Here is a 46,379-nt window from a genome sequence, read left to right as displayed (position 1 = left end):
AGTAGCGCGTAATAGCCACAAATTCAAGCGGCTGTACAAGAAGCGGACTGCGATTGAACGGGTGAATGGGCGTCTTGATCGTGATTTCTTGTTTGAGCAACATACTATACGGGGTGAAAAGAAAATGAACCTTTTCGTAACCATGGCTTTTCTGGTCATGTTGGCATTCGCTAAACGGAATATCCAAAAAAATGAGTTGGGTCATTTGAATGCTTGGGTAGCGTAACCTCTAAAAAATAGAATATCCGTACGTTTCTTTGTCATGCCTTCGTATGAAAAAAACAGAATCCTGCTTATGCCCACACATACTGATCGGTATTAAGAGGCCCATATTCTGCATATTTGCGACTGAAAAAGCCATCGGCTTTGTTTTTTCTCTTTCAATTCTACAAAAAAAGCGAACAGCGTAATTGATTCTGGAAAGGGCATTATAGCTATTATTATTTGAATATGTTAAAATGTACAAGTGCAAATTGTAGGTTCAGTAAAGGAGCTATCATGAAAATAAAGGAAAAGTTAAAAAATCTTCCTCACTTCATAAAGGCTGACAAGATTAAGGTTCCTTTCCTGATTATCGTATTCTTACTGCTTATGATTGTTGTTTTAACTTTCATTGCAGATTGGAAAATCGGAATTGGAATTATGCTCTTATGCGTTGGAATTTTTGGGTTCATCAGTTATTCTTCGGAGTATTTGATTGACGAGACTAATAAATACATATCTGACTTATCTTATCGAATAAAAAAAGGTGAACAAGAGGCTTTAATTAAAATGCCTATTGGGATACTTCTATATAATAAGCAAGAAGAAATCCAATGGATGAACCCATATTTAATAAAGTATTTTGGCAAGAAAGACACATTGGGACGTAAGCTGAACGTGGTCGATGAAGAATTATATCAGCTTTTTAAGGGTTCGCAGGATTATGTGATGCGCCGTGTGAAATGGGGAGATCATTATTTTGATATGATTATTCAAGAGGATATTGGCGTCATTTATTTGATGGACATAACGGAGTATGCCAAAATTGAAGAAAGATACAAAGATGAAAAATTTGTTTTTGGGAATATCATTGTCGACAATTATGATGAGGCTGTCCAATCCATGAATGATCGCAAGCGATCGAATGTAAACAACTATCTGACGAACCAACTCACAAACTGGGCTAATATGAATAATGTTTTTTTGAAACGAGTGGATGATGACCGCTTCATAGCGTTGACCAATATGCGTGCATTGAAGAAAATCGAAGAAAACAATTTTGATATCATAAATCAAATCAGAGAAAGAACCTACAAGCAAAATTTTCCGTTGACATTGAGTATGGGCTTCTCATATGAGAAAACTTTTGAGCAAACCAATTTTAAAGAAGTCGCTAAAATGGCGCAGTCGAATATTGATTTAGCATTGGCAAGAGGTGGCGATCAGGTTGTTGTGAGGGCTGAAGATGAAGATGCCCGTTTCTATGGTGGTAAAACGAATCCGATGGAAAAACGGACTCGCATCCGTGCAAGAATGATCAGCCAGGCTTTGGAAGAACTCATCGTTCATGCTGATAAAGTGATCATCATGGGGCATAGTTATCCTGATATGGACGTCATCGGTTCCTGTTTAGGGATCCGCCGAATCTCTCAGATGAACAATCGGGAGGCTTGGATAGTATTGGATCCGCAGCAATTTTCCAATGATGTGAATCGGATTATGCAGGAGATAGACAAAGATCCTTTGATTGCGAAGCGGATCATTTCGCCTGAGCAGGCAATGGCATTGGTGACTCCGCAAACGCTTATCGTGATGGTTGACGTGCATCGTCCGTCCATGACGCCGGCCCCTGGACTTTTGAATCTGTCCAAAAAAATAGTCGTCTTGGATCATCATAGACGTGGACAAGAATTTCCCAAGGACTCTGTTTTGGTCTATATGGAACCCTATGCGTCATCCACTTCGGAATTGATCGCTGAATTGTTCGAATATCAATCCAATGAGATGGACGCCATCAATAAGATAGAAGCAACTGCTATGCTGGCTGGGATTATTGTCGATACACGTAATTTCAGTTTGAGAACCGGATCCAGAACTTTTGATGCTGCCAGTTATCTGCAGTCGAACGGAGCGGATACCGTTCTGATCCAGAAATCACTGAAAGAGGACTTGGATACCTATCTGTTGCGGAGTCATTTGCTGCAAACGATGGAATTTGTGAACGGTAACCTCGCAATCGTCCATGGAGAAGATGAAAAAATCTATGATACGGTTGTCGCTGCTCAAACGGCCGACACGATGTTGTCGATGGAAGCAGTTGACGCTTCATTTGTCGTTACAAAACGTCAGGACGGCAGAGTTGGAATCAGTGCCAGAAGTCTGGGGCAATATAATGTGCAGACTATCATGGAAAAATTAGGCGGAGGCGGACATTTATCCAATGCAGCCACGCAGATTGAGAATACGACGGTCCATGAAGTCGTTGAGAGATTGAAGGCAGTCATAGATCCAAAAAAAATCAAGGAAGGGGAATAATAAATGAAAGTTGTATTTTTAGAGGACGTTAAAGGTAAAGGAAAAAAAGGAGAAGTCAAAGATATTGCGGATGGCTACGCTAATTTCCTGATAAAAAACCGTAAAGCGGAAGAAGCGAATGCTGCTACGATTTCCGCATTGAAAGGCCAAAAGAAGGCTGAAGAGAAGAAGCAGGCTGAGGAGTTAGCAGCTGCTCAAGAATTAAAGGCACTTCTGGAGAAGGATGAATCAATCATCAAATTGTCCGCGAAAATTGGCGAAGATGGTCGTTTGTTCGGTTCGATAACAACGAAACAGGTTGCTGAAGCATTGCAAAAGCAACATAATGTTAAATTGGATAAGCGAAAAATTGAATTAGACAGTCCTATCCGAGCATTAGGTTTCACGAAAATGCCCGTAAAAATTCATCCGGAAGTCACAGCGCTGTTGACTGTCCAAGTGACTGAAGGATAATAATTTTCCAGATATAAATGGAAGACAGGGATAACCATCTCTGTCTTTTTGCTTGTGTAGAGGTGGATAGATATTGATTCGTAATAGAACAAACGTTCCCTTTCGTTGGTTGTAAAAGACTCCAGTTTACAGTACAATAAGAGAGCGAAAGATGGGTAAGCCAGCAATCGGTTCCTTGTCGAAATGAATAAACCTAAAGGGTGAAAATATAAAATGGAAGAAACACTTCAAGATCGCATACCTCCTCATAGTATAGAAGCAGAGCAATCCGTTCTGGGCTCCATTTTTTTGGATCCTGAAACGGTTGTGAATGTTTTGGAGTACCTTGAAACATCTGATTTTTACCGAAAAAATCATCAGATTATTTTTGACGCGATTTTGCAATTGAACAACCGAAACGAAGCGATAGACGTCGTCACCATCGCGAATGAATTGGACACGAAGAATCAGCTTGAAAATGCTGGGGGGATGGAGTACTTGGCCGAATTGGCGGTTGCCGTGCCTACTTCAGCCAACGTGGAATATTACGCCAAGATAGTAGAAGAGAAATCGATTTTGCGCAATCTAATCCGATCGGCTACAGAAATCGTCCGAAAAGGATATGAAGAGGGTGATGAGCTTGCCGTTATGTTGGACAGCGCCGAACAGAATATTCTTCAGGTATCCGAACGGAGAAATCGCTCCGGTTTCATCCGCATATCGGATGTCGTTTCGGCATCGCTGCAGAACATCGAGTCGCTGGCCCAACAAAGCGATGACGTCACAGGGGTGCCCACCGGATACATCGCCTTGGATAAAATGACGGCGGGTCTTCAGAAAGAAGAATTGATCATCCTGGCAGCTCGTCCGGCGGTCGGTAAGACCGCCTTTGCTCTGAACATCGCACAGAATGTCGCGACCAAGGCGGATCAGGTAGTTGCCATTTTCAGTTTGGAAATGGGGGCGGAGTCGTTGGTCAACCGGATGCTGTGTGCGGAAGGGAACATCGATGCCGGTCACTTGAGGACAGGGCAGCTTTCTGAAGATGAGTGGTCCAACCTGATCATGGCGATGGGGACTTTGGGACAGTCCAAGATTTTTATAGATGATACACCAGGTATACGGATTGCGGAAATAAGGGCAAAAAGTCGTCGCTTGCTGCAGGAACAGGGAAAATTAGGACTTATTGTGATTGACTACTTGCAGCTGATTGAAGGGAACAACCGCGAAAGCCGTCAACAAGAAGTTTCAGACATTTCGCGTCAATTGAAGAAGTTGGCGAAGGAACTGAAAGTACCGGTCATCGCCCTGTCTCAATTGTCCCGTGGCGTGGAGCAAAGGCAAGACAAACGTCCGGTATTGAGCGATATCCGTGAATCAGGATCGATCGAGCAGGATGCCGATATCGTTGCTTTCCTGTACCGCGACGACTATTACGAACGTGAAGGCGGCGAAGAACCGGAACGGGATGAGCAAGAGAATAATGTCGTAGAGGTCATCATCGAAAAAAACCGGAGCGGGGCGCGGGGAACCGTCAAGCTCCTGTTCAAAAAGGAATTTAATAAATTTTCTTCGATGAGCTATATGCCGGAAATTAGTTGATATTTTTGGACAAATTGTTCAGAAATGAGCGCTTTTATCTGATTCTTTATTGAAAGACATAGGTAATATTGGTAAACTAGCATAGTATTATGAATAAATTAGATGAGGTGGAGTAAATAATGACTTCAGTAGTAGTTGTTGGGACTCAATGGGGAGACGAAGGTAAAGGGAAGATTACAGATTTCCTTAGTGAGAATGCAGAAGTAATCGCTAGATATCAAGGCGGGGACAATGCTGGCCACACAATCCAGTTTGATGGCGTTACATACAAATTGCACTTAATTCCATCCGGCATTTTTTATCCAGAAAAAATCAGCGTGATCGGAAACGGCGTAGTAGTGAATCCGAAATCATTGATCAAAGAATTGGCATATTTGAAAGATCACGGCATCAACACGGATAACCTACGTATTTCCGACCGTGCCCACGTCATTTTGCCTTATCATATTCAATTGGATCAGCTTCAAGAGGATTCAAAAGGCGAAAACAAAATCGGTACGACCATCAAAGGTATCGGGCCAGCTTACATGGATAAAGCAGCGCGTGTCGGTATCCGGGTAGCCGATTTGTTGGACAAAGAAATCTTTGAAGAGCGTCTGAAAATCAACTTGGAAGAAAAGAACCGTCAATTCACAAAAATGTTCGATTCTGTAGAAATCAAATTCGAAGATATTTTTGAAGAATATTATCAGTACGGACAAGAAATCAAAAAATATGTGTGTGATACATCGGTTATCTTGAACGATGTATTGGATGCAGGCAAACGTGTCCTATTTGAAGGCGCACAAGGAGTTATGTTGGATATCGACCAAGGTACTTATCCATTCGTTACTTCTTCCAACCCGGTTGCTGGTGGCGTAACCATCGGTAGTGGTGTGGGCCCTACCAAGATCGATAAAGTTGTCGGTGTCTGCAAGGCTTACACTTCCCGTGTCGGCGATGGCCCGTTCCCAACTGAATTGTTCGACGAAGTAGGAAACCAAATCCGCGAAGTTGGCCGCGAATACGGAACAACAACTGGCAGACCGCGCCGTATCGGCTGGTTTGATGCAGTTGTTATGCGTCATTCAAAACGCGTTTCAGGTATCACCAACCTATGCTTGAACTCAATTGATGTTTTGAGCGGCTTGGAAACAGTGAAAATCTGTACCGCCTACAAAAATGCTGAAGGCGAATTGATTTACCACTATCCAGCAAGCTTGAAGGAATTGGCGCAATGCACGCCTGTCTACGAAGAACTTCCAGGCTGGAGCGAAGACATCACTGGTTGCCGTACTTTGGAAGAGCTTCCTGAAAATGCGCGCAACTATGTCCGTCGCGTTCAAGAAACCGTTGGCGTCCGCATCTCCACTTTCTCAGTGGGACCTGACCGCAATCAAACGAATGTATTGGAAAACGTTTGGGCAAGTATCTAATCTAGCGATGAACACAATGAAGAGTCCACCCCGGAGAACCTATCCGGATGTGGACTCTTTTTTTCATAATGTTATTGCATTTTATTGAAAAGGGGAGTAAAATAACATTTGTTACGTGTTCAGTACGTGATAGGGGTAATTAGCTCAGTTGGCAGAGCAGCTGACTCTTAATCAGCGGGTCGGGGGTTCGAGCCCCTCATTACCCATACATCATCATCTTAATAAGTCTTAGAAACGTTGGTAGAGCGCCTTTTCTCCAATGTTTCAAGGCTTATTTTTTTTGCACTGAATATGTAATTGAATATGTAATTCTAAAAATTCACAAATTTAGCAAACCTTTCGGCCGTTTGTTTTCTCACTTTTTCGGTGACTTGGGTATAAATATTCATCGTTGTTTGAATGTCAGAATGTCCGAGCCGTTCTTTCACTTCCTGGATCGGTAGACCAACCTCAAACTATAAGCTGCAATGAGTATGCAGTAACCCATGAACCGTGATAGTTTTCAAATCATGCTTCTTGATGATTTTATTAATCCGATTGGTTACGGTGGCATGCTGCATATACTCATTTTTGTAGGTGGTAAGTACCACTTGTGTAGGAGCCATAGTATTAAAGCCAAGTTTCAAATATTCTTTGCGCCATTCTTTAAGAATTTTCAGGGCAACTTAATCAATGGCAGTCTTGTATTAATACAGAAATAGGCAAAGAAGCGCCCGCCAGGACGTTTTTCGTCATAGTGTGTGAAAGAGAATGGGGAGCCGTAAGAGAGAGGAAAACGTATGGATATCGGCGATAAACAGCATTAGAACCGTGACGGTCTGTGCCGTGGACCTAGGTAACCACCAAACAGGCGCAGTCGTATGATGGCATAAGCCTTTCTGCTGAAGGGAGCGTGGTCCAAATATCTACCTGATGTCGATTTTTTATTATCAGGAACTATGAGAAATGCAGTTAATAAAGGTAACGGGGTAAAAAATGTAGCGTAGCCACTGCAAAATAATCTAATGAGAAATTTTTATTTTTGATAAAGCCTTTTTAAATAATTAAATTTGATATAATATAATTAAATTTTTGACGTTAAAAGTATTTCCAATGGAGAAAAACAATTCATTTAATAATACATAACAAAATGTTACTAAAAGAAGAGGAAAAGGTGGTCATTAGATGGCAAGTGCAGCTTTGGGAATTGAAGAAAAATTATGGTTAATGGCGGATAAACTTCGTGGAAGTATGGATTCATCCGAGTATAAAAATGTAGTGTTGGGGTTGCTATTCTTGAAGTACATTTCAGATGCCTTTGAAGAAAAACACACAGAACTTTTACAGGATGAATATGCTGATGAAGAGGATCGCGATGAATACTTGGCGGATAATATCTTTTGGGTACCGAAAGAAGCCAGATGGGGATATATAAACCGAAATTCTAAAAAGCCTGAAATCGGACAAATCATCGATCATGCTATGATTTCGATCGAAAAGGAAAATCCATCTTTAAAGAATGTTTTGCCTAAAACTTTTTCAAGATATGATTTAGATAAAACACGTTTAGGTGAGTTAATCGATCAATTTACTTTCAAAGTTGGGGACACAACAAGCCAAGAACAAGACATCTTAGGGCGTGTCTATGAATACTTTCTGAGTAAATTTGCTAGCGCAGAAGGCAAAGGCGGTGGGGAATTTTATACACCGCGCAATGTTGTTCAGTTGTTGGTAGAAATGTTGGAACCATATAGTGGCCGCGTATATGACCCTTGTTGTGGATCCGGAGGTATGTTTGTTCAATCAGAAAAATTTGTGGAAGAACATCAAGGGAATATCGGTAATCTATCGATTTATGGTCAAGAATCCAATCCTACTACTTGGAAACTAGCAAAGATGAACTTAGCTATTCGTGGCATAGACGGCGATTTAGGCCCAAATAACGGAGATACTTTCCATAATGACCTACACAACGGTCTGAAAGCAGACTACATACTTGCAAATCCACCTTTTAACATAAAAGACTGGGGTGGAGAGCGTTTAACTGACGATAAGCGTTGGAAATATGGTGTGCCACCGATAGGTAACGCAAACTATGCTTGGATTCAACATATGGTTTCGAAATTAGCTCCTTCAGGTACCGCTGGGTTTGTTTTAGCTAATGGATCTATGTCTACCAATACATCGGCTGAGTTGGAAATCCGTAAGAATTTAATCGAAGATGATGTTGTGGAATGCATTGTAACTTTACCTGGACAATTATTTTATTCGACTCAAATTCCTGTATGTCTATGGTTTGTGACAAAACATAAAGAACGCCACAATCGTAAAGGTGAAATACTATTTATAGACGCCCGTAAAAAAGGAACTATGGTTGATCGTACCCACAAAGAATTATCTATAGCGGATATTCAGGAAATTTCGTCTGTTTTTCATGCGTGGAGAAGAACGAACGATGCACCATATGAGGATATTCTGGGTTTCTGTAAGACTGCTACTTTAGACGAAGTACAAAAGCAAGATTATACCTTAACGCCGGGACGCTATGTCGGACTAGAGGACCTTGAGGATGATGGTATTCCATTCGAAGAAAAGATGGAAAATATGACAGTGGGACTAGCGGAACTCTTTGCAAAATCTCGAACCCTAGAAGAGGAAATAAGGAATAATCTAGGGGGGATTGGGTATGAGTTTTAGTGATTGGAAAGAAGTAACTCTTGGTGATTATATTAACGTAAAACATGGGTATGCGTTTAAAGGTGAATTTTTCTCGGAAATAGAAACTGAAAATGTTTTAGTTACACCAGGAAACTTTCAAATTGGTGGTGGATTTAAAGAAGACAAGTTAAAGTACTACAACGGTGAATATCCCAATGAATATGTACTCAAACCCAATGATGTTATTGTTACTATGACAGATTTGAGCAAAGCGGGTGATACATTAGGTTATTCGGCTTTAGTACCTTACAAAGAGAAGAGACGATATCTCCATAATCAGCGAATAGGATTAGTTGAATTTTTAAGTGAAGAAATATTCCCGTTATTTTTATATTGGCGACTTAGAAATAAGGACTACCAAAATTATATTGTGGGTAGTGCGTCAGGTACAACCGTCAAGCACACTTCTCCTAAAACTATAAAGAGTTTCACATTGAATTTACCACCATTGAGAGAACAAAAAGTCATTGCTGCTACACTTTCGTGTATTGATAATAAAATTGAAGTAAACAACAAAATCAAAGAAAAACTTGAAAACATGGCACTGGAAATTTTCAAACACTGGTTTATAGATTTTGAATTCTCAAATGAGAATGGTAATCCATACAAATCAAGTGATGGCAAAATGGTTGAGAGTGAATTAGGAGATATACCTGAAGGATGGGGAATTTGTAATTTAGAGGATATTGCCGAGGTAGTAATGGGACAATCTCCAAAGAGTGATACATATAATAATGATAATATTGGCCTACCATTAATTAATGGAGCAAGCGACTTTAAAAAAGGGAATATCAACCCGCTAAAATATACTTCAAATCCAAAAAAGAAATCTCAGCGAGGAGATTATGTTTTTGGTGTCAGAGCAACTGTTGGAAATGTGACGTATGTTGATAAAGAATATGCACTTGGGCGAGGCGTTGGAATTGCTAGAAGTAAAATGAAATCGCTAAATGAATTCTTATACTTCGTGTTAGTCAAAGGAATAAATTATTTGGAGTCCACTGCAACGGGGAGTGTCTATATTAATTTATCAAAAGATGATTTTAGATTTATGAAAGTAATATCCCCTCCAGATAGGTTAATAAATGATTTTCATAGAATTACGATAAATATTTTTGAAGAAATCAATTTAAAGCATCAGGAAAATTTATATTTGCAAGAACTACGGGATACCTTACTACCAAAACTACTTTCAGGAGAAATCGAATTACCCACTTATGAGGAGGTATGACATTGAATGAGTACAGCTTTTTAGAAGATGACCTAGAACAAGCTTCTTTAGAATGGTTAGAAGAAATTGGCTATGAAGTTCATAATGGCTCCGAACTTGTTTCGGATGGAGTGAACAGTGAGCGGGAAGATTTCGGTGAAGTGGTTTTAAAGAATCGTTTGAAATTTGCTTTAAAACGCATTAATGATGTTTCTGAAGAGATCATTGAAGAGGCAGTTCGGAAGATTATGATTCCCCAGAATCCGCAAACGCTTGTCAATAACCGTGCCTTCCACAAGATGGTAACTGATGGTGTGGACATTGCGACTAGGGAAGATAATCGCAATGTAACTAAGAAAGTGTGGTTATTTGACTTTGAGCATCCGCAGAACAACGAATTTTTAGCGGTGAACCAATTCACAGTGATTGAGGGTAAGGAAAATAAGCGTCCAGATGTCATTTTGTTCATCAACGGCCTTCCTCTGGTCATTTTTGAATTGAAGAGTTCTTCAAATGAAAAAGTTGGGACCACTGAGGCTTATAATCAATTCCAGACCTATAAACAAGCGATTCCTGGCTTATTTAACTTCAATGAAGTCTTGATTATTTCGGATGGCTGGAATGCTAAGGCAGGGACTATTTCATCCAATGAAGAGCGTTTCATGACTTGGCGAACAACGGATGGCGCAGCTGAAGCAAAGACGGCCCAAGCGCAACTTGAAGTATTAATTAAAGGCATGTGCAGACCAGATGTTATCTTGGACCTGATACGCGATTTTATTTTATTCAAAGATGATGGAGAACACATTATCAAGATTCTAGCCGCCTATCACCAATATTATGCGGTGAAAAAAGCGGTAGATGAAACCAAGCGCGCGGTTGCGATGAACGGAGATCAAAAAATTGGGGTTGTTTGGCATACACAGGGATCAGGGAAAAGTCTCTCTATGGTTTTCTATGCCGGAGAACTGATCCAGGCGCTAGATAATCCAACGATTGTAGTGGTGACGGACCGCAATGACTTGGATGAGCAATTGTTCGCGACATTTGGACAATCAAGAGATATATTGAGGCAAACGCCAAAAAAGGCGGAGAGTAGGAGCGAGTTGCGCAGCTTATTGAGTGTGCAATCAGGTGGTGTCGTCTTTACGACGATGCAGAAATTTAATCCCGAAGAAAATGAAGGTCAGATGCCAGCATTAACGGAGCGTCGTAATGTAATCGTTATAGCGGATGAGGCGCATCGTTCCCAATATGGCTTCTCTGGACAAATTAATTATGACAACGACGAAAGTAACATAAATTATGGTTATGCCAAACATTTAAGAGATGCTTTGCCAAATGCCTCTTATATCGGATTTACGGGTACGCCGATTGCGAGTGCCGATAAAAATACACAGGCCGTTTTTGGGCATTATATCGACGTTTACGATATGACCCAAGCCGTTAAGGACGGCGCAACGGTAAAAATTTATTATGAAAGTCGAATTATTCCACTTAATCTTCCGGAAGGAGTTCAAGTGGATCATATTGTAGAAGATATCATTGAAGAACAGGATGCCGATTACCAAACAAAAACGAAGCAAAAATGGAGCCGCCTGGAAGCAGTAACAGGTGCACAAAGTCGATTAAAGACATTTGCTCAGGATTTTATTGAACACTTTGAAACACGACAAGAAGCGATGTTCGGGAAGTCGATAATTGTGGTTATGTCACGCCGAATTGCTATTGAACTATATAAAGAGATAATTGCATTACGGCCCGAATGGCATTCGGATGATGACAATAAAGGTGTTATAAAAATTGTCGTGACCGGGTCTTCAAGCGATGAATTGGAGTGGCAACCATATATCGGCAATAAAAGCCGAAGAGAAAACTTGGCAAAACGTATGAAAGACAATGAGGACCCTTTAAAAGTCGTTATCGTCCGCGATATGTGGCTGACAGGCTTTGATGTGCCAGCCTTGAATACGATGTACATAGATAAACCGATGAAAGGTCATAATCTGATGCAAGCAATCGCTCGTGTAAACCGTGTTTTCAAAGATAAGCCGGGTGGATTGATTGTCGATTACATCGGTATCGCTGAGAGCTTAAAAGAGGCCTTGCAAGAATATACAACAGATGACCGCAAACAAGCAGGTATCGATACCCAAGTGGCCGTTGACCTGATGTTAGAGAAGTATGATTTGATTCAAGAGATGCTGTATAAACACAACTATTCTGATTTCCAAGCCGAGAAACAGTCCATGCGTTTCAAAGTATTGAATGAAACCGTTGACTTTATTTTGGAATTAGGCAAAGAAGAACGCAAGCGCTTCTTGGATTTAGTGACGGAATTATCCAAAGCTTACGCTCTTTGTGCAATGGAAGAAGAAGCGAAAGAATTAAATGCTGAAATTGGTTTCCTTAAAGCCGTAAAAGCTGGGTTAATAAAGATTGTAAGCCCAGGGGATAAGCCGAAACTATCCCAAAAAGAAGTGGACAGTCGCATTCAACAAATGTTATCGAAATCGATTATTTCCGAAGGTGTAGTGGACATATATGAATCATTAGGCCTGGAAAATCCTGATATCTCTATCCTTTCCGATGAATTTTTGGCGGATGTTAGAGCTTTACCGCAAAAGAATATCGCAGTGCTATTATTGGAACGTTTGTTGAAAGGTAAGGTAAAGTCCGTTCAAAGAATGAACGTTGTCCAAGCTAAGAAATACTCAGAGATGCTGAAAAATTCCATTGATAAGTATAATAAACGCAGCATCCAAACTTCCAAAGTTATTGAAGAACTGATTGAAATCGCCAAAGAGATGCGTAAAGCGGCAGAGCGCGGAGAGGACTTAGGACTTAGCCAAGATGAAGTTGCCTTTTATGATGCACTTGCGGATCACATGACTGCTAAAGAGGTACTCGGGGATGAAACACTTCGTGCCATTGCGCATGAACTTACAAAAGTAATCAAGGAAAATATGACGATTGACTGGAATCGAAAAGAGTCTGCCAGAGCAAAAATGCGGATTACTGTGAGAAGATTGCTAAGGGAATACGGTTATCCACCAGACTTAGCAAAAATGGCTGTGGAGACAGTTGTGAGGCAGGCTGAGTTGATGGCGGGGAATATTTAGTAGTATAAAATAGGGAATATCAATCAAAAAATATAGAAACTCAATTTAATATCAATGTGAAATTGAGTTTAAATGAAAACAAATTATACTTGATTAGCTGGAAAGACTTTTGTAAACCATCTTGAAAGTCTAGGTCGTTTTATAATATGTGTGCAAAATTTTAGTAAGAAATAGAGATTATCTTTTTATAAAAAATAAGGAATCTCTATAAAATAGAAAGGAGTTATTCCTATGATTGAAGTATATTGTGATGAAAGTCGGGCTGAAACAATTTATGGAGATGAATCTACTGACCGATATATGGTAATTGGTGGATTATGGATTCCGCATGAAAAAAGAAAAAAGGTGAAAAATAAAATAAATTATTTGAAAAAGAAATATGATATTAATCACGAAGTAAAATGGAAGACAGTTAGTGCATCTAAATTACCATTTTATGTAGAATTAGTAGATTTCTTTTTAGAAAGTAAATACATCAGATTTAGATGTATCGTTGTGGATTCACATAAAGTAAATATGAAATTATATCATAATTCTGATGCGGAATTAGGGTTCTATAAATTTTACTATTTACTTTTACAAAAATGGTGTGAAGGTAATGAAACATATAGAATTTATCTCGATTATAAGCAAAATAAATTAGGAGATAGATTAAGTGTTTTAAACAAAATATTAAATAATGCATCACTTAGTTATGTGGAAGATGTAATAGCTTTAAACTCGGAGGAATCCGTATTTATACAGTTAGCAGATATTCTAATTGGTGCTGTAGGATATAAATTTAATGGATATGATTCTGAGAATGCTAAAAAAGTCATAATTAATCAAATTGAGGATTTTTTAGAAGACCCAATACAACCTACTCCAAGTTCAGAAAGAAAATTCAATGTTTTTAAAATAATATTAAGGTGAATGCTTATGTATAATAATTTAATTGAGTTTAGTACAGTGCAGGAATATAAAAATTATTTTATGAATGAGTATTGTGTATCTGGAGTAGTTACGCATCAAGACATTCAAGTTAATTTTTATCCTGATACTTTTGAGCATGCTTTCTACAAAAGCAGGAACAGAAAAAGAGCTGATAAAAGTATTTTTGATCATGAGAGGGCGAGAAGAATAGGTTGGATAAAAGATGTGTTAATAGATGCGACAATTCCAATCTATGTTGGATGGGATAGCAAAAGAAAAAGATATGATTCATCAAATAAAGTTTCATTAATAACTACTGATGGTTATGTAGTTGTAATTAGGTTAATTAATGACACAAGGGCAAAATTTGTAACAGCTTATTTAATAGATAATGGAGATGTACTTGATAAAATATGCTCAAGTCCATGTATATATGAACCAAGCATAGAACCAAGCGTAGAACCAAGCATAGAACCAAGCGTAGAACCAAGCATAGAACCAAGCGTAGAACCAAGCATAGAACCAAGCGTAGAACCAAGCGTAGAACCAAGCATAGAACCACGCATAGAACTCAGCGTAGAACTAAGCATAGAACTCAGCGTAGAACCAAACATGGAACTTGACAATTTGTAAACTATTGGTATACTAAATGTAATATCTGATAATGTTTTTGTCCTTTACTTAATGTTTGGGATCTGCAAAGGCCTTGTGTAATGAGCCCGATAATCAGTGCACAGATACTCCTTCTTGTATACAAGAAGGAGTTTTTCTTTTGGATGGCAGGTATGCCCAATTAGCGAAAGAAATTTGAAGAAGAACCTGTAAAGAAAAAGGAAAATATAATGGGCAATAGAGATAAACCATTTATATAAGATTATTAATTTTAACTTCATTTATCTAAGTACATATAAAAAGACTTCTCAAAAGAGAAGCCATAAACCGCTGCCTTGCATTAACTTTGTAATTAAAAGCACTCAGAAAAGCACTCAGAGTAGGTTGATTGCCTTTTTAATTGATTTGATTAGTATTATTTTTTCTTCTATAATATAACTCGATTTGTTGAATCAGTTTGATTTAAGTTGTTTTACCAATTTTTATACCCTCATTACCCATAAATCTTAACAAAAAATCCTTGGAACATTGAAGTGCTTGTCTTCAATAGTTTCCAAGGATTTTTTTTCAAATATAATACAGAATGACGAAGATGGGCATGGTTACGATACATAGCAGCGTGGTCATGATGTTGATCGCACCTGCGTATGCTGCATTCTTGTCGTGCACCTGCGCGAATTGCGTCACAGTGGAGGCTGCGGGGGTCACGGTGGCCAGGAAGGTGATGAGTAATATTTCCGTGCCGTTATTCACCAAACTAGCGGCATTGCTGAGTTTCAGCAGCAACAGGATGATGGCCGGACAAAGAATCATTCTGAAGAAGGTTACTGCATAAACTTTTTTGCTTGTGAATACGTGTTTCATATCCATTCCAGCGACGATCATGCCTGTGATCAGCATGCCCAGCGGTCCGATCATGGAACCGATTGAAGCCAATGTTTCATTGAGGATGGCCGGCAAGCGGCTTCCCGACAACATGGACAGCACGCCAATAAAAATGGCGATCATGTTTACATTGAGAATGATTTTCCGAAAATGAAGTTTCTTTTCTTTTGAGAACATCAATTTGCAGTGCGTCCACAGGAAAATCAATTGAACGGACAGAAATGCCGTGGAATAGATGACCCATTCAGTCCCCAAAACGGCTGTTACAATGGGAATGATCAAATTTCCTGCATTGGAATAGATGATGGACGCAATATCAATTTCCTCAAAATGGAACAGACTACCCGAGATATGTCCGATTATGAGCAGGAGTATGTGGATGGCAACAGCCGCCACAAAGGCCAGCATCAAGCCTGCTTGGATTTCCGGCTTGAAATCGACCTGAAAAACGCTGAGTATCACGGCAGGCATCACTAGATACAACGATAGTTTCGACAAGACGATACTCTCTTCCGTTTTCAGTATTCTCAGTTTTACCAACACATAACCCAAAATCATGATGAGGAACAGTTGGGCAATTTTCCGAACCAATAAGATACTAATCATGTGCAGTTCTCTCTTGTAGTTAAGAATTTAGAGTTCATTATATCGTATCCGATCAGAAAAGGATTGGGGCAATATGTCCATTTTTACTTTCATCTTTGCCAATTTTCGCCTTAGCACTCAAACAGAGCAAAACAATAGGTCAGATTGAACGTTTTTGTATTCGTCTGTCATAAAAATATGGTACGATTGTTGAAGATGTAAACGCTTTTCTGAGGAGTGATGATTTTTGCAGAGGATCGAGAAAGTGCTTGAGGCACTTGGCATGCTTTATGAAGAGAAGAAGCAGGGGATAACGGCCGAAGAGATTGCCTACAGGTTGCAGAGTGATCGCAGCAATATTTCGCGCGACCTGAACCGGTTGCACAAAGAACAGCGCTGCTACAAAGAGAAGACCAGACCGGTACGCTTTTTTCCATGCACCCACAAGAGGGTACCAAAGACTGGGGTACCGAAGGAAACGCCTAAAATGGTGGACATGGACAAGTTCCTGAAGCGTAATCCGAGCCTGTTCCATCAGATCGAACAAGGGAAGGCTGCCATCCTTTATCCGGGGGACGGCATGCATATGCTCTTGCTGGGCGAGACTGGCGTAGGGAAATCTTTGTTCGCCGATTTGCTGCACAAATACGGCATCCAGTCCGGAAAACTGGCGGAGGCCTCGCCGTTCATCCAGTTCAATTGCGCTGATTATGCCCATAACCCGCAGCTGTTGATGAGCCAACTGTTTTGCCACGTCAAAGGCGCCTACACCGGGACGGAGACCAACAAGACGGGACTTCTGGAGAAGGCGAACGGCGGGATTTTGTTTCTGGATGAAATCCACCGGTTACCAATCGAAGGACAGGAGATGCTGTTCACCTATATCGACCGCGGTGTTTTCCGGCGGCTCGGCGAATCCGAAAAAGATCATCATGCCAATGTCCTGATCATCGGCGCGACGACTGAAAAAAAGGACACACTTTTGAAGACATTCATCCGCAGACTGCCGATCATCATCGATCTGCCCAGTTTGAGGGAAAGGTCAATCGAAGAAAGACATCAGTTGTTCGATACATTCGTCCAACAGGAAGTAGATCAGTTGGGGGTGCCGATGTATTTCAGCAAGAATGCGCTGAAAGCTTTTCTGCACTACAAGTGTGAATTGAATATTGGGCAATTCAAAGCAGATATCCGGATCGCTTTCGCGAAAAGCTATGCCCGGTTTTTGGCAGTCAAAGAGGATTATCTGAGAGTCAGCAGTAAAGATTTGCCGGATTATATCCGGGCGGGGCTGCTCAGCAATGCGGCTCACCGCCAGATGTGGTCGAAATACGAAGTTACGAACCGACAGGCGATCCAATATTTGCCATCCACCGCTACCGTTACGGAAGTCAGCGTTCCGAGTGAAAGCACCATCTACCGGGAAATGAACACACGCTATCGGGAATTGGAGCAGAACAAAGCCAGCGCGGAAGAGATCCAAAAAGCGATGGAGCATGATCTGAAGACTTATTTCAAATTGACCGGAGAAAAGGAACAACTTTTTTGCAACAAAGAAAACCTAATCGCACTTGTGCCGGATAACATCATCAAGGAACTGGAGAAAATCCTCCGCCATGTCACCATTAAGACGGGTAAGGTAGTGAGCGACAAGGTTTTCCAGATGATGGCTATTCATATCTACAACCTTGTGAAGCGAAGCCAACAAGACCATGTGCTGAAGAATGACATGCATGAAGCGATCATCGACAAGTATCCGGAGATGTACGGCGTCGCGAAGGAGTGCATGACTATTCTGGAAGCGGATCTTGGTGTGGTTATTCCGGAAGAGGAAGCGAGTTATTTCATCATGTTCCTGATGCACGATGAGATGGATGCGATCGAAAGATTGGCGAAAGTGCAGGTCATTGTGATTGCGCACGGATCGGGGATTGCCTCGGCACTTTGCGACACGGCGAACCAGCTGTTGAACCACGAAGGGGCCATCGGAATCAATGCGCGTTTGGATGAGGAGCCCCAGCAAGTGTTCGAAAGGCTGGTCCGTTACATCAAAAACCATCAGATCACCGATGACATCCTGCTGCTGGTGGACATGGGCAGCCTGACGACTTTTGCGGGGGAATTGGAGAAACTGTTCCCTCTGAAAGCTAAGTCCATTCCGCTCGTGAGCACCATGCATGTCCTCGAAGCCAGCAGAAAAGCGATGATCGGTTGCGGTCTGCGTGAAGTCTACGTCGAAACACTGAAGGTAAATGACTATATGGCCATCTATCAGTACAGGAAGGAAGTGGAGCAGTTGCAAATCTGATGAGTTACATGCCATCGGGCTGCATCGATCTGATCAGCACGAGCACGAGCGAAATGTCCAAGCTTTACGGCTTCATATATGTTGATCAGGATGATGAAGGAATAGACAGACTGAAACGCAGCAAAAAAGATTCGTTCCACTGGTACAAAAAGATCATCGCTTCAAACGGGGCTGATCTGGACTGAATATACACGTAGTCCTTGAACAACTGAGCGGTTTGCCGATTCTAAGATAAAATGAACAGTCTCCGGAGTCCGTATGATGGGGATTTCTGGAGGCTGCTTTTGTTTTATCTTGAGGCGGTAAATGTTTTATTATTAGTGGGCGGACAACGGTTTGTCGGACAATGCCCAGCCTTCTACGACGCGTGCCCCGATCGGTTCAGGATTTTCTTTGAATTTGACGAATTCCATCGTTTTCTGTTCAATCCGTTCACCGGTGCGTTTGTCGATGATATAGACGTTATAGCGGATGGCACCCCATTCACCTTCCACGATCATATTATGGAATTCGCCGAGTTCGATGTCATAGGCCTGGAAAAGTTGCCCCATCATGTCCTTGTACTGCTGCAAAGTCAGGCGGTCGCTGTAGACATTGTAGTGCGCATCCGGTTCATACAAAGTCTCGCACCAGTCCAACCAAGCATCGTACCCATTGTTCCAATTCTTGAATCCTTGTTCAAACCGCTCTCTGATCGCATTCTCAAAATTCTGACTCATTATTTTTCCTCCTTCGATTTGGTCTACTTTTTGCGTTCTGTAAACCTTGATATGACTATATCAGGAGGGGATAAACTGAACGTAAACTTTGAGATGGGGACCAAAAAGTACAAAAATATCCCGAAATATTCGGGCGGATATTGTATGATAATGAAAAAAGCAGGGGAGGGATTGTGATGGCTGAACTGGATCGCTTGGTCAAACTGCTCGTGGAGAAGCTGCTGCGTTCATCCAAAAAGCCGGAGCCAAGCGGGAGTGGGACCGATGAGGGAAAAGAATTAGGGAATAAGCCCCTAGAGCGTGTTTCGGAGAGAACTGCTAAAGACGAAACGGACGAAAAAATGCCTGAAGGATGATTTCCTTCAGACATATTGGAGCAGTTCATCATAATAAAGCTTCGTGATCAATTCCCGGTCAGCGGTAGTGGGTTTGTCGATGTAGATGACGTATTCGGCATCCCAAGTGTAGGCGGATGTGCCTTCCAAAAACGGATTTTCTACGGGCGTTTCGGTTTCCAATTCGGCGATGAGGACGGCGATGTAGTCTTCGCTTTCGGTTTCGTCATGGAAGTCGAAGTCATCGCTTGTCTCGATGTAGAGTTTGTAGGCTTTGTCCGGGTGCTCGGCTTTGAATTTTTGGATGATCGCAATTTCTTTGTCCAGGTTTCTCATGGTGCTTGCTCCCTTCGGAAATGGCTTTGGATCAAGTGTTTTCTATAGGCCTATCATAACATTCTCCACCTGCATCTGCACTCAATAACCCGGCGATGGGTGACGGTTGCGGGCTCATATATTATGATGGAATAATCAATTTTAAGGAGGGATCAGCATGGAAATCGCAATTTTACAGCACGTGGATTTTGAAGGGCCGGTGGAGATCGAGAATTGGTGCCGGCAGACCGGAAACGAATATAAGGTATACCGCCTATTTCTGGGGGAAGCTTTGCCGAAAGCGGAGAGAACGGATTTCCTTGTGATATTGGGCGGTCCCATGAGCGTCCTGGATGAACTACCTTGGCTGGAAGAGGAAAGGCAGCTTATCCGTGTACTCATCAGCCAGGGAAAGCCGGTCTTCGGAGTTTGTCTGGGCGGACAGCAGATCGCCAAAACTTTGGGGGCTGACATTTTTCAGGGGGAATACCGGGAAGCAGGTTGGCTGCCGATCCGGACGATAAAATCGGAAACGCTAGGCGAACTGCCTGAGGAACTGGTCGTGTTCCATTGGCACGGGGAGCAATTCGGCTTGCCGGAAGGAGCGGAGCGCCTGTTCACAAGCGAAGTCTGTCCGAATCAGGGTTTTATCTATAAAGAAAATGTGATCGGTCTGCAGTTCCATTTCGAATCCACAAAGGAAAGCATCGAAAGCATTCTCCAGAACGATGCGGCCTTCTTGGACGGCACCGCCTATACGCAGACGTCAGCAGAAATTCGGAATTATCCGATACCCGCGAGCAACCGGAAGCTGCTTTATCGCTTGCTGGATCGGTTAAAAGCTACGGTACCGGATTGAACAGCATAAATCCGGCGAGATCGATAAGATGGGGGAATCGGAATTTCCGGTGGAAGTGTGCTTCGTCGGTTGTCCGTCATGCGCTTCCTTGCGAATAGCCGAGGAGTCCCGTTGTGTCGGCTGATGTGCAGTCGCTACTTTGCGAACAGTCAAGGAATCTTCTTTGTGTCGGCTGATATGCAATCATAGTTTTACAAACAGCCGAGGAAGCCTGTTTATGTAGGCTCTTCCATGTTTAGGCATCTCATATCCGCAAAGCACAAAAAGAGGCTGGGACAAAATCCCAGCCTCTTTTGATTGTTAAAGCAAGTCATTCAATTCGCGGATATCGTCTATCAGTGCATCCGCCGAGTCCAGTTCCCCGGGGAAGCCGAAGCCGTAACGGCAACCCACTGTGCGGACGGGATGATGTTCGGCGACCTCGATGTCCTGGAAACGGTCGCCCACAATCAGGTAGCCGCCAGGAAAAACCGATTGGATCGATTCGAAGATTTCATATTTGGGGATGAAGCTGAAGTCTTCCGTGCAGTACATGCCGTCGAAGTAGCGGTCCAGCCCGAAGCTTTCTCGGTGCGCTTCCATATAGGCCCGGCTACAGTTGCTCAAAAATACTAGACGATAGCCTTTTTCCTTCAATGCCTGCAAGGTTTCCAGAGCGCCTTCGTAAAGAATAGCCTGCCCATTTTGAGCTTTTTCCAGCAGAATCTGCCCGATCATTTTTGAGGCCTTCGATCGGATGTCTTCGTCCAAGTCGGGCATGAAATTTTCCCACATCGCTTTGCTGCTGTAGCCCAGCCACTTCGTAATTTCTGCATCCGCCCAATCCCCGGGAGCAGCGTGGCCGGCTTCAACAAGAAAAGCATAGGCTTGTTTGAAAGCAAAGATGTAATTCCGGGTACTGTCATGGATAGTGCCGTCGTAGTCAAGGATGATGGTGTGAACACCTTTGAACATTCGTTTTCCCATAATTTTTTATAAATTTTTGAGCAGGTTGGCCATTTCGATGGCAGATACAGCACAATCATAGCCTTTATTGCCCGCTTTCGTACCGGCGCGCTCGATGGCTTGTTCAATCGTGTCGGTTGTCAGGACACCGAAGATGACCGGAACGCCGGTATTCATGGAAGCTGTCGCTACGCCTTTGGACACTTCGGAACAGACGTAATCGAAATGTGCCGTTGCACCCTTGATGACGGCGCCTAAAGTGATGACGGCATCATATTTTCCGGAAGCCGCCAATTTTTGCGCTACCAATGGAATTTCGTATGCGCCGGGCACCCATGCCAAGTCGATGGCTTCTTCAGCCACGCCATGGCGTTTTAAGCCATCCAAAGCGCCGCCCACCAATTTCGAGCCGATGAATTCGTTGAAACGTGCCACCACGATCGCGATTTTTAAATCCTGTGCAATTAATTGTCCTTCGATGATGTTCATTTTGTTTTCCTCCTGTTTGATTGTTTTTTTATAAGTCTAGAAAGTGCCCCATCTTTTGTTTCTTTGTTTCCATATAGCGCTGCGTTTCGCCGAATATTTCCAACTGGATCGGAAGCCTTTCGGTGATCTTCACACCGTGCTTTTTCAATCCTTCTATCTTAAGCGGATTGTTCGTCAAAAGCCGGATTTCCTTGACGCCCAAGTCCTGCAGCATCTCGTCAGCCATGTAGTATTCGCGCAGATCGCTTGGGAATCCCAGCATCAGGTTGGCTTCAACCGTGTCGTAGCCTTGGTCCTGCAATGCATAAGCATGGATTTTATTGACGAGGCCGATGCCGCGCCCTTCCTGGCGCAAGTAGACCAAGACCCCTAGGCCTGCCTCGGCGATCTGCTTCATGGCCGCGTCCAATTGCTGGCCGCAGTCGCAGCGTTTCGATCCGAAGACATCGCCAGTCAAGCATTCCGAATGGACGCGCACCAGCACGGGTTCTTCCGTCGTGACATCGCCCATGACCAAGGCGACGTGGTGCTCGTCCGCATCGATCTTGCTCACGTAGGTGTAGATGTCGAACTCGCCGTATTTGGTAGGGAGTTTGGCCTGGCCTTCGCGCATGTAGAGCTGTTCGTTCTCCTTGCGGTAGGCGATCAGGTCGGCGATCGTGCCGATCTTCAGGTCATGCTCTTTGGCGAAAGTGATCAGTTCGGCTGTGCGCATCATCGTGCCGTCATCGGCCATGATTTCGCAGCAGAGTCCTGCCGGCTTCAATCCGGCTAAACGGGCCAAATCGACGGTGGCTTCGGTATGGCCGTTACGCGCGAGCACACCGTTGTCGACTGCCTTCAGCGGGAAGATATGGCCAGGGCGGCGGAAATCTTCGGGCTTGGCGTCATCCTCCACGGCCTTCATGACGGTCAGAGAGCGTTCGAAAGCCGAGATGCCGGTGGTCGTCTCGACATGGTCGATGGCGACGGTGAAGGCTGTCCCATGATTATCGGTGTTGCGGTCCACCATCGGAGTCAGTACCAGTTTCTCGGTGAGTGTCCGCTCCATCGGCATACAGATTAAGCCTTTCGCGTAGATGGCCATGAAATTGATGTTTTCCGGAGTCGCGAATTCGGCTGCGCAGATCAGGTCGCCTTCATTTTCGCGGTCTTCATCATCCACCAGCACAATGATTTTGCCGGCTCTGATGTCCGCGATAAGTTCTTGGGATGTGTTGAACATGTATGTTTTCCTCCTTTTTTTCAGAAGAAGCCGTTCTCTTGCAAGAAAGCTTCAGATAGGTTGCTTTGTTTTGTTTGTGTTTTAGGGCTCAGGCCCAGCAGTTTTTCCACGTATTTTCCGATGATGTCGCACTCCAGATTGACCGTGTCGCCCAACTTCTTCTCGAGCAGGATCGTCTCCGCTCCGGTATGGGGAATGATGGATACCTGGAACGAGCCGCTGTCGACCGTCGCCACAGTCAGGCTGACGCCGTCGATGGCGATCGAGCCTTTTTCGATGATGTAGCGGAGCAGTTCGGGGCCGGCTGAGATGGTGATCCAGACGGCGTTATCGTCCTTGCGGTATTCCTTGATCGAGCCGGTCCCGTCGATGTGCCCGCTGACGATGTGCCCGCCCAGGCGGGTGTCGAGCTGCAATGCCCGTTCCAGATTGACGCGGCCGCCCATCTGCAGGCCGCCAAGGTTTGAGCGTTGCAGCGTTTCCGGCATGACGTCGGCATCGAAGGCATCCTTATGCAGCTTCGTTACCGTCAGGCAGACGCCGTTGGTGGAGATGCTGTCGCCGATTTTTGTTCCGATCAGCACTTTTTTTCCGCCGATAGTGACGACGGAAGATTTTTGGCCATGACGGATGCCTTTTAAGGTGCCGACTTCTTCGATGATTCCAGTAAACATGAATGTCCTCCCACTTTCCTCTATTATTCGTTCTTGGAAAGGTAGCCTTCTAAAAGGATATCTTCCCCAACGGTGCTGGCCTTCAACTCGATGACGCTGAAAGCTTGGCTCAGCTTCTCGATACCTTCTCCGCCGACAGGTGTTTTTGCCGTTTCCCCGCCGATCAGTTTCGGGGCGATGTAGACTTGCACCTTGTCGACGATGCCTGCTTGCAATGCGGCAAAGTTCAAAGTGGCGCCGCCTTCCAAGAGGATGCTGTCGATGCCGCGCTCTCCGAGAACTTTCATCAGCGCCTTCAGATCGGTCCGGCCATCCTTGGTCGGTACAGTCAAAAGCTCGATGCTGGCTGCTTCGAGCAGTGCGGCTTTATTGCGGTCCGCCCATTCTGTCGTTGCGATAAGAGTCTTGGCCACATCCTGATCTTGGAGCACTTTTGCTTCCAAAGGGATGCGCAAGGTGCTGTCGACGATGATCCGCAGCGGATTTTTTCCTCCCGGAATGCGGGAAGTCAGTTGCGGATCGTCCATGATGACGGTCTGGACACCGACCATGATGCCGGTGAGGGCGCTGCGCAGTTGCTGCACGCGTTCCCTGGCGGCAGGTCCGGTGATCCATTGCGATTCGCCGGTTCGGGTCGCGATCTTTCCGTCCAGGGACATCGCTGCTTTCATGACGACGAACGGTTCTTTTTTTACGATGTATTTCATGAATATTTCATTCAAACGGCTGCTTTCTTCAGCCCGGACGCCGGTTACTACTTCGATGCCGGCAGCCTGCAGTTTCTTGACGCCGCGTCCGGAAACCAACGGATTCGGATCCAAAGCCGCGATGACAACTCGACCGATTTTCTTTTCGATGATTTTGTCGGAGCAGGGCGGTGTTTTGCCGAAATGGGAGCAAGGTTCCAGAGTCACATAGATGGTTGCACCGGCCACATCTTCTGTTGCCGAGCGGAACGCGTTCACTTCAGCATGGCCTTCCCCGATTTTTTCGTGGTAGCCGGACCCGATGATGCGTCCGTCCTTGACGATGATGGCGCCGACCATCGGATTCGGGGCAACGGCACCGCGGCCTTTCTCGGCAAGTCCCAGCGCCATTTGCATAAAGTATGTATCCTTATCTTGCATCTTTGTGTGCCTCCCATTTCCAAAATAAAAAGCCCTGAACATTTCTGCTTCAGGGCTCGACAAAGGAAGGCCAGCTAAATAAGGCCAAAAAATCCCTGGGTATACACTACACCCAGGGATTGACATTCCGATTCATGAACGAATGGCGAACAAGTGTTATTTGCATGGCAAATAAACGTATGCCCACTCGAAAATGGTTTCTGTCTTCTCTCATCCAGACTCTGACTGTCGGCTTCGGAATTTAACCGAATCTGCCTTAACGGCTCGTGGGCTTTACCACCGGTAGGGATTTTCACCCGTCCCTGAAGACTATTCAATTAAGTTGCCTCTAGGATAATCTCAATCCGTATCATTGTCAAATAAAAATTTTTGCAAACAAATGTTCTGTAGTGGAAGAGTGTCTCCCGCTGCCCGTATTTGGTCGGATTATAACCGTTAGATTAAAATAAAGTTTGTAATCCATTAGAATTGGGTATAAAATGAGTCCAATAATAGTTGCAACATGACTCGGAAATGATCGTTCGCAAGAGCGACAGTGAGAATAACATTAAAAGGGGATGGCGGAATTTTGGAACAAGTATTTCAAGGAAGAAGCTTATTGGCGGAAAAAGATTTCACTCGGGAAGAATTGGAGTATCTGATTGATTTTTCGGCGCATTTGAAGGATCTGAAGAAACGAAATATTCCGCACCGTTATCTGGAAGGCAAAAACATTGCCCTTTTGTTCGAAAAAGCCTCCACTCGTACTAGAGCTGCTTTTACAGTGGCTGCCATCGATCTTGGGGCGCATCCTGAATACCTTGGGAAAAATGATATCCAATTGGGCAAAAAGGAATCCGTTGAAGACACCGCTAAAGTACTCGGCAGTATGTTCGACGGCATCGAATTCCGCGGATTCAGCCAAAAAACCGTCGAAGATTTGGCGAAATATGCCGGTGTACCGGTATGGAATGGCTTGACGGATGAGTGGCATCCGACCCAAATGATCGCTGATTTCCTGACGGTCAAAGAGCATTTCGGAAAATTAGCAGGGCTTAAATTGGCCTATGTCGGGGATGGACGCAACAACGTCGCCAACAGCCTGTTGGTTACCGGTGCTATCCTCGGCGTGCATGTCACGATCTGCGCGCCGGAATCGCTGTTCCCGAACGAGGAATTGGTTGAGATGGCCCAGAAATTCGCTGAAAAGAGCGGCAGCAAAATCGAAATCACGGCTGATGTTGCCAAAGGCGTAAAAGCGGCTGATGTCCTTTACACCGATGTATGGGTATCGATGGGTGAAGAAGATAAATTTTCAGAACGTATCGAATTGTTGGCGCCTTATCAGATCAATATGGAGATGATTGAGAAGACCGGAAATGACGATGTGATCATGCTGCACTGTTTGCCGGCTTTCCATGATACAAAAACGCAATATGGCCAGGAAATCGCGGAAACATTCGGCATGCGCGAGATGGAAGTGACCGATGCCGCCTTCCGCAGCAAGCACGGTCGTCAGTTTGAGCAAGCTGAAAACCGCATGCATTCCATCAAGGCAATCATGGCTGCGACCTTAGGAAATTTATTTATTCCAAAAGTTTGATTGACAAAGTGAAAAACAGATGATAAATTTAATGAAAATGTAAAACAACATTTAACACAAACAAAAACTTTGACAAGAAGAGTAATCCATTTGCGAAGTCAAGCGAACCTTGGAGGGTGAAAGCAAGGTCAACCGCGGTGGATGAACAGGAACTTTGAGTTGATAAGCTGAATGTGAACCATAAAGTTTAATCCGGTTGCCCCGTTATCGCAAAAGTAGCAATACTTGAGTCCAGCATGCGCGCATGTTGGAAAATAAGGGTGGCACCACGAACTTTCGTCCCTATACTGAATCTATTTGATTTGGTATAGGCACGGAAGTTTTTTTGTATATATGCAAGTCTTTGTAAGATGGGCTCGGCCTGTTTTACTACAAATTATTAGAGGGGGATGGAAAGAATGATTCATGTCAGTATCATTGGAGCAACAGGTTACACGGGGGTGGAATTAGTCCGATTATTGGGATTGCGCGAGGATGTGGTCTTGGATCATCTGACCTCCCGTACGTATGCGGGTCAAAAGATCCAGCATCTTTTTCCGCACCTGTTGGGCAACATCGATCACACTTGCGAAGAATTGGATCTGGAACAAGTGACGACGGACAGCAATATTATTTTTGTGGCTTTGCCGCATGGACACGCGTTGCCGATAGCCAAGAAAGCTAAAGAAAAAGGTAAAAAAGTCATCGATCTGGGAGCCGATTTCCGATTGAAGGATGCGGCGGTCTATGAAGAATGGTACAAAGTCGCGCACACGGAGCCGGAACTTTTGCAAGAAGCTGTCTACGGTCTGCCCGAATGGGACCGCGACGCGATCAAGGATGCAACAGTCATCGCCAATCCGGGTTGCTTTGTGACAAGCATCCTCCTGGGATTGATGCCTTTGATGAAGAAAAAAGGCTGGGTCGTGCCGAACAGCATCGTTTGCGATTCCAAATCCGGCACGTCCGGAGCGGGCCGCGCCGGCGATGTAGCGAACCTCTTCACTGAGGTGGAAAGCAGCTTCAAAGCCTACGGTGTAGCACATCACCGCCACACACCGGAAATCGAGCAACTGTTGACGCAGATGGCCGGAACGGACACGATGATCCAATTTACGCCGCATCTGGTGCCGATGAGCCGAGGCATCCTCAGCACCATCTACGCGACGGTCACTGGGGGACATACGGCAGAAGAAATCCACGCTCTATTTGAGGAAGCTTACGCCGATGAACCGTTTGTGCAGGTTCTGCCTGCGGGTATGTGGCCGATGACGAAATCGGTGAAAGGCACAAATAACTGCCAACTGGGTGTCACCTACGACGAACGCACAGGCCGGGTCATCATCGTGTCGGTCATCGACAACTTGATGAAGGGCGCTGCCGGCCAAGCCGTGCAAAACATGAACCTGATGTTCGGACTTGCCGAAACGACAGGATTACAGATGATTGGGCTTTTCCCGTAATAACGGAAGACTGAAGGAGGAAACGGACGAAATGATAAAGAAATTACATAAAAGCGGTGTGACTGCCGCTGCAGGTGTGCAAGCCGCGGGTATCCACGCCGGGTTCAAGAAACGCAAAAAGGATATGGCGCTGCTGTATTTCCCTGAGGGGGCAACCGTTGCGGGCGTCTTCACCAAAAATAAAGTCAAAGCGGCTCCGGTCCAGTACGATCAGCAGGCCCTGCAGCAGCATGACCGCTTCAAGGCGATCCTGATCAACAGCGGCAACGCGAACGCTTGTACAGGCAAACAAGGCAAAGCCGATGTGGAAGAGACCGTGGAGCTCCTTGCTGAAGAACTGAACATCCAACCGGAAGAAGTGTTGGTGTCTTCGACAGGCGTCATCGGAATGTTCATGAACATGGAGACAATGAAAAAAGGGGTCAAGGCGATCGCACCGGAAGTTTCCGAATTCGGCGGCGCTGCAGCCAGCAAGGCAATCATGACGACGGATACGGTTCCGAAAGAAGTCAGCTTCACCTTTGAAGTCGCCGGCAAAACGGCTACCATCGGCGGCATGGTCAAGGGATCCGGAATGATCCATCCGAACCTTGGCACGATGCTGGGCTACATCACAACCGATGTCGCAATCGGCCAAGCAGCTTTACATGCGATGTTGCTGAAAGCCGCGGATGCGACCTTCAACCATGCGACCGTCGACGGGGACACGAGCACGAACGATTCCGTCTTTGTGGCTGCTACCGGCAAACTCGACAATCCGCTGATCGTTTCCGCTGATGATGCCGGCTTCGCCGAGGTTGAAGCGGCTGTCCTGTCCATCTGCTCCCAATTGGCGCAGCTGTTGGTCAAGGACGGCGAAGGGGCGACAAAATTTGTCGAGGTCTTGGTTTCCGGGGCGAAGACAATGGCTGATGCGGTTTCGGTCGGTAAATCGGTCGCGACCTCGAGCTTGGTGAAAACGGCGATGTTCGGCGAGGATGCCAACTGGGGCCGTGTCATCACGGCTGCCGGTTATGCGGACACCGAATATTTCGATGCCGATGTGATCGACATCGCCTTCTCAAGCAAGAACGGCGAAATCCAGCTTTGCGAAGCGGGGATGGGTGTCGTCTTCGATGAAGAACTTGCGAAAAAAATACTGGAAGCAGATGAAATCAATATTTTGATCGACCTGCATCTGGGCACGGAAGCCGCCAGCACATGGACATGCGACTTCTCTTACGATTACGTGAAAATCAATGCGGATTACAGAAGCTGAGGGGGATGAAGATGAACAAGAGCAATTGTGAAAAAGCCGAAATGCTTGTCGAAGTATTGCCTTATGTCAACCGTTTCCGCGATAAGATCATCGTCATCAAATACGGCGGCAATGCCATGATCAATGAAGATCTGAAAAAAGCCGTCATGCAGGATTTGTTATTGATGAAATCGGTGGGGATGCACCCTATCCTTGTCCATGGCGGCGGACCGGCCATCAACGATATGCTGAAAAAACTGAAGGTCGAGAGCCACTTCGAGCAGGGGCTGCGCGTGACGGACAAAGAGACGATGGAAATCGTCGAAATGGTGTTGGCGGGCAAAGTCAACAAGGACATCGTCGGCACGCTGAACCAGATTGGCGGCAAAGGCATCGGTTTGTCAGGCAAAGACGGCAATCTGATCCAAGCGCGCAAAAAATATCTGGAAAAGAACGGCGAAAAAATCGACATCGGCTATGTCGGCGAAGTGGAAGCAGTCAACAAGGAAATGCTGGAGTCGCTCATCTACAGCGGCTACATCCCGGTCATTTCCTCCATCGGGATGGGCAAGGACGGGATGAGCTACAACATCAACGCTGATTATGTAGCCGGTGCTGTGGCGAAAGCCGTTCAGGCAAACAAATTCATCCTGTTGACAGATGTGGAAGGGATTTTCCGCGACTATCATGATAAGGATTCGCTCATTTCGAGGATCACGCTCGAGGAAATCGAAGCATTGGAAGCGGACGGCATCATCTCAGGCGGAATGGTTCCGAAAGTGGACTGCTGCATCGACGCCTTGAAGGGCGGCGTTGCCGGAGCGCACATCATTGACGGCCGTCTGCGCCACTCGATTTTATTGGAAGTTTTTTTCGACGAAGGGATCGGCACGATGATCGATCGCGATAAGGAAGGGGTATAAAGAATGACGAATGAAGAAATAAAAACAAAAGGGCAAACCTACTTGATGAATACCTTCAACCGTGGAGCAATCTGCATGGTTGAAGGACAAGGCAGCTATCTGAAGGATGCGGACGGCAAGCAATATTTGGACTTCCTGGCAGGCATTGCCGTGAATGCGTTAGGGCATAATCACCCGAAAGTGACGGCTGCGATAGCGGAACAGGCAGCCAAACTGGTCCACTGCTCGAACTTTTATTGGATCGAGCCGCAAGTGCAGTTGGCGGAAAAACTGATCACGAATTCCGTTCTGGATAAGGTCTTTTTCGGCAATAGCGGTGCGGAAGCCAATGAAGGAGCCATCAAATTGGCGCGTAAATACGGACGTGAGGTCCACGGCGAAGGCTGCTACGAGATCATCACTGCCGATAACTCGTTCCACGGCCGCACGTTGGCGACGTTGACGGCGACCGGCCAAAAACAATTCCATAAAGATTACGATCCGTTCCTGGAAGGCTTCCACTACGTTCCCTTCAATGACTTTGAGGCTTTGGCCGCCAAAGTTTCGGAAAAGACATGCGCAATCCTGCTGGAACCGATCCAAGGCGAAGGCGGCGTCTACGTGGGCGATCAAACTTACCTGCAGCAAGTGCGCGCACTTTGCGACGAGAAGGATATCCTGTTGATCTTTGATGAAGTCCAAACGGGCATGGGCCGAACAGGCAAGCTGTTCGCCTACGAAGGCTACGGTGTGGAACCGGATGTGATGACGTTGGCGAAAGCTTTGGGCAATGGCGTTCCGATCGGCGCACTGTTGGCGAAGGATGCCGTCGCTTCCCATTTCAAACCGGGTGACCATGGTTCGACTTTCGGCGGCAACCCGCTGGTCTGTGCGGCAGCTTTCGCAACCATGCAAGCGATTGAAGACGAGAATATTTTGACGAATGTAAATGAGATGGGCAACTATTTCGAAGGGAAATTAGTGGCATTCAAGGAAAAATACGACTTCATCCTCGATGTGCGCGGCAAAGGCTTGCTGCTCGGGATGGAACTGGCGATGAAGGGAGCCGACATCGTCGCGAAGTGCTTGGAAAAAGGCGTCATCATCAATTGCACGCATGATACGGTCCTGCGTTTCCTGCCGCCGCTGAATGTGACAACCGCGGAAATCGACAAGGCTGTTGCAGTGATGGATGAGGTTTTTCAAACAATTGAAGCTTAAAGAAAGGATGGCAAAGCATGCCTAAACGAACAGACATCAAGTCGATCCTCGTGATCGGCTCGGGACCTATCATCATCGGCCAAGCCGCGGAATTTGACTATGCTGGAACGCAAGCATGTTTAGCCTTAAGGGAAGAAGGATACAAAGTCATCCTGGTCAACTCCAACCCGGCTACGATCATGACGGACGTTGAAATCGCCGATAAAGTCTATATGGAACCACTGACATTGGAGTTCATCGCGAACATCATCCGCAAAGAGCGTCCGGACGCCTTATTGCCGACATTGGGCGGCCAGACCGGTTTGAACATGGCGGTGGAACTGGATGAAGCCGGCATTCTGGAGGAGTACAAGGTCGAGTTGCTTGGAACGAAACTGACTTCCATCCAACAAGCCGAAGACCGCGACCTGTTCCGCCAATTGATGGCGGAATTGAATCAGCCGGTCCCTGAGAGCGACATCATCCACACCGTTGGGGAAGCATTGAGCTTCGCGGCGGAAGTCGGTTATCCGTTGATCGTCCGTCCGGCCTTCACGATGGGCGGCACCGGCGGCGGCATCTGTCATAATGAAGCCGATCTGCGCGAAATCGTGGCCAACGGCTTGCGCTACTCACCAGTGACACAATGTCTTTTGGAAAAATCGATCGCCGGCTTCAAGGAAATCGAATATGAAGTAATGCGCGACAGCAACGACAACGCCATCGTCGTCTGCAACATGGAAAACATCGATCCGGTCGGCGTTCATACAGGCGATTCCATCGTCGTGGCGCCTTCCCAGACCTTGTCCGACAAAGAATACCAAATGCTGCGCGATGTCTCCCTGCAGATCATCCGCGCCCTGAAAATCGAAGGCGGCTGCAATGTCCAGTTGGCATTGGATCCGTACTCGTTCGACTACTACATCATCGAAGTGAACCCGCGCGTCAGCCGTTCTTCTGCCTTGGCGAGTAAAGCGACCGGTTACCCGATCGCGAAGATGGCGGCGAAGATCGCTGTCGGCTTGACCCTGGATGAAATGAAGAATCCGGTAACCGGCACTTCCTATGCGGCTTTCGAGCCGGCTTTGGATTACATCGTCTCCAAAATCCCGCGTTTCCCGTTCGATAAATTCGAAAAGGGCGACCGCACCCTCGGCACACAGATGAAAGCGACCGGCGAAGTCATGGCCATGGGCCATACGTTCGAGGAATCGATGCTGAAAGCCGTCCGTTCTTTGGAATACGGCGTCAACCATCTGGCCTTGCCGAAAGATCAAGGCCAGACCGTGACGATGGAAGAGATCGAACAGAACATCCGCGTCGCTTGCGACGAGCGTCTATTCTATCTGGGAGAAGCGTTGCGCCGCGGCGTGACACCGGAAACAATCCACGAATGGAGCGAAATCGACTACTTCTTCCTTTTTAAATTCAAGCACATCATCGACTTGGAGAAGGAAGTGGCGGCAGCCGAACCGAAAGACTTGGAAATCCTGCGCGAAGCCAAGAAATACGGCTTCAGCGATGAAATCATCGCTGAACTGTGGGGTATGGCTTCGGAAGACATCTACGCGTTGCGCAAAGCCAACGGCATCGTTCCTGTTTTCAAGATGGTGGATACGTGTGCGGGCGAATTCGAATCCTTCACACCGTACTTCTACAGCACATATGAGATGGAACAGGAATCATTCCCGAGCGACCGCGAAAAAGTCATCGTCTTGGGTTCCGGTCCGATCCGTATCGGCCAAGGGGTCGAGTTCGACTACGCGACGGTGCATGCGGTCTGGGCAATCCAGGAAGCCGGCTATGAAGCGATCGTCGTCAACAACAACCCGGAAACCGTTTCGACGGACTTCTCGATCTCCGACAAGCTGTATTTCGAACCGTTGACTGAAGAAGACGTGATGGCGATCATCGATCTGGAACAACCGTTGGGCGTCGTGGTGCAGTTCGGTGGCCAAACGGCCATCAACCTGGCCGACAAATTGGTCAAACACGGCGTGAAGATCCTGGGCACGAGCCTGGAAGATCTGGACCGCGCCGAAGACCGCAAACTGTTCGAACAGTTGTTGCGCGACTTGGATATCCCGCAAGCACCCGGCAAAACAGCCGTGACCGTTGAAGAAGCGGTCGCAGTTGCCGACGAAATCGGTTATCCGGTCTTGGTGCGTCCGTCCTACGTATTGGGCGGCCGGGCGATGCAGATCGTCTACAACCAAGCCGATCTGGAGAAATACATGCGCGAAGCGGTCGTGGCCAGCCCCGAACGGCCGGTCCTGGTCGATCATTACCTGATCGGACAAGAGTTGGAAGTCGATGCGATCTGCGACGGCGAAACCGTCCTGATCCCGGGCATCATGGAACACATCGAGCGCGCCGGCGTCCACTCGGGTGACTCGATCGCAGTCTATCCGCCGCAGAATCTGTCGGCTGAACTGATCCAAACGATCGAAGACTACACGATCCGCGTGGCGCAGGGGCTGAACACAATCGGTTTGGTGAACATCCAGTTCGTCATCAGCAACGGTGTCGTCTACATCATCGAAGTGAATCCGCGCGCGAGCCGGACAATCCCATTCCTTAGCAAAGTGACCGGCATCCCGATGGCGAATTTGGCGATGCAAGGCATCCTTGGCATCAAACTGAAAGATCAAGGCTATCGGACTGGTCTGGTTCCGTCAAAATCCGGCGTATACGTGAAGATGCCGGTCTTCAGTTTCAACAAACTGAAGAAAGTCGACACAGTATTGGGCCCGGAAATGAAGTCCACAGGGGAGATCATCGGAAAGGACGCCATCCTTTCCAAAGCTCTGTACAAAGCATTTCGTGCCGCCAATATCCAGATTCCCGAGTACGGGACGGCGCTGCTGACGATTGCCGACAAGGACAAACACGAAATCCTGCCGCTGGCGAAACGCTTGGTTGCGGTCGGGTACCGTCTGCTTGCTACACAGGGGACAGGGGAAACCTTGCTGGAGGCCTATGTGCCGGTCACGATTCTCCGAAATGGCGAAGCCAAACGGGAAAATATCCTGAAAAGCATGCACGAAGGGAAAATCCAGTTCGTCATCAATACGATGACCGAAGGCAAGACCGAGGAAACCGACGGCTACTTCATCCGCCGCGAAGCCGCGGACAACAACCTGCCGTGCCTGACCTCGCTGGATACAACCGAGGCGCTGCTGCAGGCGATGGAAATGATGCATTTCCAACTGCAGGCAGTCGGGACCGAACCGGCCTGAATATTTATAAATACCTGATTTCAGATGCAAAAAGGCCGCAAGCTTACCCTGTATGGATAAGCTTGCGGCCTTTTCAGTGTGGACTATATTTTTTCGATAATATAGAGAGCGTCCCGGACGCCAGTATGCATTTCAATGCTGTCTTCCGTGAAGTCCACGGTCATTTCGAGTCTTTTTTCCAAATCTATGGCTTTCAGAGTGAACGAATCTTTGGCCAGTTCCAATTTACGGATATCCAAGCGTGTGTTTACAGGCAAGTAAATGACAATCCTCGTGTTAGTTTTTCCTAAGCGTATTTGACCAGTGTTTTTTAGAATAAGATCTATTGGTTCAACATCAAATAATTGATATGTAGCAACCATTTGTTTTAAATATCCAAAATCATCTGCTCCAGGGAAGCGCATCGCATCATTCAAATCATAAGGTTGGTCGAAGCCTTCGCCTTCGACTATGCCGAATCGCTCACCGGTCCTGTGCCAGCTCCAAATTCCGTGTGCACCATAGGTTATGCCTGCACTTGCTCCAGCAAGGATGCTTTGCCATGCCACTCTCCGGCAATCCTCCTGTGTGAATCGACCAAATGAATGCCGGCTGTAGCTGATCTGTTCATAGCAAGGTTCAGTGTTTATGATCGGCAGCTGTATTCCGTTTGCTCTTAATTTCATGGGTATTTCGTATACTTTTTCGGGATATTCTTTGTTATGACCGGACTGATAGCTGAAGAAGTCTGAAGCTTCCAGAAAAACTGCAGGTATTTCATCCAATCGGCCTCTTATGTGAAAAGTAACCAGTGCATCATCATCATATTTTTTTAAAGTTGTCAGTGCGATGTTGTAATATTCAATCGTAGCTTCTGAAGGGAAATCAGTATCGCCGCTGATAAAATAGATGGGGTTAAACTTTTTGTACCTTTGTGCCACATAGGTAACATAAGGTTCTATCTGGTTTTTGTCCATCAGGTTGTTCCGATTCATGGGTTCAGTCCAAGTATCGGGAACATAATTAGCCCAGAGCAGCACAAGTGCAGGAGTTAACTCGTATTTTTCCATGATCGACAGCATTTCTTCGACGCGATCAAAATAGGCAATATTCAATTGCGAATAATCATAGATATAATGATTGGTATCGTCGAGACTTACCAGTTTAAATGGGTCCCTCCTGGTTTGGGTGGAGCTTGCATCCCATTGGCGCAATAAATTTAGCTGAATAACAGTGAATCCTTGGTTTTTTCTGATTCTGCAGTAATTTTCAAATTCAAACAGCTCAGCATTAGTAAACGCACTCCAACAAGTATCCGCCAAGAAAAAGAAATCCCTGCCGTCTTGCTGGAACCGCATTTTATCGATTGTTAGCATCCGAACAACTCCTTGAAAACGTTATTTTGATAATCGAATCCTAACACACAAAGTAAATGCCGTCAATTTAATTTATATAAAATAATCTTTGTTTAGCTCGTTTTGTTTAGTTAAATAGCAAGTGTAAAATCTTTAGATTGTCGAAAAAAGGTCAGACAACGGAGTCTCTTTCGATTAAATTGGTATTGATGAAAGAGTGCATCCCATAATCTTCTTCTTGTCTTTCCAGATTCGCAAGCATTTTTCGCATGGCTTCTTGTGCGATTTTTTGTTTATTGACGCCGATTGTTGTAAGTTCTGGCGTAATCACTTTTGATTCGGGTATGTTATCAAACCCAATTACTGAAATATCCTCCGGAACAGTGATCTTCAGTGCGGACAGCGTTCTGATTAAGCTAATCGCGATATAATCGTTCTCGCAAAAAACAGCTGTTGGTAAGCTGGAATCTGATTGTAAATCAGTGAAATTTTCTATATCTGTTTCGATTTTCATACCATGCATTTGGTAAATGTTTACGTCTTTCGATGAAATGCCATGGGAGTTCATGGCATCAAAGAAGCCGCGTTTCCGCTCGGAGAAGTTATATATCCGCGTTTTTGATTCTGCATATCCAACTTTATGATGACCTTTTTTGATCAGATACTCGGCAGCCTGATAGGCTCCTTGATAGTTATTGATCGAAATGAAATCCAGATTCGATTGGGGAGCGCAGGTATCCAGCACCACCAAATTCTTCTGGATCTTCTGGACTTCTTCAATCTGCTGAAGCGTAAGGTTGGTGCCCAGAAGAAAAATACCGTCGGAAGGCTGTTCGTCCTCGATTCTTTTTAAATCCTCTCGTATCGAATTGGAATCTATCGAGGAAATCAGCAAGGAGAAAGGATAATTTTTCAGTTCATTGGTAAAATATCCGAGCAGTTCGTTAAAAAAGGGCATGTTGTGATAGTTATCTTCAATCAGATCGGTAGCCTTGCAGCCCACGAAACGAATCACATAGTTGGTGGAGTTGGATGGGTTGATGTATTTTTTTTTGATTTTTTTCAGCGGCACGTAATTGTGCTCTTTTGCAATTCTCAAGACAGTCGCTCTCGTCTCTTCACTGACTCCTGGCTTGCCGTTCAACGCGAGTGAAGCTGCCGACTTCGATACGTTGGCTAATCTCGCTATATCCTCAAGTTTCACATTCATACACCTCTGTAAAGTTTATATTTAGTTTAGTTTATGTAAGTGTATCACTTGTTTTGTTGTTAAGCAAAGGTAAAAATGCGTATTTTGCAACATTTTCTATTGACCTTAACTAAACTAGGTGTTATTATCGTCTAAAGAAAGCGATTTATTTATATAAAACAAACGAAATTAAGAATTTTGTTTAGTCAGCAGGAGGAGTGAAAGGAATGGACAAAATTAAAATCGGTTTTGCGCCAACAAGAAGAAATCTGTTCAGCGCAGCGGCAGCAATTGAATATGCAGATTTAACAAGAGAGAAACTGGACGAGTTTGGGATAGATTATGTGGACATCAAAGAAATCAATGAGGATGGCCTTCTGTATGATGATACAGGGCTGGAAAAAATTGCCGAGAAGTTTGCGGCCGAAAAAATTGATGGCTTGTTCCTTGCGAATGAAAATTTCGGAACAGAGTACGAATGCGCAAGATTGGCGAAAAAGTTGAATGTGCCTGTATTGCTTTGGGGCCCTAAAGATGAACATCCTGCAGATGATGGTTCTAGGCTGCGCGATACCCAGTGTGGATTGTTCGCAATCGGAAAAGTACTGCGCCGATTCAAAGTCCCGTTTACCTATGTACGCAATTGTGATTTGGCTGACCCTGCTTTTGAAAGGGGTATTAAAGATTTTGTGAAGGTCTGCAACGTGGTGAAGGTGTTCCGAAATACGCGCATCCTCCAGATTGGGCCGCGGCCTTTTGATTTCTGGTCGACGATGTGCAATGAAGGGGAATTATTGGAACGCTTCAATATTCAATTGTCACCCATTCCCTTGAATGAACTTGTTAAGGAAATCAAAAAAGTCCAAACTGAAGAATCAGATCTGATCCGAGAGAATATCGATCATGTTCATGAGCTTGCAGAAGTACAGATTAAGCCGGACGAATTGAGGATGGTCGTTGCTTTGAAAATAGCCATCCTTAATTTGGCTGAGGCATACGGTTGTAATGCCGGAGTTATTCAATGTTGGACCGCCCTGCAGGATGAAATCGGAATTCTACCATACGCAGCATTGTCTCTGTTACAGGATGAAGGTTTGCCGGTCACTTGCGAAACCGACGTCCATGGAGTCATTTCCCAATTGTTGGTTGAAGCTGCTACATTAGGTGAACATCGCGCCATGTTTGCGGATGTGAACACGCGTCATCCATCGAATGAAAACGGGGAGTTGCTTCAGCACTTGGGCGTTTTCCCACTATCGACTGCAAAAACAAAACCGATTTTGCCGCCGAGACATTTTGTATTCGATTATCCCGGATCTGTCGGGTTTGAAGCAAAAGAAGGCGACTTGACGCTCTGCCGATTTGACGGAGACAACGGCGAATATTCCTTATTGATGGGAAACGCAAAAGTCATCGATGGCCCTTACAACCAAGGGACCTATGTATGGGTGGAGTTCGAAAATCTGAATCGGTTGGAAACCAAGTTAGTGTATGGTCCATACATTCACCATATATCTGCTGTTTATGACAAAGTTGTCCCGGTGCTTTACGAAGCGTGCAAATACATAGGCATTCAGTCTGATTTCTATGATCCGATTGAAGAAGACATTCAAGCATATCTCAGAGGGGAGTAACTATGGACACGACAATAAATGCCTTAGAAATGAAAGCGGTTGACGTCAGGCGGTCTGTACTGACGCTGGTCAAGGAAGGCGAGACCGGGCATACCGGTTCCGACTTATCTTGTACCGACATCCTTGTGGCGCTCTACTATAATATTCTGAACATTGATTCGAAAGATCCGAATGACCCAGACAGGGACCGCTATATTCAAAGCAAAGGACACGCAGCGGAAGTATTATGGGCGATCTTGGCTGACAAAGGCTTCTTTCATGAGAGTGAACTAAGTACTTTTTCCAAATTAGGTTCGAGGCTGATCGGACATCCCAACAATAAAGTGGATGGTGTGGAAATGAATACGGGTTCCCTTGGACATGGTTTGTCCGTATCTGTTGGAATCGCACTTGCCGCAAAAATGGACAAAAAACCTTATCAAACATATACGTTGATGGGCGACGGGGAATTGGCTGAAGGGTCGGTTTGGGAAGGCGCCATGGCGGCAGCGCACTACAAGTTGGATAATCTGACGGCAATCATTGACCGTAACGGCCTACAAATCACAGGCAAATCAGAAGATGTGATGGGGATGGAGTCCTTAAGAGCTAAATTTGAGGCATTCGGTTGGCATGTGATTGATGTCAAAGACGGCAACAGTATGTCTGAACTTGTTGAAGCGTTTGAAGCGCCGACGAAGACAGGCAAGCCGAAATTGATCATCGCCCATACGACGAAAGGCAAAGGAATTTCATTTGCCGAAAATCAGCCGCAATGGCATCACAAGGTTCCGAGCGATAGTGAATTTGCAAAGGCGATGGAAGAATTGGATGTACGGATGGAGGTTCTGGCAAATGAGCGTTGAAAAGAAAAATTCTGTGGCAAACCGGCAAGTCGTCTGTGACGTCCTTGTTGAGTACGCAGGGCAGAACAGGGATTTGGTGGTATTGACGAGTGATTCCCGTGGGTCCGCATCTTTGGCAAATTTTGCCGAAAAACTGCCTGACCAGCTGGTTGAAGTTGGGATTGCTGAGCAGAACATCGTCAGCATAGCTGCGGGACTGGCCCACAGCGGGAAGAGACCTTTTGTGGCATCACCGGCCTGTTTCCTGAGTATGCGTAGCATAGAACAGATTAAAGTCGATGTCGCCTATTCAAATACCAATGTCAAACTTATCGGAATCAGCGGGGGCGTCAGTTATGGCGCGCTGGGGATGAGTCACCACTCTTTGCAAGACATTGCAGTGACACGGGCGATCCCGAATCTGCAGGTGTTGCTTCCAGCAGATCGGTTTGAGACGGAAAAAATGTTCCAGGCATTGGCAACCAGTGATGAACCCGCTTATATCCGCATCGGCAGAAATCCGGTGGAAGATTGCTACGACTCCTCGGACTATAACTTTGAAATCGGTAAGGCGGTTACGTTGCGAAACGGAAATGATATAACCATAGTGGCTACGGGAGAAACTGTGCGGATTGCACTGGATGCATCTGATCAATTAAGGGAGGCCGGAATTGAAGCTAGAGTATTGAACTATCATACGATAAAACCCTTTGATTCCGAAACGCTTCTGCAAGCCGCATCTGAAACAGGGAAAATCATTTCAATCGAAGAACACAGCATATATGGTGGGCTTGGAGGTGCAGTTGCAGAAGTGTTGTCAGAAAAAACAGGAGTATCCCACAAAATCATGGGAATGCCTGACGAACCGGCAATCACTGGGAATGCCAGAGAAATTTTTGATCATTATGGACTGAATTCCCAAGGTGTCAGAAAGTTTGCCTTAGAGATGGTGAAGGAACATGTCAGATAATCGCATACATAAGTTGGTACTCGATCAGAGCACATCAGGCACAAAATTATTATTGGTTGGAATAGAAGAAAATGAAGCTAAAATTTTACGGCGTATGGATAGGAAGCACACACAGATTTTTCCGCAGGATGGTTGGGTGGAGCATGACCCCAGCGAAATTGTCAAAAACACAAAGCAGCTGATCGCTGAAATGCTTGAAGCAACGAATCTTTCCGCGCAGGACATCCGCTCACTCTCGATAACCAACCAACGGGAAACGATAGTAGCCTGGAACAAGAAAACTGGCCAACCGGTTTCGAATGCTTTAGTGTGGCAATGCAACCGCAGCAATGACATCTGCAAACAGCTGATTGAAGCAGGGAAAGAAACTGAAATCCAACGGAAAACAGGCCTGAAAATCGATTCTTATTTTTCCGGCCCGAAGATCAGGTGGTTGTTTGAAAACTCGGATGAGATGCGCAGCCTGGCTGCTTCCGGAGAGCTTGCGATCGGGACGATGGATTCGTGGCTGATCTGGAATTTGACTGATGGGGAAGTGTTTGCGACGGAACCTAGCAATGCCAGTCGTACGTTGTTATACAATATTTATGAAAATACATGGGACTCTGCATTGTGCGACATTTTCCTCGTCCCTCCTGATTCTTTGGCTGAAATCCGGGATTCAAATGATTCGTTCGGTCATTACGAAGGTATTCCCATTCAGGGAGTCATGGCGGATTCCCAAGCAGCTTTGTATGGGCAAAATTGTCTTGGTTTCGGAGACATAAAAGTGACGATGGGAACCGGCTGCTCAGTGATGATGCAGATAGAAGAGCGATCCGATCTAATAAGCGACAATATATTGAAGACCATTGCGTTCACCGATAACGGAGCGACGGATTACGCTTTGGAAGGAATCATCCGTTCCTGCGGAGATACCCTCACTTGGTTATCGAGTGAACTGGCGCTCTTTGGCACAATCGAAGAAGGGATTGAATCAGCGTTCTCAGTGAATGATAATGAAGGAGTTTACTTGGTTCCCGCCCAACTTGGCTTGGCAGCGCCTTTTTGGGATTCCGACATCAGAGCCGCTTTTCTCGGCATGAACAGGAGGACGGGCAAACCGCACTTGATAAGAGCTGGATTTGAAAGCATTTTGTTTCAGATAAGGGCAGTAATCGATGAAATTAAACAGGTTACGTGTTTGGATATTCCGCGGGTAAAAGTAGATGGGGGGGTCACCAAAAACAACAGATTGATGCAGATGTTGGCGGATATTTTAGGCATCACAATCGAGGTCAGTTGTATTGAGGAACTGTCGGCGCTAGGCGTATTGATGCTTACATCCGGTTTTGATATGCAGAAAGAAGGAAAGATTTTTAATCCCAAAAGCAATAATTTGGAACCGCATTATCAGCAATGGCTAGAATACATTAATAAAGTGAGGGATAAATAATGAGTAAATTTGAGACATACAGTGATAAGGCTCTTCAAGTGGCAGCAAAGATCCAAAGCAACAACTATTTAAGAGCGATTTCGAACGGTTTGATGGCAACCTTACCGATAAATATTGTGGGCTCCATTGCCCTGTTATTGGCAGTTCTTCCTGTAGGTTTTTGGCAAAATTTCATCGGTGGAATCGGACTGGTTCCGACCCTTTTTACTGCATATTCTTTAACAGTGGGTGTGATTTCTCTTTATGCATCATTCTTGATCGGTTATCAGTTGGCCGACAATTTGGGCCAGAAACCGATTCCGGCTGGTATCGTTTCCCTGTTCTCATTCCTGATACTGACCCCTATGATTACTCTGGATGATGTTACGACTCTGAATAATAGTAAACTTGGTGCAGCAGGACTGTTTACTGCCATGATCAGTGCCTTGATCTTCTCCAGAATTTATTGCTTCTTTATGGAGAAGAAGATAGGCATCAAGATGCCTGAAAGTGTTCCGCAGTTTGTCAGTGATGTATTCTCTGGTTTGATTCCAGTCCTTATTGCAGCTACAGTTGCCATTCTTTTGAGCTTCTTGTTCGGAAAAACTTCATACGGCTCATTTTCCGATTTCGTGTATTCGATCATTGCCACACCACTTCAAAGCCTATCTTCGAATGTCGGCTCCATGTTACTGATTGTACTTGTACAAATGTCTCTTTGGTTCTTCGGGATCCATGGCTCAAATGTTGTGGCTAGCTTCATCGCAGCGCTGTACTTGCCGATGGACGTGGCAAATATGGATGCGCTAAAGTCCGGGGCTACGAATGCGGAACTCCCAAATATTTTAGGATCTAGCTTTTATAATACCTTTGCTGGTATCGGTGGCGCAGGTGGTACGCTATCATTAATCATTGTCATCCTGCTTTTCTCGAAAGCCAAGCAGGCAAAGGCTGTCGCTAATTTGAGCGCAGTGCCGGGTCTGTTCACCATCAATGAACCGATGATTTTCGGCTTGCCATTGGTTTTGAACCCAATAATGGCCATCCCTTTTATCCTCACACCTTTAGCACAAGTTCTTATTGCTTATCTAGGCATCAGTTCAGGCCTGTTCCCTCGTTTGAGTGGTGTTCAAGTACCTTTCGGCATGCCGATAGGTATCAATGGCTTTCTGGCTGGAGGCTGGAAAATAACCTTATTGCAAATGATATGTGTACTGGTGGGATGTCTGGTCTACTATCCATTCGTGAAATTGTTGGACAAAAAAATGTCGGAGGACTCGGAAGAAGAAGCATTGCAATTCAATGAACAGCCGACCGCCGATTGATTGGGCAGTACTGTGTAAATACAAATTTCATGCGAATCAGGGCCAGTTCACAAGCCTTGATTCGCATTTTCTCAATGTAATTCGGAAGGGGTCAAGAAAGATGAAATATTTTACCAGAAATATAGGGGTGCATACCGGAACAGCTACTTTTTATTTGCATGAACCTACAGCGGAAATTGATATAGAGAGAAAGTATCCGGTAATGGTGGTCGTTCCGGGAGGCGCGTACATGTGGACCTCGGATAGAGAAAGCGAGCCTGTAGCCTTGGAGTTTTTCTCTAAGGATTACCATGTTATGGTGGTGAATTACAGCACGGAGGGGCTGGCAGCTTATCAGGATGTAGCGGCTTTGCCCATAGATCCGACCTCGAAATTCCCAATTCCATTAGTCGAGTTGGCTGAAGCCATTACAGCTCTACGGGAGAATGCTGAGGAGTGGGCAGTGGATACTGATCAAATCAGCGTATTAGGATTTTCTGCAGGCGGCAATCTCGCGGGTTTGTTGGCTGTTTATTGGCATGAGTCATGGTTGGAGGAGTTGGTGAATAAGGACAAGCATCTTTACAGACCGAATCGGGTTATTCTGGCTTATGCACCATTGGATTTTGTAGGTATCCATTTTGAGGAATCAAGCGCAATTAATTTGGCTTTGATGGCAACTCTGACACCTGGGACAGAAGAAAGGAAGAAAGTCTCGCCGATTTACCATGTCTCCAAAGACACGCCGCCAGTATTTTTGTGGCATACAACAGAAGATCCGTTGGTGAGCGTCGAAAATTCATTGAAGATGGCTGTCGCTCTTCAAGAAAAAAATATTCCTTATGAGTTGCATATTTATCAGAAAGGTGTCCATGGCGTTTCGTTGGGCGACAGCCGAACGAGTAGAAAGCCGAATCAATCAAATAAACAGGCAGCCTCATGGGTAGAACTGGTAATGGGTTGGCTAGGCTAGTTTGGAGCAGGTGACTCCAATAAGGTATATGATATCAACAAAATACAGCCACAAAACAGATCAATATCTGCTTTGTGGCTGTATTTTAGCGTGTAAAAGTATTCACCAATGTCCCGATGCCTTCGATGGAAGATTCAATGACATCGCCCGGCTTCAGCCAGACTTGTTCGTCTTCAGGGTAACCGAGGATGACCCCATCCGGTGTGCCGGTGAAGATGATATCGCCGGGCTCCAGCGCAAAGTGCTGGGAAATGTAGGAGACGATCGTCGCGATGCCGAAAATGAGCTGCTTCGTGTTGCTGTTCTGGCGGACTTCGCCGTTCAGTTTCAGGGAAATGTCTAGATTTGTCGGATCGAGCTCATCGGCAGTCACGTAAACGGGACCGAGCGGCGCAAATTTATCCGGGGACTTGCCCAATAGCCATTGCGGAGAGCCTTTTTGCCAGTCGCGCGCAGTCACGTCGTTTCCGATTGTGTAGCCCGCGACATGCTTAAGCGCTTCTTCCGTAGAGACGCAAGAAGCTTTTTTGCCGATCACAGCGACCAGCTCTACCTCGTAATCGACCTTGTCGGTGCCGGCCGGAATCGGGATGCTTTCTTTATGGGCGGCCAAAGCGCTCGTGAATTTGCTGAAGACAAGCGGTTTTTTCGGGGCTTCACTTTTCGTTTCCGCGACATGGGCGGCATAGTTCTTGCCGATGCAGAGGATTTTGCCCGGACGGGAAAGGACGGGCAGGAATGTGACCTCATCCAAGGAAACATAGTAGACTGGATCCGTCAGCGTGTCCGCTTGTGCCAGAATGGCGTCCAGTTGGGCTGCTTGCTCCGGGTCCTTCAATACGTCATCTATATAGGAAGGAACAGGCAAGGATAAAGCTGCAGCCGCTTTAGCTGCGTTCAGGAAACCGTGCTCGGTCTTGATGCCGATGCGGCTTTGGCCATCTTCTGAAAAATGAATCAATTGCATTGGAAAACCCCCTTGAGATTGGATTAGAATTTGCTTATATCCAGTGTAACAATTATTCCCAAAAAGCGATAGATTTAATATGGATTCTGAAATAATTTTCGTGTTTAGGGAAAGAACACAGAAAAATCCGATTAGAGAGCGGTTATTGTTTTCCGTTTCCCCAAAAAACAGTGGTCATTCCCTTTAGATGTGATAGAATAGGAAACATAAAATTTTAATTGGATTTTCATGTTGGTTTAAAATGGTATAATAGACTCGACAAAAAATTAAAGAAGCAGGGGCGAAAAAAGATGAGAGCAATCATGACCGTAACAGGTAAAGACCATACTGGGATCGTAGCAAGCGTATCGGTGGAATTGGCGCGTCTGGGCGTAAATATCCTGGATATTTCACAGACGATTATGGATGAGTACTTCACCATGATTTTGATGGTTGAATTGAACGAGGCGAATAATTCGGTCAAAGAAGTCAAAGAAGCGATGAAAAAAGTTGAAGAAGAACAAGGCTTGGTCATCCGTTTACAGGCAGAAGACACATTCCATGCAATGCATCGGATCTAGGGGGACATTTGAATGTTAAGAACTGACAATATCTTGGACACCATCCGCATGTTCGAAGAGGACAATCTGGATATCCGTACCATCACCATGGGGATCTCTTTATTGGACTGCATCGACAGCGATGGTGAAAAAGCTCGTGAAAGAATATACAAAAAAATCACCACTAAAGCGAAGAACTTGGTCAGCGTAGCACAGGAAATCGAAGATACGTACGGCGTTCCGATCACGAACAAACGGATTTCGGTCACGCCGATTGCCTTGATTGCCGGCGCAAGCGATGACACGGACTATGTAGCCTACGCAAAAACCTTGGATGCGGCGGCGAAGGAAGTCGGCGTCGACTTCATCGGCGGCTTTTCGGCTCTAGTTGAAAAAGGCTACAACAAAGGCGACAAGATATTGATCGACTCGATTCCGGAAGCTTTAGCAGTGACGGACAAGGTCTGCAGCAGCGTGAACATCGGATCCACTAAAGCGGGCATCAACATGGATGCTGTCAAATTGATGGGCGAAATCGTTCTTGCTACAGCGGAAAAAACAGCGGACAGAAACGGCTTCGGTTGCGCAAAACTGGTTGTTTTTGCAAACTCCGTAAGTGATAATCCATTCATGGCCGGCGCTTA

General features: G+C 45.5%; 38 protein-coding genes, 1 tRNA gene, 1 pseudogene, 1 riboswitch and 1 other annotated feature (1 of these 42 only partly in view). Of the genes and pseudogenes, 28 read left to right on the top strand and 12 right to left on the bottom strand.

Features of this window, described 5'->3' with window-relative positions:
• The 10 genes from TES5_RS08775 to TES5_RS08725 all read left to right on the top strand — a co-directional run.
• On the top strand, nucleotides 1-226 hold a 226-nt coding region (locus TES5_RS08775; protein WP_198143321.1), incomplete at its 5' end, for a transposase.
• Between the two features lie 272 nt (nucleotides 227-498).
• Nucleotides 499-2,517, top strand: coding sequence for a DHH family phosphoesterase (locus TES5_RS08770; RefSeq protein WP_068561489.1), 2,019 nt, complete (start codon nucleotides 499-501; stop codon nucleotides 2,515-2,517).
• A gap of 3 nt (nucleotides 2,518-2,520) precedes the next feature.
• The gene (rplI, locus tag TES5_RS15205) at nucleotides 2,521-2,970 is read left to right on the top strand and encodes a 50S ribosomal protein L9 (RefSeq protein ID WP_068561488.1); all 450 of its coding nucleotides are present in this window, start codon (nucleotides 2,521-2,523) and stop codon (nucleotides 2,968-2,970) included.
• 213 nt (nucleotides 2,971-3,183) lie between these two features.
• Nucleotides 3,184-4,551: a replicative DNA helicase gene (gene dnaB / locus TES5_RS08760; protein ID WP_068561487.1), complete on the top strand. Its 1,368-nt coding sequence runs from the start codon at nucleotides 3,184-3,186 to the stop codon at nucleotides 4,549-4,551.
• Nucleotides 4,552-4,670: 119 nt separating this feature from the next.
• The gene (locus TES5_RS08755) at nucleotides 4,671-5,966 is read left to right on the top strand and encodes an adenylosuccinate synthase (RefSeq protein ID WP_068561486.1); all 1,296 of its coding nucleotides are present in this window, start codon (nucleotides 4,671-4,673) and stop codon (nucleotides 5,964-5,966) included.
• A 133-nt stretch (nucleotides 5,967-6,099) separates the two neighbouring features.
• Nucleotides 6,100-6,172, top strand: a tRNA-Lys gene (locus TES5_RS08750).
• 958 nt (nucleotides 6,173-7,130) lie between these two features.
• The gene (locus tag TES5_RS08740; RefSeq protein WP_068561484.1) at nucleotides 7,131-8,642 is read left to right on the top strand and encodes a class I SAM-dependent DNA methyltransferase; all 1,512 of its coding nucleotides are present in this window, start codon (nucleotides 7,131-7,133) and stop codon (nucleotides 8,640-8,642) included.
• On the top strand, nucleotides 8,632-9,894 hold the full coding sequence (locus TES5_RS08735; RefSeq protein ID WP_068561483.1) for a restriction endonuclease subunit S: 1,263 nt from the start codon (nucleotides 8,632-8,634) through the stop codon (nucleotides 9,892-9,894). Before TES5_RS08740 ends, TES5_RS08735 begins: the two co-directional genes overlap by 11 nt.
• 2 nt (nucleotides 9,895-9,896) lie before the next feature.
• Nucleotides 9,897-12,995, top strand: coding sequence for a type I restriction endonuclease subunit R (locus tag TES5_RS08730; protein ID WP_232309337.1), 3,099 nt, complete (start codon nucleotides 9,897-9,899; stop codon nucleotides 12,993-12,995).
• 231 nt (nucleotides 12,996-13,226) lie between these two features.
• On the top strand, nucleotides 13,227-13,907 hold the full coding sequence (locus TES5_RS08725) for a DUF3800 domain-containing protein (protein WP_068561481.1): 681 nt from the start codon (nucleotides 13,227-13,229) through the stop codon (nucleotides 13,905-13,907).
• A gap of 377 nt (nucleotides 13,908-14,284) precedes the next feature.
• Here TES5_RS08725 and TES5_RS15780 read toward each other — a convergent pair whose 3' ends face one another.
• Together TES5_RS15780 and TES5_RS08715 are read right to left on the bottom strand one after the other, a co-directional pair.
• A complete protein-coding gene (locus TES5_RS15780) occupies nucleotides 14,285-14,425 on the bottom strand; it encodes a hypothetical protein (protein ID WP_369813489.1) in 141 nt (46 codons plus the stop codon).
• A 661-nt stretch (nucleotides 14,426-15,086) separates the two neighbouring features.
• Nucleotides 15,087-16,010: an AEC family transporter gene (locus TES5_RS08715; RefSeq protein WP_068561479.1), complete on the bottom strand. Its 924-nt coding sequence runs from the start codon at nucleotides 16,008-16,010 to the stop codon at nucleotides 15,087-15,089.
• A 262-nt stretch (nucleotides 16,011-16,272) separates the two neighbouring features.
• Here TES5_RS08715 and TES5_RS08710 point away from each other — a divergent pair, with 262 nt between their 5' ends.
• Nucleotides 16,273-18,297, top strand: coding sequence for a sigma-54-dependent transcriptional regulator (locus tag TES5_RS08710; protein WP_369813488.1), 2,025 nt, complete (start codon nucleotides 16,273-16,275; stop codon nucleotides 18,295-18,297).
• Nucleotides 18,291-18,482, top strand: a pseudogene (locus TES5_RS08705) (family 1 glycosylhydrolase); the annotation flags it as partial. The gene TES5_RS08710 and the pseudogene TES5_RS08705, both read left to right, overlap by 7 nt.
• Before the next feature lie 132 nt (nucleotides 18,483-18,614).
• On the opposite strand, the gene TES5_RS08700 reads toward TES5_RS08705, so the two are convergent.
• Nucleotides 18,615-19,016 (bottom strand): nuclear transport factor 2 family protein, encoded by a 402-nt coding sequence (locus TES5_RS08700; protein ID WP_068561476.1) that lies wholly within the window; start codon nucleotides 19,014-19,016, stop codon nucleotides 18,615-18,617.
• 176 nt (nucleotides 19,017-19,192) lie between these two features.
• Between TES5_RS08700 and TES5_RS08695 the strand changes: the two genes are divergently transcribed.
• A complete protein-coding gene (locus TES5_RS08695; protein WP_068561475.1) occupies nucleotides 19,193-19,372 on the top strand; it encodes a hypothetical protein in 180 nt (59 codons plus the stop codon).
• Nucleotides 19,373-19,378: 6 nt separating this feature from the next.
• Here TES5_RS08695 and TES5_RS08690 read toward each other — a convergent pair whose 3' ends face one another.
• Nucleotides 19,379-19,687, bottom strand: a complete 309-nt coding sequence (locus tag TES5_RS08690) for a hypothetical protein (protein WP_068561474.1) — start codon at nucleotides 19,685-19,687, stop codon at nucleotides 19,379-19,381.
• Between the two features lie 157 nt (nucleotides 19,688-19,844).
• Between TES5_RS08690 and TES5_RS08685 the strand changes: the two genes are divergently transcribed.
• Entirely contained in the window at nucleotides 19,845-20,525 is a 681-nt protein-coding gene (locus tag TES5_RS08685) for a type 1 glutamine amidotransferase (protein WP_068561473.1), read from the top strand.
• Nucleotides 20,526-20,825: 300 nt separating this feature from the next.
• Here TES5_RS08685 and TES5_RS08680 read toward each other — a convergent pair whose 3' ends face one another.
• Genes TES5_RS08680 through ribD form a run of 5 tightly spaced genes read right to left on the bottom strand, consistent with a single transcriptional unit; the run spans nucleotide 20,826 to nucleotide 24,985 of the window.
• The gene (locus TES5_RS08680) at nucleotides 20,826-21,479 is read right to left on the bottom strand and encodes an HAD family hydrolase (protein WP_068561472.1); all 654 of its coding nucleotides are present in this window, start codon (nucleotides 21,477-21,479) and stop codon (nucleotides 20,826-20,828) included.
• An 18-nt stretch (nucleotides 21,480-21,497) separates the two neighbouring features.
• The gene (gene ribE, locus TES5_RS08675; protein ID WP_068561471.1) at nucleotides 21,498-21,959 is read right to left on the bottom strand and encodes a 6,7-dimethyl-8-ribityllumazine synthase; all 462 of its coding nucleotides are present in this window, start codon (nucleotides 21,957-21,959) and stop codon (nucleotides 21,498-21,500) included.
• A gap of 28 nt (nucleotides 21,960-21,987) precedes the next feature.
• Nucleotides 21,988-23,184: a bifunctional 3,4-dihydroxy-2-butanone-4-phosphate synthase/GTP cyclohydrolase II gene (locus TES5_RS08670; RefSeq protein WP_068561470.1), complete on the bottom strand. Its 1,197-nt coding sequence runs from the start codon at nucleotides 23,182-23,184 to the stop codon at nucleotides 21,988-21,990.
• 20 nt (nucleotides 23,185-23,204) lie between these two features.
• Nucleotides 23,205-23,858 carry a riboflavin synthase gene (locus TES5_RS08665; RefSeq protein WP_068561469.1) on the bottom strand — a complete coding sequence of 218 codons (654 nt, stop codon included), beginning with the start codon at nucleotides 23,856-23,858 and terminating at the stop codon, nucleotides 23,205-23,207.
• A 23-nt stretch (nucleotides 23,859-23,881) separates the two neighbouring features.
• Nucleotides 23,882-24,985 carry a bifunctional diaminohydroxyphosphoribosylaminopyrimidine deaminase/5-amino-6-(5-phosphoribosylamino)uracil reductase RibD gene (gene ribD, locus TES5_RS08660; RefSeq protein WP_068561468.1) on the bottom strand — a complete coding sequence of 368 codons (1,104 nt, stop codon included), beginning with the start codon at nucleotides 24,983-24,985 and terminating at the stop codon, nucleotides 23,882-23,884.
• 198 nt (nucleotides 24,986-25,183) lie between these two features.
• Nucleotides 25,184-25,299: riboswitch (FMN riboswitch) on the bottom strand.
• A 251-nt stretch (nucleotides 25,300-25,550) separates the two neighbouring features.
• Between ribD and argF the strand changes: the two genes are divergently transcribed.
• The 6 genes from argF to carB all read left to right on the top strand — a co-directional run bounded on the left by argF (nucleotide 25,551) and on the right by carB (nucleotide 34,587).
• Entirely contained in the window at nucleotides 25,551-26,567 is a 1,017-nt protein-coding gene (gene argF / locus TES5_RS08655) for an ornithine carbamoyltransferase (RefSeq protein ID WP_068561499.1), read from the top strand.
• A 60-nt stretch (nucleotides 26,568-26,627) separates the two neighbouring features.
• Nucleotides 26,628-26,854: a binding site (T-box leader), on the top strand.
• A 111-nt stretch (nucleotides 26,855-26,965) separates the two neighbouring features.
• Complete coding sequence (argC, locus tag TES5_RS08650; RefSeq protein ID WP_068561467.1) at nucleotides 26,966-28,009, top strand: N-acetyl-gamma-glutamyl-phosphate reductase; 1,044 nt, start codon at nucleotides 26,966-26,968, stop codon at nucleotides 28,007-28,009.
• A 31-nt stretch (nucleotides 28,010-28,040) separates the two neighbouring features.
• Nucleotides 28,041-29,267, top strand: coding sequence for a bifunctional glutamate N-acetyltransferase/amino-acid acetyltransferase ArgJ (argJ, locus tag TES5_RS08645; RefSeq protein WP_068561466.1), 1,227 nt, complete (start codon nucleotides 28,041-28,043; stop codon nucleotides 29,265-29,267).
• Nucleotides 29,268-29,272: 5 nt separating this feature from the next.
• Nucleotides 29,273-30,169 carry an acetylglutamate kinase gene (gene argB / locus TES5_RS08640; protein WP_276641274.1) on the top strand — a complete coding sequence of 299 codons (897 nt, stop codon included), beginning with the start codon at nucleotides 29,273-29,275 and terminating at the stop codon, nucleotides 30,167-30,169.
• Nucleotides 30,170-30,172: 3 nt separating this feature from the next.
• Nucleotides 30,173-31,369, top strand: coding sequence for an acetylornithine transaminase (locus TES5_RS08635; protein ID WP_068561464.1), 1,197 nt, complete (start codon nucleotides 30,173-30,175; stop codon nucleotides 31,367-31,369).
• Nucleotides 31,370-31,386: 17 nt separating this feature from the next.
• Nucleotides 31,387-34,587 (top strand): carbamoyl-phosphate synthase large subunit, encoded by a 3,201-nt coding sequence (gene carB, locus TES5_RS08630; protein ID WP_068561463.1) that lies wholly within the window; start codon nucleotides 31,387-31,389, stop codon nucleotides 34,585-34,587.
• Between the two features lie 83 nt (nucleotides 34,588-34,670).
• On the opposite strand, the gene TES5_RS08625 is transcribed toward carB, so the two are convergent.
• Together TES5_RS08625 and TES5_RS08620 are read right to left on the bottom strand one after the other, a co-directional pair.
• Nucleotides 34,671-35,942 carry a glycoside hydrolase family 140 protein gene (locus tag TES5_RS08625; RefSeq protein ID WP_068561462.1) on the bottom strand — a complete coding sequence of 424 codons (1,272 nt, stop codon included), beginning with the start codon at nucleotides 35,940-35,942 and terminating at the stop codon, nucleotides 34,671-34,673.
• Between the two features lie 151 nt (nucleotides 35,943-36,093).
• Nucleotides 36,094-37,125: a LacI family DNA-binding transcriptional regulator gene (locus tag TES5_RS08620; RefSeq protein WP_068561498.1), complete on the bottom strand. Its 1,032-nt coding sequence runs from the start codon at nucleotides 37,123-37,125 to the stop codon at nucleotides 36,094-36,096.
• Nucleotides 37,126-37,337: 212 nt separating this feature from the next.
• Between TES5_RS08620 and TES5_RS08615 the strand changes: the two genes are divergently transcribed.
• The 6 genes from TES5_RS08615 to TES5_RS08590 all read left to right on the top strand — a co-directional run bounded on the left by TES5_RS08615 (nucleotide 37,338) and on the right by TES5_RS08590 (nucleotide 44,229).
• The gene (locus tag TES5_RS08615) at nucleotides 37,338-38,744 is read left to right on the top strand and encodes an L-fucose/L-arabinose isomerase family protein (RefSeq protein ID WP_068561461.1); all 1,407 of its coding nucleotides are present in this window, start codon (nucleotides 37,338-37,340) and stop codon (nucleotides 38,742-38,744) included.
• A 2-nt stretch (nucleotides 38,745-38,746) separates the two neighbouring features.
• Complete coding sequence (locus TES5_RS08610) at nucleotides 38,747-39,589, top strand: transketolase (protein ID WP_068561460.1); 843 nt, start codon at nucleotides 38,747-38,749, stop codon at nucleotides 39,587-39,589.
• The gene (locus tag TES5_RS08605; RefSeq protein ID WP_068561459.1) at nucleotides 39,579-40,538 is read left to right on the top strand and encodes a transketolase family protein; all 960 of its coding nucleotides are present in this window, start codon (nucleotides 39,579-39,581) and stop codon (nucleotides 40,536-40,538) included. Before TES5_RS08610 ends, TES5_RS08605 begins: the two co-directional genes overlap by 11 nt.
• Nucleotides 40,528-41,973, top strand: a complete 1,446-nt coding sequence (locus tag TES5_RS08600; RefSeq protein WP_083546455.1) for an FGGY-family carbohydrate kinase — start codon at nucleotides 40,528-40,530, stop codon at nucleotides 41,971-41,973. Before TES5_RS08605 ends, TES5_RS08600 begins: the two co-directional genes overlap by 11 nt.
• Nucleotides 41,973-43,277, top strand: a complete 1,305-nt coding sequence (locus TES5_RS08595; RefSeq protein ID WP_068561458.1) for a PTS sugar transporter subunit IIC — start codon at nucleotides 41,973-41,975, stop codon at nucleotides 43,275-43,277. The genes TES5_RS08600 and TES5_RS08595 overlap by 1 nt, the downstream gene beginning before the upstream one ends.
• Before the next feature lie 100 nt (nucleotides 43,278-43,377).
• Nucleotides 43,378-44,229 carry an alpha/beta hydrolase gene (locus TES5_RS08590; protein WP_068561457.1) on the top strand — a complete coding sequence of 284 codons (852 nt, stop codon included), beginning with the start codon at nucleotides 43,378-43,380 and terminating at the stop codon, nucleotides 44,227-44,229.
• Nucleotides 44,230-44,314: 85 nt separating this feature from the next.
• Here TES5_RS08590 and TES5_RS08585 read toward each other — a convergent pair whose 3' ends face one another.
• Nucleotides 44,315-45,196, bottom strand: a complete 882-nt coding sequence (locus tag TES5_RS08585) for a fumarylacetoacetate hydrolase family protein (RefSeq protein ID WP_068561456.1) — start codon at nucleotides 45,194-45,196, stop codon at nucleotides 44,315-44,317.
• 290 nt (nucleotides 45,197-45,486) lie between these two features.
• Here TES5_RS08585 and TES5_RS08580 point away from each other — a divergent pair, with 290 nt between their 5' ends.
• On the top strand, nucleotides 45,487-45,756 hold the full coding sequence (locus TES5_RS08580) for an ACT domain-containing protein (RefSeq protein ID WP_068561455.1): 270 nt from the start codon (nucleotides 45,487-45,489) through the stop codon (nucleotides 45,754-45,756).
• A gap of 12 nt (nucleotides 45,757-45,768) precedes the next feature.
• Nucleotides 45,769-46,379 carry the beginning of a PFL family protein gene (locus tag TES5_RS08575; RefSeq protein ID WP_068561454.1) on the top strand. The gene runs 748 nt beyond the window's last position, so only the first 611 of its 1,359 coding nucleotides appear in the window; it begins with the start codon at nucleotides 45,769-45,771; its stop codon lies beyond the right edge, outside the window.

The organism is Trichococcus sp. ES5, from assembly GCF_900067165.1.
Lineage (GTDB): Bacteria > Bacillota > Bacilli > Lactobacillales > Aerococcaceae > Trichococcus > Trichococcus flocculiformis.
This window is presented reverse-complemented; position numbering and strand designations above follow the sequence as displayed.

Excerpts from the sequence above, each read along its gene's own strand:
- TES5_RS08770 (WP_068561489.1), top strand. The coding sequence starts at position 499 with ATGAAAATAAAGGAAAAGTTAAAAAATCTTCCTCACTTCATAAAGGCT.
- rplI (WP_068561488.1), top strand. The coding sequence starts at position 2,521 with ATGAAAGTTGTATTTTTAGAGGACGTTAAAGGTAAAGGAAAAAAAGGA.
- dnaB (WP_068561487.1), top strand. The coding sequence starts at position 3,184 with ATGGAAGAAACACTTCAAGATCGCATACCTCCTCATAGTATAGAAGCA.
- TES5_RS08755 (WP_068561486.1), top strand. The coding sequence starts at position 4,671 with ATGACTTCAGTAGTAGTTGTTGGGACTCAATGGGGAGACGAAGGTAAA.
- TES5_RS08740 (WP_068561484.1), top strand. The coding sequence starts at position 7,131 with ATGGCAAGTGCAGCTTTGGGAATTGAAGAAAAATTATGGTTAATGGCG.
- TES5_RS08735 (WP_068561483.1), top strand. The coding sequence starts at position 8,632 with ATGAGTTTTAGTGATTGGAAAGAAGTAACTCTTGGTGATTATATTAAC.
- TES5_RS08725 (WP_068561481.1), top strand. The coding sequence starts at position 13,227 with ATGATTGAAGTATATTGTGATGAAAGTCGGGCTGAAACAATTTATGGA.
- TES5_RS15780 (WP_369813489.1), bottom strand. The coding sequence starts at position 14,425 with ATGCTTGGTTCTACGCTTGGTTCTATGCTTGGTTCTACGCTTGGTTCT.
- TES5_RS08715 (WP_068561479.1), bottom strand. The coding sequence starts at position 16,010 with ATGATTAGTATCTTATTGGTTCGGAAAATTGCCCAACTGTTCCTCATC.
- TES5_RS08710 (WP_369813488.1), top strand. The coding sequence starts at position 16,273 with ATGCTTTATGAAGAGAAGAAGCAGGGGATAACGGCCGAAGAGATTGCC.
- TES5_RS08700 (WP_068561476.1), bottom strand. The coding sequence starts at position 19,016 with ATGAGTCAGAATTTTGAGAATGCGATCAGAGAGCGGTTTGAACAAGGA.
- TES5_RS08695 (WP_068561475.1), top strand. The coding sequence starts at position 19,193 with ATGGCTGAACTGGATCGCTTGGTCAAACTGCTCGTGGAGAAGCTGCTG.
- TES5_RS08690 (WP_068561474.1), bottom strand. The coding sequence starts at position 19,687 with ATGAGAAACCTGGACAAAGAAATTGCGATCATCCAAAAATTCAAAGCC.
- TES5_RS08685 (WP_068561473.1), top strand. The coding sequence starts at position 19,845 with ATGGAAATCGCAATTTTACAGCACGTGGATTTTGAAGGGCCGGTGGAG.
- TES5_RS08680 (WP_068561472.1), bottom strand. The coding sequence starts at position 21,479 with ATGTTCAAAGGTGTTCACACCATCATCCTTGACTACGACGGCACTATC.
- ribE (WP_068561471.1), bottom strand. The coding sequence starts at position 21,959 with ATGAACATCATCGAAGGACAATTAATTGCACAGGATTTAAAAATCGCG.
- TES5_RS08670 (WP_068561470.1), bottom strand. The coding sequence starts at position 23,184 with ATGTTCAACACATCCCAAGAACTTATCGCGGACATCAGAGCCGGCAAA.
- TES5_RS08665 (WP_068561469.1), bottom strand. The coding sequence starts at position 23,858 with ATGTTTACTGGAATCATCGAAGAAGTCGGCACCTTAAAAGGCATCCGT.
- ribD (WP_068561468.1), bottom strand. The coding sequence starts at position 24,985 with ATGCAAGATAAGGATACATACTTTATGCAAATGGCGCTGGGACTTGCC.
- argC (WP_068561467.1), top strand. The coding sequence starts at position 26,966 with ATGATTCATGTCAGTATCATTGGAGCAACAGGTTACACGGGGGTGGAA.
- argJ (WP_068561466.1), top strand. The coding sequence starts at position 28,041 with ATGATAAAGAAATTACATAAAAGCGGTGTGACTGCCGCTGCAGGTGTG.
- argB (WP_276641274.1), top strand. The coding sequence starts at position 29,273 with ATGAAGATGAACAAGAGCAATTGTGAAAAAGCCGAAATGCTTGTCGAA.
- TES5_RS08635 (WP_068561464.1), top strand. The coding sequence starts at position 30,173 with ATGACGAATGAAGAAATAAAAACAAAAGGGCAAACCTACTTGATGAAT.
- carB (WP_068561463.1), top strand. The coding sequence starts at position 31,387 with ATGCCTAAACGAACAGACATCAAGTCGATCCTCGTGATCGGCTCGGGA.
- TES5_RS08625 (WP_068561462.1), bottom strand. The coding sequence starts at position 35,942 with ATGCTAACAATCGATAAAATGCGGTTCCAGCAAGACGGCAGGGATTTC.
- TES5_RS08615 (WP_068561461.1), top strand. The coding sequence starts at position 37,338 with ATGGACAAAATTAAAATCGGTTTTGCGCCAACAAGAAGAAATCTGTTC.
- TES5_RS08610 (WP_068561460.1), top strand. The coding sequence starts at position 38,747 with ATGGACACGACAATAAATGCCTTAGAAATGAAAGCGGTTGACGTCAGG.
- TES5_RS08605 (WP_068561459.1), top strand. The coding sequence starts at position 39,579 with ATGAGCGTTGAAAAGAAAAATTCTGTGGCAAACCGGCAAGTCGTCTGT.
- TES5_RS08600 (WP_083546455.1), top strand. The coding sequence starts at position 40,528 with ATGTCAGATAATCGCATACATAAGTTGGTACTCGATCAGAGCACATCA.
- TES5_RS08595 (WP_068561458.1), top strand. The coding sequence starts at position 41,973 with ATGAGTAAATTTGAGACATACAGTGATAAGGCTCTTCAAGTGGCAGCA.
- TES5_RS08590 (WP_068561457.1), top strand. The coding sequence starts at position 43,378 with ATGAAATATTTTACCAGAAATATAGGGGTGCATACCGGAACAGCTACT.
- TES5_RS08585 (WP_068561456.1), bottom strand. The coding sequence starts at position 45,196 with ATGCAATTGATTCATTTTTCAGAAGATGGCCAAAGCCGCATCGGCATC.
- TES5_RS08580 (WP_068561455.1), top strand. The coding sequence starts at position 45,487 with ATGAGAGCAATCATGACCGTAACAGGTAAAGACCATACTGGGATCGTA.